This is a genomic window from Flavobacterium hibernum (assembly GCF_000832125.1).
In the GTDB taxonomy this organism is placed as follows: Bacteria; Bacteroidota; Bacteroidia; order Flavobacteriales; family Flavobacteriaceae; genus Flavobacterium; species Flavobacterium hibernum.
The window spans coordinates 288,358-346,028 of the sequence record NZ_JPRK01000008.1; the positions used below are offsets into that span (position 1 = coordinate 288,358).

Genomic DNA, 57,671 nt, shown 5'->3' on the forward strand with positions numbered 1-57,671 from the left:
CCTAACTGAATTTTGTTTGGTACGGAACTGTTTTGTAGTGCTTGTGAATCGGTATTACAAACGATGAAATCAACGCCTTTAATACCTTGTTTAAACATGTGGTTGATAGCATTACTACCACCTCCACCTACACCTATTACTTTGATAACATTTGATTGGTTTTTTGGTAAATCAAATGAAATACTTCCAAATTCTGAGTTGCTCATCATCTTTTTGGTTTTTGAAATTCTTATTTAATACATTTTATACTTCTTGACTTGGGGCCAAAAAAGTAATCCTTTTCTAATTTTGTTTTATTCTGCGTTGTCTAAAAAATCTTTGATTTTATCGACATATCGATCAAAAAATGATCTTCTAATTTTTGTTTCTGTAGATTCTTCTTTAGCGACGTTATTTCTAACTTCTCTTATATCTTCGATAGTTTCTACTCTTTCAACGTAATTTTCTTCTACTTCGTATCGCTGTTGTACGGGTTGTTGCGGTTGAGCTGGAACATTTCTGTAAACTACTTTTGGCTGTTCATTTACAATCTCCATTCTTACAGCACTTTGTGTACTATTTTCAATACTATTCATTACTAAACCAACTGCGGTTGCAAATAACGGACTAGAGATTTCTTCGCTAGAATTTCCTGCTAAGTGTTCGTTTGGATATCCAATTCTGGTATCCATCCCTGTAATGTACTCCACTAATTGCTTAATGTGTTTTAGTTGAGCGCCACCACCTGTAAGAACGATTCCCGCAATTAATTTTTTACGAGGATCTTCGTGTCCGTAAGCCTTAATTTCGGCAAAAACCTGTTCTACTATTTCTACTACACGAGCATGAATAATTTTAGATAAGTTTTTAAGCGAAATTTCTTTTGGCTCTCTTCCTCTTAAACCTGGAATAGAAACAATTTCGTTGTCTTTATTTTCTCCTGGCCAAGCTGATCCGAATTTTATTTTTAATAACTCTGCTTGTTTTTCGATAATCGAACAACCTTCTTTAATATCATCTGTAATTACATTTCCTCCAAAAGGGATTACTGCTGTATGACGAATGATTCCGTCTTTAAAAATGGCTAAATCTGTTGTCCCGCCTCCGATATCAATTAGAGCTACTCCTGCTTCTTTTTCTTCCTGACTTAAAACTGCATCTGCTGAGGCTAAAGGCTCTAATGTCAAGCCTGACAATTCGATTCCTGAACTCTGGATACATCTTCCAACATTTCTGATTGATGATGCCTGACCAACTACTACGTGAAAACTAGATTCTAATCTTCCACCATACATCCCGATTGGTTCTTTAATCTCAGATTGTCCGTCAATTTTAAATTCTTGTGGCAAAACGTGAATAATTTCTTCTCCCGGTAGCATCGCAAGTTTATTTACTTGGTCAATCAAAAGTTGAATATCTTTTTCGCCTATTACTTCTTCCGGATTATTACGGCTGATGTAATCTGTATGCTGTATACTTCTTATGTGTTGTCCTGCAATACCTACAACTACATCTTTAATTTTATAACCTGAATTATTCTCTGCTTCAAGTATTGCTTGTTGAATTGATTGAATTGTTTGAGTAATGTTGTTTACAACACCTCTAGCAACTCCAAGGCTTTTGGATTTACCAATACCTAAGATTTCCAACTTACCATACTCATTCTTCTTGCCGATCATGGCAACTATCTTTGTCGTTCCAATATCTAGACCTACTGCAATGTTATCTTTTTCCATTTTCTATTATTTTGTGCAAACTACTTGTTCCGTAAACCTAAGGTCAATTTTATTGTATTTATATAACGAACTATCTAAAACTGCTTTTTGAAAAAAAGCTTTATAATTTCTAAATTTCTTATCAACATTCATCGTTCTGCCAAAATCAATGAAGTAATTATAATTTCGATTATACATTTTTAGGCTACCATTCGGCATAATCTCTATTGCAATGATGTTTTTTTTCAAAAACTCATCGTCATAAATCGTGCGAAATAGCGCTGCTAAATCTTCGTTATTTTTTTTATTAATTGCCCCTGAAACAAGAGGAACTCGCGCTGTAAAATTATCAGACAAAGGCATTTTATCTCCCTCATAGTCAATATAAAAAGACTGTTCACCATCATAAACTCTTGCTATTGGTGTCTTCTGTTTTACTACCGCTTTTAGAACGCCATCGATACTTACAAAAACATTTGACTTCTCAATCATGTCTTGCGCATCAAGGGTTTTTTCAATCTTATTCAAATCTAACTCATCTTTTCTAATACTGGAAGCGTCTCTTTTATTTTCTATCAACAATTTATTAACCGTTTCCGGCTTCACAAAAAGCGTATTTTCTCCTACAAAAACAACCATAGATTTCTTCAATTTTCGATCTCCGTTTCGATGTTGCGCAAACGAATACAAAAATAGTACAAGCACAAAAATGAGAATTAATCGAATATTTGTCCAATTAAATATTTTCATTTAGCATTTTTTTGATTGATGGAACCATTTCTCCAAGATCTCCAGCTCCTATTGTTACAATTATTGGCGCATCACTGGCTTTGATTTCCGCTAATAAACTTTCTTTTGCAACAATTTTTTTATTCGAATTTGTCATTTTTCCCAAAAGCCATTCCGATGTAATTCCTTCCATCGGTAATTCACGTGCAGGATAAATATCCATTAATAACACTTCATCAAATTGCGATAAACTTTCAGCAAATCCATCAGCAAAATCTCTAGTTCTACTAAATAAATGCGGCTGAAAAATTGCTAAAACTTTACGTTCCGGATACAATTCCCTAACTGCTTGATGTACTGCATTTATCTCTGTTGGATGATGTGCATAATCATCTATATAAACAAGATTATCTGACTTAATTTGATACGAAAAACGCCTTCTAATTCCGTTGAATGAAGCAATGGCTTTTGCAATAGACTCGGTTGGGGTGCCGAAAGTTTTCGCCATCGCAATAGCCATCAATCCATTCATTAAATTATGTTTTCCCGGTAGTCCAAAATGAAGATCTTTCATTATTTCTGATGGCGTTTGCACATCAAAAACATAACTTCCATCTTCTATACGAACATTGAACGCTTTATATACAGCATCTTCATTTATAGCACATTGAACTCCCTCAAGCGGCAATTCTTTTGTTATAAAAAGATTATTTTTATCTTCTACTTTTGATGCAAACTCTACAAACGAAGCTTCTATTGCTTCACTTGTTCCGTAAATATCTAAATGATCTGCATCCATAGATGTGATACAAGCGATATTTGGATGTAGGTGCAAAAATGAACGATCAAATTCATCTGCCTCAACAACAGTTACAGTTTTTCCATTTCCAATTAAATTAGAATTGTAATTTTCTACAATTCCACCCACAAATGCCGTAACATCTGCGCCACTTTCATATAAAATATGCCCTAAAATACTAGAGGTCGTTGTTTTACCATGTGTTCCCGCAACAGCAAAACTAAAAGTACCTTTGGTTATAATTCCTAAAACCTCGGCACGTTTTTTAACTTCATATTGTCTTTCAACAAAGTAATTCCACTCTGAATGTGTTTTTGGTACAGCCGGTGTAAAAATCACTAATGTATTCTCAACGTAGTAATCATTAGGAATCAAACTAATATTATCTTCAAAATGAATATCAATACCACTTTCAATTAATTCACTTGTTAGCATTGACGGCGTTTTATCATAACCCGAAACTCGTTTCCCTATATTTTTAAAATAGCGAGCCAAAGCACTCATTCCGATGCCTCCGATACCAATAAAATAAACGTTTTGTATTTGATTTAAATTCATTTTCTTTTTTTATTTGCAAATTATTCTAAAATCATATAGACTAGTTCTGAAAAAATATAAGCAACTAAAATTGCCATTATTAATGAACCTAAATTTCTTATTGATTTACTAAAATATTTTTTGTCATTTTTATAATCAAAGTAATATGCAACTCCAATCAACATAATAACCAGAAAAAATATAATTAGAATAAAATTCATTAAATATTCTTATTTAATTAACTTCACGATCTCTGCAACAATTGCCTGAGTCGCTTTTGGCATCGCCAGCTTTTTAATATTGTCACTTAGTTGTTTTTGTTTTCCTTGATCTTTCAACAGCGCTTCAAAAACAATACTAAATTCACTTTCCAATTCTGATTCTTTCAATAGAATTGCTCCTTTTTCATCGACAATTGCTTGCGCATTTTTTGTTTGATGATCTTCGGCAACATTTGGCGACGGAATAAAAATTACCGGTTTCCCTACAATACATAATTCCGAAACCGATGATGCTCCTGCTCTTGAAATAATTACGTCTGCAGCTGCATAAACAAAATCCATTCTTTCTATAAAATCAACAACTCTTACGTTTTGCTGATTGTATTTTTTATAATCTTCAAAATATAATTTTCCGCATTGCCAGATTATCTGAACATCTTGAGAAAGTATATTTTGTAATTCTTTTTCAATTAACTGATTGATTCTTCTAGCTCCTAAACTTCCTCCTAAAACTAATAATGTTTTTTTATTCGGATCTAAACCATAAAAAGCAATTGCTTCGTCACGTTTACTATCAATATCAATTAAATCCTGACGAACTGGATTCCCTGTTAAAACGATCTTTTCTTTCGGAAAAAATCTTTCTAAATTTTCGTAAGCAACACAAATTGCATTTGCCTTTTTACTCAAGAGCTTATTTGTAATTCCAGGAAAAGAATTTTGCTCTTGAACTACCGTCGGAATTCCTGCCGAACCTGCCGCTTGCAATAATGGTCCGCTGGCAAAACCTCCTGTACCTATTACTACATTTGGCTTGAATTGTTTTATAATTCGTCTTGACTCTAGCAAACTTGTTGCCAATTTTAACGGAAACATTAAATTTTGCAAAGTCAATTTTCGTTGTAAGCCAGCTATCCAAAGACCTTTTATTTCGTAACCAGCCTGAGGCACTTTTTGCATTTCCATTTTATCTCTGGCGCCCACAAAAAGAAATTCTGCATCAGGAAATTGTAATTTTAATTCGTTTGCAATCGCAATTGCAGGATAAATATGCCCTCCTGTACCGCCACCACTTAGTATGAATTTATACTGTGTCATATTTTTTAAAAGTTACGACGTTTTAAAAACTATCCTATTTTTAAACTTTATTTATTTAATACTGCATTCATCGGATTTCTTGAATTATCTTCGATTGAATACATTCCTTGTTCTTCATATATTTCTTCAACCGACAAATCTTCTTCTGATAATTCTTTATCAATTAATCTTTGAAGTGCTTCTTTACGTCTTTCTTTTTCTTCTTGTTCTTCGGCAATTTCTTCCTCTTTCTTGGTTACACTAATGATAATTCCGAGAGAGAAACAAGTCATCCAGATCGAACTACCACCACTACTGATTAACGGAAGTGTTTGCCCAGTTACAGGTAATAATTCGACCGCAACTGCCATATTAATCATCGCCTGAAATATCATGGGAAACCCGAGACCAACGACGACTAATTTTCCAAATAACGTGGTAGCTTTATGTGAAGCTATTACAAATCTGAATAATAATAACAGATACAAAACCAATATAGCTACTCCGCCCACTAAACCATATTCTTCTACAATAATAGCATAAATAAAATCCGAAGATGATTGTGGTAAAAAATTTTTCTGAACACTTTTTCCTGGTCCTACTCCACCTAATCTACCAGATGCAATTGCAATTTTTGCTTTTTCAATTTGATAATCGTCTTCATCTGGTTTGTCTGTGGTAAAGTTCGTAATACGACTTTCCCAAGTTGACACCCTACTAAAGAATCTTGATTCCGGAAATGCTTTGGCAACCAAAAGAAAGAACAACAACATCCCGATTCCTGATCCTATAATAAAACCAATATACTTTAACGGATATCGACCAATAAACGTTAACATAATTACCATTGCAAATATCAACGCTGTGGTCGAAAAGTTGGCTGGTAATATAAGTGCCAATGTTATAAAAACCGGTAACCAAAGTTGTATTAATGATACTTGAAATGGCTCATTTTCTTCTTTGGTTTTAGACAAATAACGCGCAACAAATATGAATAAAATACTAGCTGCTAAAGTCGAAGTCTGAAACGTAATACCAATAAACGGCACCTGAATCCAACGACTTGCGTTTGCTCCCGCAATTACAGTTCCTTTAAGTAATGTATAAAGCAAAAGAAACCAAACTACCGGTAAAGCTATTTTTGAAATAGCTCTAAAATAATGATACGGTACTCTGTGTACCCAATAAATTATCAAGAAACCAATACAAACGTGAGCTAAATGTTTTACTAAATAACCTAAAGTATTCCCAGTTCCGTGACCAATATAAGCCAAGTTACTACTCGCACTAAAAACAGGCATAAACGAAAACAGTGCTAATAAAGCCACGAATGACCATATTACTCTATCTCCTTTTAATTTGTTTACTAACTCCTTCATTCCTCTTTAGTTTCAAGTTTTTCTTGTTTCAGGTTTCAAGTTCTCACAACATGAAACTTGAAACATATTTTTTCTACAAGTTGTGCACAGCTTGCTTAAACTGTTTTCCTCTGTCTTCATAGTTTTCGAATAAATCGAAACTCGCGCAGGCTGGAGATAACAAAACAGCATCACCTTTTTCAGTTAAACGTTGAGCAGTTTTTACAGCATCGTTCATATTATTTACTTCTACCATGATATCAACAACGTTTCCAAAAGCGTTGATGATTTTATGATTATCAACTCCTAGGCAAATAATTGCTTTTACTTTCTCACGAACTAATGACATTAATTCGTTGTAATCGTTTCCTTTATCAACTCCTCCAACAATCCAAACTGTTGGAACATTCATACTGTCTAAAGCAAAGAACGTAGCGTTTACATTTGTTGCTTTTGAATCATTGATATATTGAACATTCTGAATTTTAAGAACTTTCTCTAAACGGTGCTCAACACCTTGAAAATTAGATAAACTTTCGCGTATTGTTGCATTTCTAATTTGCATCAACTTCGCTACAGAGCTTGCTGCCATTGCGTTTTTCATGTTATGTTTTCCTTCTAACGCAATGTGTTCTGTTTCCATTGTAAACTCTTCTTGGTTAATCTTTATTTCCATTTTGTTGTTATTTATAGAAGCCCCTTCATCAAATTTTTCAGTCAATGAAAAAGGAATTAATTTTGCTTTTGTTTTGTTATTTTTTAACCATTCTGAAATTGCTTCATCATCTGCATCATAAATAAGATAATCGCTTTCGGTTTGATTCATTGTTATTCGAAACTTTGAATCGATATACTTGTGATATTTATACTCGTATCGATCTAAATGATCTGGACTAATATTCGTTATTATGGCAATATCTGGCCTGTAATCTATAATTCCGTCAAGCTGAAAACTACTAAGTTCCAATACGTAGGCATCGAATTTATTCTCAGCTACCTGCCATGCAAAACTTTTTCCAATGTTCCCTCCTAAACCAACATTTAAACCTGCTGATTTTAGCAAGTGATGCGTTAACATTGTCGTTGTAGTCTTTCCGTTACTACCTGTAATTCCAATTGTTAATGCTTCTGTGAAAGGCTTTGCAAACTCTATCTCCGAGATTACTTTAATTCCTGCCGCGAGTAGCTTCTGTACGATTGGAGATTTCTCTGGAATTCCCGGACTTTTCATGACGACATCGGCATTTAAAATCAGGTCTTCTGTATGACGCTCTTCTTCCCAGGCAATTTTATTAATGATAAGAACTTCTTTATAGCTTTCTTTAATCTTTCCAAAATCCGATACAAAAACATCATATCCTTTTTTCTTCCCGAGAATAGCGGTACCTACACCACTTTCCCCTCCACCTAATACTACTAGCCTCATCTATCTTAATTTTAGGGTAACAATTGATAATATGGCTAACATGATCGCAACAATCCAGAATCTGGTTACAATTTTACTTTCGTGATATCCTTTCTTTTGATAATGATGATGCAATGGCGACATCAGGAAAATTCTTCGACCTTCGCCAAAACGTTTTTTGGTGTATTTAAAATAAGCCACTTGAATAATTACTGAAGCACTTTCTGCTAAGAAAATACCACAGAATAAAACAATCAATATTTCTTTTCTAACAGCAATAGCCAAAACCGCAATGATTCCTCCAATTGTCAAACTTCCTGTATCTCCCATAAAAACGGAAGCGGGAAATGAATTGTACCAAAGAAATCCTATTAAAGCTCCTACAAATGCGGATATAAAAACGGTCATTTCTCCCGAATTAGGGATATACATGATATTTAAATAATTGGAGAATATAATATTCCCCGAAAGGAATGTAAATATTCCAAGCGCAAGAACCGATATTGCCGATGTTCCTGCAGCGAGCCCATCAATTCCATCCGTTAAGTTTGCTCCATTTGAAACTGCTGTGATGATAAAAATAACAACTGGTATAAATACTAACCATGCCCATTTTTCGTAACCATCTCCCATAAATGACAGAACTTCAGCGTAGTCAAATTCATTATTTTTCACAAAAGGAATTGTTGTTGCTGTAGATTTTTCTTCAACCGGAGCAGGTAAAACCACAGTTGTATTGGCAGATTTAAAAACATCTGTTCTTCCTGTATCGGTTCTCACTGTTACTGCCGGATTAAAATAAAGAACAGATCCAACGATAATTCCTAAACCAACTTGTCCAATAACTTTAAAAATCCCTTTAAGTCCTTGTTTGTCTTTTTTGAATATTTTAATATAATCATCAACAAAACCAATTGTTCCCATCCAAAGTGTGGTTACAATAAGCAAGACGATATAAATATTATGCAAACGAGCAAATAACAAAACAGGTACAAGCGTAGCAAAAATGATAATAAGCCCTCCCATTGTTGGTGTTCCTGCTTTTTCATTTTGACCTGCAAGACCTAACTCACGAACAGTTTCACCAACTTGCTGATTGCGCAAGAAGTTAATAATCCTTTTTCCGTAAATTGTAGATAAAAGCAACGACAGCATAAATGCCAGCGCCGATCTAAACGTGATGTACTGAAAAACTCCTGTTCCAGGTATATCAAGTGTTTTGTCAAAATATTCAAATAAATAGTATAGCATATATCTTGGTTTATTTGGTTAATCGTTAATTTGTTTATTCGTAAGTTTTTGATTTAGTAATTATTCTACTAAACGAATAATCAATTAACTGATTAAACTCCTTACTTTTTTAATTGTTCTAAAATCTCTTTTACGGTTTCCATATCATCAAAATGATGGCGAACACCATTTATTTCCTGATAGGTTTCATGACCTTTACCTGCGATTAGAATTATATCATTTGGCTGAGCCAATTGACAAGCGGTTTTTATAGCTTGCTTTCTATCTGTAATTCTCAATAACTTTTTATAATTATGAGCTCCAACGCCTTTTTCCATTTCATCTAGAATCACTTCGGGATCTTCATTTCTTGGATTGTCTGAAGTTAAAATCGCTTTATCACTAAGATCTGTAGCGATTTTAGCCATAATAGGTCTTTTGGTTTTATCTCTGTTTCCGCCACAACCTACAACCGAAATTAATTGCTCGTTTTTGGTACGGATATCATTTATTGTTTTTAAAACATTATCCAAGGCGTCCGGCGTATGCGCATAATCTACAATTGCAGTAATATTACCTGCCGAAACAATATATTGAAAACGACCCGAAACACTTTCTAAATCAGACAGTAAGCGTAACGCTTCGAGACTATCCATCCCTAATTCTACCGCTGTTCCGTAGATTGCCAAAACGTTGTATGCATTAAAAGTCCCAATTAGTTTTACCCAAACTTCATTATCGTTTACTTTCAACAGTAAACCAGACAATTGACTTTCTAATATTGTTGCTTTAAAATCAGCATAAGATTTTAGTGCATAAGTGAATTTTCTTGCTACGGTGTTTTGCAACATCACAGGTCCGTTTTTATCATCTACGTTTGATAAAGCAAAAGCTGTTTTTGGCAACGAATCAAAAAATGACTTTTTCACATCTCTGTATTCCGCAAATGTTGGATGATAATCTAAATGATCATGCGACAAATTGGTGAAAATTCCACCAACAAAATGCAAAGCTTCTGTTCTTTTTTGATGAATTCCGTGCGAACTCACTTCCATAAAACAATGTGTTACTCCTGCTTCAATCATTTCATTTAAATAATGATTGATTGTAATTGAATCCGGAGTTGTATGTGTTGCTTTATATTCTGTTTGATCGATCATAATTTTTACCGTTGACAATAAACCAACTTTAAAACCTGCTTTCTCAAACAATTGAAATAATAATGAAGCAATTGTTGTTTTTCCGTTTGTACCCGTTACACCAACTAATTTTAATTTTTCAGAAGGATTTCCAAAATAATTAGCAGCCATAAAAGCCAATGCTGTATTGGTATCTTTTACTTTGATGTAGGTAATTCCCTTTTCAACATTTTCTGGTAATGTATCGCAAATCACGGCGACTGCGCCTAATTGAATTGCTTTGTTGATATAATCGTGACCATCAGACAATGATCCGCGAATTGCTACAAAAACATCATTTTCTTCAATTTTTCTTGAATCAAAATCAATTTTATGTATATCAATTTCAGTCGAACCTGTTACAGATTCAATTGCTACTTTGTATAATATGTCTTTCAGTATTTTCACGATAATTCTAATACTATTGTTGTGTTTTTACTAATATTTTGTCCAGCTTGTAATGACTGTTTTTTTACTTTTCCAACTCCATTTACTTTTACTTTCAAACCTAAATTCTCTAGTAAAGCAATTGCATCCATTCCCGGCATTCCTTTTAAATCAGGAATCTGGCTTGATTTTTTATTTGCTTCTGCTGTATACTTATTATAACTATTGTCTTGTTTTGGAATTCTTGAATCTAGTTTTTTAATTTTATTTGTTGATGGGGCATCTGTAAAAATCTTTTGGGCAATTCTTTTAAAAACCGGCCCCGCAACATCTGCTCCGTAATAATTATTTTTTGATGTATTTGGTTTATGAACCACTACAATACAAGAATATTTAGGGTGATCTGCCGGAAAATAACCAACAAAAGAAGATGCGTAATACAATGCCGATTTCCCTTCTTTCCCTCCGTAATTTACCTGAGCGGTTCCTGTTTTTCCTGCCATCGAAAAATCTTTCGAATACAATTTTGATCCAGTTCCTTTTTTAACCACATTCTCTAATACAGCTTTCAGTTTTTTAATAGTTTCCGGCGAGCAAACTCTTGGGTTCATTACTTCAACATCAAATTTCTTGATGGTTTTGTTCCATTCTTTAATTTCAGAAACAAACTGAGGTTTTACCATTACGCCATTATTAGCAACCGAATTATAAAATGCAAGTGTTTGCATTGGTGTTACCGAAACTCCGTAACCAAAAGCCATCCACGGAAGTGAAACTCCTGACCAATGTTTATCTCCGGGTTGCGGAATATATGGTCTTCCTTCTCCTTGAAAATGCAATCCTAATCTCTTACTTAACCCATAGTTATTAATGTGATTCACAAATTTTGATGGATTACTTTTGTAATTATCATAAACCGCCTGAACCATTACCGTATTTGATGAAAGTTCGAATCCGCGCGCCAATGTCACCTTTCCATAACCACCTCTATGCGAATCAGTAACAGAACGTCCATAATATTTCACTTGTCCGTTGTGACTATCGTAAACTGTGCTTGTATCTGCTACTTTATCATCTAAAATTGCCATTAAATCGACTAACTTAAAAGTAGATCCAGGCTCATGAGATTCTGCTACAGCATAATTTGTGGTTTCATAATAAGTCCCATCTACTGCCCTTCCAAGATTTGAAATCGCTTTTACATGTCCTGTTTCTGTCTCCATAACCACTACACAACCGTGATCTGCTTCGTACTCTTCTAGCTGTTTCAACAAAGCATGATGTGCAATATCCTGAATAAAAACATCTATTGTAGAAATTACATCATAACCATCTATTGGGTCTACTTCATTTAAATCACGAATAGGTTTCCATTGTCCTTTGGCAATTTTTTGCTTTAAAATCTTACCGTCTTTTCCGTTCAAATATGTTTTAAAAGCCCACTCGATTCCTTTACCTACTTCTACTCCTGTTGCAGGATCGATACGATCGTAACCAATAGTTCTTTCGGCAATTTTTCCTATCGGATGTTTTCTAACGGTTTCTTGTTCGATAATTATTCCACCTTTAAAAGCACCTAAATTGAATAATGGAAATCCTTTTATTTTTACATATTCAGTATAACTCAAATTACGAGCGATCAAATAATAACGATTTTTATTCGCTCTTGCTTTTCTTAATTCCTTTTCAAAATAACTACCAGATTTTCCTAAAACTGTAACTAATGAATCTGACAATGCTTTTACATTCTTTTCAAAAGCTTCTGTTTTTGGTGCTTTTGCATCAAATCTAATTTCATAATTAGGAATTGATGTTGCCAACAAACTTCCGTCAGCCGAATAGATGTTCCCTTTGTTTGCCGGAATCACAAAATTTCTAACGGTACGTTGTTTTGCCAGTTTTCTATAATAATCACCTTCAACCCATTGAATATTAGTTAACTTAACAACAATAGCAATTGCCATCACAAAGATGAAAACTGCTACGAGGTAAATTCTGTAGGATATATGTTTATCTTCTACTGCCATATTCTTTTAAAGAAACTTTTCTCTTCTTCTTTTGTAACTTCTATTTTAACCGGAGGAACCGTTGATGGATGAATATCTTTTTTCTCCATCTCACTTGTCACAGTAGACTCCATTTTTAATTTTTGCAATTCAGAACGTCGGTCTACAAATTCAGATCGTAATTCTTTTACTTCATTACTCAACTTTGCAATTTCAAAAACCTTTTGTTCGTATCGTTGCGTATTTGCAATCATCAAAATCGCAAGCAGAATTATAAAAACAATGAATCGCCAGTTTTTAATTGCATCATCGTTAATAAGAAATCTTGCTTTTAATATTCCAAATACTCCACCTTTCATTTTTTCTACCTATATATATTATATCTTCTCCGCAATTCTCAATTTTGCACTTCTTGCTCTATTGTTGATTTTAATCTCAGCATCATCAGGAACAATCAATTTTCCGATTGTTTTGAATGGAACAGAGAAGTTTCCAAAAAAATCACGTTCTGGTTCTCCTTCAAACATTCCGTTTTTAATAAATCTTTTTACCAATCTATCTTCAAGAGAGTGATAAGAGATCACCGAGAATCTTCCGCCTGGATTTAAAATCTCTAATGATTGCTCTATAAATTCTTTTAAAACATCCATTTCCTGATTTACCTCGATTCGTATCGCCTGATAAATTTGAGCCAATATTTTATTACGAACTCTCTCTGGTAAATATTTCGCCAGAACGTCTTTTAACTCATCTGTCGTTTTAATTGGATAATCCTGTCTCGCTTCTACAATTGTTCTTGCTAAAACGGGAGCATTCTTCAACTCTCCATAATCAAAAAAAACACGACGTAAATCCTGTTCTTCATATTCGTTAACCACTCGATAAGCATTTAAATCATTTTTCTGACTCATCCGCATATCTAGTTCGGCATCAAATCTTGTCGAGAAACCTCGTTCAGGAACATCAAATTGATGTGATGAAACTCCTAAATCTGCCAAAATTCCATCTACACTTTTAACACCATGAAATCTCAAAAACCTTTTTATAAACCTAAAGTTCTCATTAATTAAGGTAAAGCGTTCATCTGGTAATGCATTTGCTAATGCATCTTCATCCTGATCAAAAGCAAATAATTTTCCGCTTGGCCCTAATCTTTTTAAAATTTCTTTTGAATGACCACCGCCACCAAACGTTACATCTACATAAACGCCATCTGGTTTAATATTTAAACCATCAACTGTAGGATGAAGCAAAACCGGATTATGATATTCCATTGTCGTCGTCATTAATATTTCCCATTACTTCTTCGGCTAGATCTGCAAAATCCATATCTTCGCCGCTTATTGATTTTTCATATAAATCCTTATCCCAAATCTCCACAATATTAACCGCAGATGAAAAAACAACATCTTTAGCAATACTTGAAAATGCTACCAAATCCTTTGGAACCAACAATCTCCCTAATGCATCAATTTCTACCACTTTAACACCAGCAGTAAATCTTCGGATGAAATCATTGTTCTTTTTTACAAAGCGATTTAGCTTGTTGATTTTTTGCATCATCAAGTCCCACTCTTCCATTGGATACAATTCTAAACACGGTTGAAAAACAGAGCGCTTCAAAACGAATCCGTTTTGAAGAGACGAAGCCAATTGCTTTTTTAAAGGCGCAGGCATCATTAGCCTCCCTTTAGCATCGACTTTACACTCATATGTCCCGACAATTGTGTTCAAGAAAAATTCATTAATATGTTATAGGACAAAAATATAAAAAATATTACCACATTTTACCACTATATACCACTTTGTTAATAAGTTTAACCACTTTTCTACCACCTCTCTTAATCAATACTCAATCAATAGTTTAACTAATTATTAGTCATTTCCCAACAACGCTGATCAATCAAAAAAATAACACACTATTTTTCTTAAAAAAATAACTATTCTGCTGATTTCTTAACATTTAGAAAACACAGCAAAAAAGACCATAAAAACTGATTTTTAAGCACTTACAAATTATCCGGAAATTATGTCGTTAAAAAACGGTAGCAAAAATTCATTTTTATTTATTAAACCCTATATTTGTCCAAATTGAAATTGGCATTAAATTAAATGGACAAACACTACAAAAAAGAAGGCAAATACAGCTATTATGAAGCTGGAGAAGGAACTCCTATCGTTATTTTACATGGCTTAATGGGAGGCCTTAGTAACTTTGATGCTGTAGCGGAATATTTTCCAACGAAAGGATACAAAGTTGTTATCCCGGATTTGCCAATATATACCCAAAGTATTTTAAAAACGAACGTAAAAAGCTTTGCAAAATATGTCAAAGATTTTATCACTTTTAAAGGTTTTGACAAAGTCATTTTGTTAGGAAACTCTTTAGGAGGACATATTGCGCTTTATCACACTAAATTATATCCTGAAAAAGTTGCAGGACTTGTAATTACAGGAAGTTCTGGTCTTTACGAAAGCGCAATGGGCGATAGTTACCCAAAAAGAGGTGACTACGAATACATCCGAAAGAAAGCCGAAGATGTATTTTACGACCCAAAAATAGCAACTCCGGAATTAATTGATGAAGTATACGCAACGGTTAACGATCGTATTAAATTGATTAAAACTTTGACTATTGCAAAAAGTGCAATTCGTCATAATATGGCCAAAGATTTACCAAAAATGACAGTTGAAACCTGTATTATTTGGGGTAAAAATGACGCTGTAACTCCCCCAAATGTTGCCGAAGAATTTGATAAATTATTGCCTAATTCAACTTTATATTGGATAGACAAATGCGGACACGCTGCTATGATGGAACATCCTCAGGAATTCAACACTATTCTTGAAGAATGGCTTACTAAGAAGAATTTATAGCACTTAACTTTCGATTTCAGGAGGTTTAAAAAACAAAACACATGAAAATTACAACCGCCGAATTTATTATTAGTAATTCTGAAGTTGCAAAATGTCCTCAAGATTTTTTGCCGGAATATGCTTTTATCGGGAGATCAAACGTAGGAAAATCTTCGTTGATCAATATGCTTACCAATCACAAAAATTTAGCTAAAACTTCTGGTAGACCCGGAAAAACTCAATTGATTAATCACTTTAAGATTAACAACAATTGGTTCTTGGTCGATTTACCAGGTTATGGTTATGCTAAAGTATCAAAAAAGACAAAATCAGTTTTTCAGCAATTCATTACAGATTATTTTGAAACGAGAGAACAATTAGTTTGTGCTTTTGTTTTAATCGATATTCGTCATGAAGCACAAAATATAGACATTGAATTCATGTCGTATATGGGAGAAAGCGAGATTCCGTTTTGTATTATCTTCACTAAAGCGGATAAAATAAGCAAGACAAAAATCGATTCGCATATTGCGGCTTACAAAAAACAAATGTTTGCCAACAACTGGGAAGAAATGCCACATTATTTCGTAACCTCAGCAACAGAACAAACTGGAAAAGATGAAGTTCTAAGTTATATAGACGAAGTTAATCAGGAGGTTTTTAAAAACAACTCGCAGTTTTAAATTCCAACACTAAATTAAATTCCAATAAAAAAAATCCCAAATTCCAATTTTACGTTCGGAATTTGGGATTTTTATTTTGTAGTCAAAATCTTCAAAAAACACATTTACAACTTACTAAACCAAAAAAATTAAACTACATTTGAAACAAATCAAATTTAGTTTATGAAGAATTTTAAAATAATTTCATTCCTATTTCTATTAATTTTATCATCGTGTCATACGCCACGTTACATGTTTATGACTGGCCAAAGAACTGGCGTTGATTTTACATCTGGAAAATGGCTTTTAAACGAATTAGATTGTCCAAAAAATTCTAAAGACAAAATGACTTCAGAATCTTTAAAATTTTTCAGAGAACAACTAGGAGACAGATTATCTTATATTAATGACGTGAATGGATTATTAACCACAAGGAAGATTCACTTAAATCCGAATAGCGTAAAACTAAAAGAACTCAAAGACGGAACAGGTTTTGATTTTTTTATCAATATTTCTACCAAAAAAAACAAAAGTGACTTTTCTAGTATAGAACTCTACCAGAACGATTACGAAACAGGAAAAAATGAAGCATCAGTAATTTTAGAAATATATGATCTAAATTTAAAGCAAATTATTTATTCTCAGAATGTAGTAGGTATTACTGAAAAAGGAAACACAAAATCGATGTGGGAAACTGAAAAGTCAGACAAACTCATAGACAATATAACATTCTATAAAAACACTAATAATTTGATGTTGGGAGCTTTAAAAAAAGCTTTTAAAGACTTAAAGAAAAGATCCATAAAATAACAAAACATCGGACGCATTAAAAAATCCCAAATTTCAAACTTACACTTGGAATTTGGGATTTTTTTATTGGAATTTAAATCCGCTATATTTTTTTAAGATAATCAAAAACTGCGGTAAGTTCTGTGCCATTTTTTACTGATTTATACCTTAAAATCTTCCACTCTTTAAAGATTAGAAATTGATATAAAATGTAAAACAAAGAATTAAAAAACCAAAAGTCAAGCAAAAATGGTTCTTCAAAAATTACAGAATCGGTATTACCACTTAAAAAAATACTCAAACTACTCGCCAGATAAATTATCAAACCATTACAGAAATACAAATAATCAGGCTTTCTACTTTTAAAATTTTGTATTAAAAAAATCAACGCATAAAATATCAGTAATCCAGAAGTGATTCCAATTTCCAGCAAATTAAACTTCCAGTAAAGATCTGGTGCATTGTAATATTGTACTGATAACGCCATTAAAACTAACACTAAAAAAACAAGAATCATCTTTTTTAAAAGAGCATTAGAAAGTAAACTGTAAAAGAACAGACTTAAAGATATGAATTGAAAAATAAAATAATAATGTGAGAGAAAAAAGTTTGATCCCGGATAAATGAATCCTATAATATTACAGCACAATTCCTCTACAAACAGAAGAATTAAATAAACCATAATAATAAGATACCTGACATCTTTATTTTTTCGGGTGCGATAAAAACAAATACTATTTATCAGCAAAAAAAACAACCCTACTAAACTTACTAAAAACGGAAATAACATAGTACTACTTTTTCTTATATATCAATTCTATTCAACAAAAGTTACCCTTAAAAACAAATATTTTATAAAACTAAGTTTAAGTTTTATCTTATAAATAACCTAACAACAAAGAGAAACAAAAAATCTCAAATTCCAATTTCACAATTGGATTTTGAGATTTCTATTTATCAAAATTTATCTATTTCGTCAGTTCTAGTTTTTCTGCAAAATAATCACAGAAATCTTTCATTGTATCTGACATTTTTTCGTCGTCTGTTGCGCGCTTAAAAGTATCTGCCATTGCTACTAAAGTTTGGTGAAAGAAAATTTTCATTTCGTCAACAGGCATATCTTTTGTCCACAAATCAATACGCATACTTTCTTTTGCTTTACTATCCCAAATAGACAACATAATAGCTTTTGCCTCTTCTGCTTCTACACCTCCATCTTTTGCTGTCCAAGACAACTTTTCCGGAACGCGGTTTTCATCTAATTCTATATTGAATCTAATTTCTGATTTTATTCTATCTGACATTATTTCTTAGGTTTATATTTTGATTTTTCAAAGATTTCCTTTGCATCTGTTTTTAATAATTCGGGCAAAGTTACATTATTATTTTTCATGTACGCGCGTACCATTTGCCATCCTATCCAAGCTCCAACTCTTCCGGGTGAGTCATTATCTATTTCCAGATAAAATTTAGAAAAAGGTGCCGGCGCTATAAAACGAGTCGTTAATTTTGGATCAACACTAAATAACATTTCACTTTCTATAAAGAAACGCCACATATAAGACTCATTTTCTCCGCACCACTTTACCTGTTCCGGTGTGTATCCAATTTTTTCAGCATCTGTATAATTGGGTAACAAAAGATCTTTTGCATACAATTGTTTTCCTTCAAAAATCATTTGAGAAACTAAAGTTTTATCACCAGAAACTGGAATATTTCTATAACTAAAACTAGACACCACATCTGGCATTATTTGTTTTTCCTCGAAATTCTGTTTCAAATAATTTGGAAATTCGTAGAATTTATGGTCTTTTCCCAAATACACTTCTAACGCCACAATTACTAAACTATCGGCATAAATGGCTTTCGTATTATAATCCATTTCTCCAATTACAGTAATCACCTTAGGTGTTTTTGTTTTAGGAAAATAATATTTTACATGCTGGAACAGTGTATTGAATTCCTGACGAACGGGTTCAAAATTGCTGTACTTTTTTTGTACTTCGGTATATACTTCTCTCCAAATTGGATCTTCCATTTTCTTTAACCAAACATTATCATCTGTACCAGCCGGAAAAAAGAACGGGTATTGCTTTTTTATTTTAGCAAGATCTTCTGGTTTTGTCTCAAAAAAAGCTTTATCAAAACGTTCTACCTTAATATCAACGGGAATTTCTTCTACTGCTTTTTCTACTTTAGTTTTCTTGTCACAAGACAAAAAAAACACAAACAGAACCACTGCAAAGCGATATATTTTCATTTTATTTTAATTAGATTTGTGTTGCTTATATTTTAAATAATTGTTACTTAAAAATATTTGTGCAAATATACATCCCTGCATTTTAAAACTTGAATTATTATGGCTAAAAAAAGTACTATTCAGACAGAAAAAGTAAACTCACACATTGTAGAATGGCTAAAAACTTACGCGAACAATGCTAAGGTAAATGGTTTTGTAATTGGAATTTCGGGCGGAGTTGACTCTGCAGTAACTTCTACATTATGTGCCCAAACCGGTTTAAAAGTTTTATGTGTTGAAATGCCAATTCACCAAGCAGCAAATCAAATTTCAAGAGGAAGAGAGCATATTGAGCAATTGAAGAAACGTTTTCCAAATGTTTCTAACGTAGAAACTGATTTAACTGCCACTTTTGAGGCTTTTAAAGCAGCTGTACCAAAAACAGACGACGAAGCTAAAGTAAACTTATCATTAGCCAACACACGTGCTCGTATACGAATGACTTCTTTATACTATTTAGCAGGAATTCATGGTTTATTAGTTGCAGGAACAGGAAACAAAGTTGAGGACTTTGGTGTAGGATTTTATACCAAATATGGAGATGGTGGAGTCGATTTAAGTCCAATTGCGGACTTAATGAAATCCGATGTATATGCTCTTGGAGAATTTTTAACAATTCCTGAGTCAATTTTAACAGCAGCTCCAACGGATGGATTATTTGGTGATAATCGTACAGATGAAGACCAATTAGGCGCTAGTTATGACGAACTTGAATGGGCAATGCTAGCCGCGGAGTCAGGAAATACGGCTGCTGACTTTAGTGGGAGAGAAAAATCTGTCTTTGAAATCTATAAACGTTTAAACACCAGCAACAAGCACAAAATGGACGCAATACCTGTCTGTTTAATACCAAAAACGTTAAAATAAAACTTTTTAACATTTGTCTGCAATTAATTACAGAATTTATTTATTAATTTTACAGTTCCAAAAACATGAACAATTCTAAAAAAGGTAAAAATTATGATTAAAGTATGTCTTGCAGACAATCATCCTGTGACTCACTTTGGCGTTAAGTCTTATTTTAAAGACCACGATCAAATTTCAATTGTTGCCAACGTGGGCAATTTTTCAATGGTTAGAGATATTCTTCAGACGAAGGAGATTGACATCCTAATTCTAGATTTAGAGTTAGAAGGTCTTTCAAGCATCTTCGAAGTGAAATCTATCCTAAAGAATTTCCCAAAAACAAAAATTGTAATTTTTAGTGACCTCGCTGAACAAATGTACGCTCCAAATGCGATTAAAGCAGGAGTTTCTGGGTATGTACACAAAACAGAAAAACTTGAAACTTTAGGTCTTTCTATTATTAAAGTACACGAAGGAAAAATTATCATCAACGAAACTGTACGTAAAAACATGGCTCTTATTGCTAAACAAAGCAAAAGCGAACGTCTGTATAGAAAGCTTTCTAATCGCGAGATTGAAGTTTTACGTTATTTAAGTGATGGTAAGAAAAATAATGAAATCTCTAAAATCTTAAATCTGAACGAAAAAACGATCAGTACTTACAAATTAAGATTATTGACTAAATTAAATGTTACCAATTTAGTAGACTTAGTAAACAAAGCTAAGACTTTAGAAATTATTTAATTTAATGGTATCTGGACATTACTCTTCCTAGCTTTTTTGCAAACGCATTAACTAATTTTGAGTAATCAACAACCATAGACAAAAGCTCTGTATTATCTGAATTATCAGGTTTTATAGAGCTTTTTAATTCTTCGATGATTTTACCCACCAAAAACCAACGCATTGACATAATAGTTTCTGTAACGTATTGTGCAATCGTTTCGTGTTTCATTTTAGAAAAAATGTTTTGTCCTTCCCAATCGTGAAGTGTCAATTTTTCATCTTCCATCAAAATATCAGTAACCTCCTGAGCAAAATCAGGCTGTAAACGCATTAAATATTGCTCTAGGCTGAATTTTTCATGTTGATTATAAAATCCAATTAAGTCTGTAAAAATATCGCGGAACAAATTATTAGAAAGTTCTACCTCATCTTCCTGCAAACTCAAATAAATACGTTGATAAACTTTGTAATTTTTCATTTCAGAAACCATTACAACTTCACCTTCGTCGTTATTTTTTAAAAGCACGTCTTCAAATTCTTCGGTCTTATCTCCATAAAGCAATAAAATCTCAATTACTTTTCGCTCTAAACGATATAGTATATCAACTTTTTCTGAAGGCTCGCTTGGCGGATAACCAGGTTCTCCCGGATAATCTTCTGGCGGTCCAAATCTAGGATCTTCTGGATCTCCTCCAGAATATCCCGCATTTGCAGGAGGTTGATTTCTAAAAACTTCAAAAGGTTTTTGCTCTTGCTTTTGTTTTTTTGCAACCTCGGCAATATCTTTTTGAATTAACTGAGCCAATGTACTTACCAAAACCTGCTCAGAAATATCCATTATTCGGGCACATTCCTGCGTATAAATTTCACGCTGAATACGATCTGGAATTTTCGAAATACTTACAACCATATCTCTAATTAAATCGGCCTTTTTTATAGGATCGTTTTTGGCATCTTTCATTAAGAGCGACGCTTTAAACTGTATAAAATCTTTGCTATTTTCTTCTAAATAAGCAACTAGATCATCGTGCGACGTTTTTCGAGCAAAACTGTCTGGATCTTCTCCATCCGGAAAAGCACAAACTCGTACGTTCATTCCTTCTTCAAGAATTAAATCGATTCCTCGAACAGAAGCACGCAAACCCGCAGCATCACCATCAAAAAGTACGGTAATGTTTCTGGTAAGACGATTTATTAAACGAATTTGATCTGGCGTTAATGCGGTTCCTGAAGAAGCTACAACATTCTCAATTCCGGCTTGATGAAACTGAATTACATCGGTATAACCTTCTACCAAATAACAATTATTTTGCTTGGCTATCGCTTGCTTTGCCTGAAAAATTCCATAAAGAACTTTACTTTTATGGTATATATCACTTTCTGGCGAATTTAAGTATTTTGCCGCTTTTTTGTCATTTGTTAAAATACGTCCTCCAAAACCTAAAACACGTCCGGACATACTTTCAATAGGAAACATGACACGACCTTTAAAACGATCAAAAGGGCGATCTTCTCTGGCAATTGTTAAACCGGTACTTTCTAAAAATTCTAGTTTATAACCTTTACCCAAAGCTTCTTTAGTCAAGGCATCCCAGGTTTCCGGCGAATATCCTAAGCTAAACTTTTTTATGGTTTCGTTGGTAAAACCTCTTTCCTTAAAATAAGAAAGTCCAATTGCTTTTCCTTCTTCTGAATTTAAAAGTGTTTTATTAAAATAATCTTTTGCAAATTCCGAAACCAAGTACATACTTTCTCGAACATCAGTCATTGCTTTTTCAGCATCTGTTTGTTCTGTTTCTTCAATTTCGATATTATATTTTCTTGCCAAATATCGAATGGCTTCCGGATAGGTAAATTGTGAGTGCTCCATTAAAAACTTAACAGAGTTTCCACCTTTTCCTGTACTAAAATCTTTCCAAATTCCCTTTGCAGGCGACACCATGAACGATGGAGAGCGCTCGTCTGAGAATGGACTTAATCCTTTAAAGTTACTTCCGGCACGTTTTAAACTAACAAAATCGCCAATAACCTCCTCTACTCGAGCGGTTTCAAAAACAGTATCAATCGTGGCTTGTGAAATCAAAACGTAAAATATTTTAAAAATTTGAAGTCTGTAAAAGTACATAAATCCATCTTGAATTTTGATGATTTCAAATAAAAAAAGCACCTCTTTCGAAGTGCTTTCTCTACTAATTAACTCAACTACATTCTTAATTTAAATCAAGCCTTAATCCTAGCGAAATGTTATTCTCTTTCACCAAGTTATCTTTAAACAATGGATTCAAATCGTATTTAAAATACAAGCTCAACTCTTTATATCCGATATAAGAGCTCAATCCGTAAATAAAATTATTTACATTATAATCACCTTTTATAGTTGTTTTATAATCTAAATCGTCCTGATCGTATTTAATAATTTGTTTCGATTTTACATTTATTCCTGCATAACCTCCAATTCCAAAACGAAAACTTTGATGTGTTTTAAAATAGGTTTTTCCGTTACTAACTTTTGGTTTCGAAAAATCAAATTCTAAATGTACAGGCGCTACGATATAAACGTTTCTAAAACGAGATTCATCTAAATTAATCGCATTGGTTTGTAACTGGGTTTGATTACCATTTACCACAAAGGTTCTATTATCTGTTGGGCGAATGTTATTATACATTAACGAAAGTCCGTATTTAGCATGCAATAGATTATCAGTTTTCATTAATCTGGTATTATAGGTAAAACCCCATTCGTAAAAATGCGAACCAATAAAACTATAATTAGAATCTTGCAATTTACCATCGACCATCATATTGTTTAATCCCATTGCAAACACAAATTGCGATGTGGTTCTTTTTTCACCGCGAAGCGAATCTTTATCGCGGTCTTTGTCTCTTACACGAAATACGATACTGTATTTTTTAGTTAGCGAATCTTCTTTGATTTTTCCATCTACTTTTTGTTGCACTAAATCGTTAAGTTCATTTTGTGCCAATGTTACTTTTTCTTCGATAATTGTAGCTCTGGCTTCTGCCAATTCTTTTTTACGTTTGTCCGCTTGTTCTTTTGTAATTTTCCCTTCAGATAATTGAATGTTTACTGCTTCAACTTCTTCCTTCAGGGCTGCTTTTTCTTCCTTTGTTACCTTTTCTATTTTATTGGCAATTTGCTTGGCTTTTGCCTCAAATGTTTCCTGCGCAAACACCTTGCTCACAAATAAAAAAACTAGCGCGACGAAATAAATGGTAAAATTTTTCATGATTGATTTTTTAAAATTGATTGTTGATTATTGATTGATGATGATTATTTAATTGTGAATTATAAATTATGAGTTGTAAATTCCATCTCCATCGGGTTAAAACCCGACACTACAATATGGATCGTTCCTCCGGAACTAAAAATCTATATTCTTATTTCTTTCTTCTATGACCTTAATCCCTTACTCCTGCTGATTTCTGTTTGCCAAAGCCACTTTTACCGTTTGATAGTTTTTATTGACTTTGGTTATTACTTTTTCCCTAAACGACTGTTCTAACTCGCCATCGACTTGATTAAGCAAATCATCGGCATTGATTTTTACCTTTTTTTGCTTGGTCGAATTTTCGGCTACAATGCTTTTCTCTGCCGCTTCCAGTAATTGATCAACGTTTTCTTTTTTAGAATTTTCGGCTACCGAAGTTGGTTTATTGATTGATTGTTTTTCTTGATTGTTTTTGGTGATGACTGAAGACTCCGCTATTTGTTTTTGCTCATTTTTAATTGGTTTATTTTGTTTTCGAACATTATCTGATTGTTTTTCTTTTTCTGATTTTTCGACAATCTCTTTTTCTGAAATTGCTACCGCTGTTTTTGCCGAATCTATTGCGCTTAAAGTTGGTTTTTCAATTGTATCCTTTTTTGCATCTTCTTTGATTACAACATCAATTTTAGAAGGTTCATTTATCTCTTTCTTTTGATTAAAAAAGAAAGTTCCAACTAATAAAAACCCAACAACACTGGCCGCGATATATAACCATCTGTTTTGCTTCTTTTTCTCCGGTTTTTTATTTTCGGCCAAACTCAACATCGCGTCTAATCTGTCCCAGGCTTTATCGCTTGGTTCAATTTTACGTTCGTTTAGCTTTTCACGGAAATCCTTTTCAAAATTATTCGGTTCCATTATCTTGTTTTTTTAAAATAGTAATTTGTGTTTGCAACATCTTTCTTGCGTGCGACAATTGCGATTTTGATGTTCCTTCATTTATTCCTAACATCTTGGCAATTTCATTATGTTTATAACCTTCAATGGCATATAAATTGAAAATCATTTTATAACCGTCTGGCAAAGCATCTATTAAAAACTGAATCTGATCTGTCGAAAATTTACTATCTATTGCATTAAAACTTTCTTCGACATATATTTCATCTTCGGTAAACTTAACTTTCTTCTGAACCCTTATGTACGAGATACACTCGTTTACCATTATCCTACGAACCCAACCTTCAAAGCTTCCTTTGTGTTCAAAGTTTTTTAGATTGGTAAATACTTTCATAAAAGCGGTTATCATTACATCTTCTGCCAATTGAATATCTTTTATATATTGTCGGCAAACGCTTAGCATTTTTGATGAAAACCGACTATAAATCTGTTGTTGTGCTTGTCGATTATTTTCGACAGCCAACTTTATGATTTCGGTTTCTTCTTGATGTAATTGAATAATTTTCATTAATAAGCGTTCGGTTTTGGTTTTAGTAACAGTCTTCTATTAGCATAGACGAGTGAAGTTGAAAAATGGTTGCATCGAAGTGAAAAAAAAATCAAAAAAATCCCGAAACTTCGGGACCAAATTCCAAAAAGACACAACAAAACAATTGATTTACAAAGAAGTAAACCAATTATCTAATTGAAAAATTTTATAATTATCTAATTAAAAAGAATTATTTTTTTCTTTCAATTACGTAGTTTACCATTAAAATAAGGGCAGCTTTAAATTCAGAATCAGCGTAGTTTCCTAAAAGCGAAAGTGCTTCTTGCTGAAATTCGACCATTTTGTTTTCGGCGTAAGTCAAACCATTATTGTTTTTTACAAAAGCAATAACTTCTTTTACGCGTTTTTTGTCTTTATTGTGGTTTTTGATGGAGTTTATTAACCACTTCTTTTCTTGTGAAGTACAAGTATTTAAAACATGAATTAAAGGCAAAGTCATTTTTTGCTCTTTAATATCAATTCCTGTTGGTTTACCAATGGCTTCTTCGCTATAATCAAATAAGTCATCTTTAATTTGAAATGCCATTCCAATAAGCTCACCAAACTTTCTCATGTTTTCGACCTGAGCATCATCTTCAATTACAGATTTTGCACCAAGCGCACAACAAGCCGCAATAAGTGTTGCGGTTTTCTTTCGGATGATTTCGTAATATACATCTTCCGTAATATCAAGTCTTCGGGCTTTTTCGATTTGAAGCAATTCACCTTCACTCATTTCACGAACTGCAACCGAAATGATTCGAAGTAAATCAAAATCGCCATTGTCTATAGAAAGGAGTAATCCTTTTGAGAGTAAATAATCTCCAACTAAAACAGCAATTTTATTTTTCCAAAGTGCATTGATAGAGAAAAATCCACGGCGGCGATTACTATCATCCACAACGTCGTCATGAACCAGAGTTGCCGTGTGAATCAATTCGATTACTGATGCACCACGATATGTTCTTTCGTTTACAATTCCTCCCGAAACCATTTTTGCAGTTAGAAAAACAAACATCGGACGCATTTGTTTTCCTTTTCTATTTACAATGTAATACGTGATTCGGTTCAGTAAAGCCACCTTTGAAGTCATCGATTCATGGAACTTTTTTTCAAAAAGTTCCATCTCGTTAAAGATGGGTTGCTTTATTTGGGAAGTAATATTCATTTCGATTCCAAATATACTATTTTAAATAAAAAAACGTTGTGTATTTTATATTAGTATAACAATATTTTAGTACTAATTGAAAAATTCTACCAAGATCATTTTTTTTCTAAAGCCTAATTTGAATTCCTTTTTTTAAAGTAAAAACCATGAAAACAAATTATTATGAAAACAAAAGAATTATTTATTGGAACTTTAATCGCTTTCTCTTTTTTTATTAGTTGTAATTCTGATGAAAAAACAAATGACGGAACTACTTCGGCAATTTCAAACGCCGAAATTATTACAGCTTCTAAAATTGACGCCTCAATCGAAGATGTTACTAATATTGCCGAAGATCAATTTAACGCACAACTCAATATTACCGCAAAACCTGGCGGTCCTATAAAAAACTTTTTACCAAGTTGCACTACTATTACAACAGTTTTAACGAATAATACTTGGACAAAAACAGTCAATTTTGGTACTGAAGGATGTACGCTTGATAATGGAAATGTTGTAAAGGGAAAAATGGTTATCTCCTTTTCTAATGACTTCTCTTCTTCTACCCAAACGATTAGTTATACTTTTGATGGATTTTATCACAATGGCAAAAAATTACAAGGAAGTAAAAGCATTGTTCGAACGATAAAAACTACTGACTTATTTGCAACTGCTCACCCAGTTTCGACTGCAACTATTGATATGACGATTACTTTTGACGACGGTGGCGTTTATACCCGAAAAGGTTCTTTGGTTAAAGAAATGGTAGCTGGTTATGACACTTGGTTCAATTGGGATGATAATGCTTTTTTGGTTACTGGAAGCGGAACTACCACTTTTCCTAATGGCGATACGTTTTCGGCTGAGATTACAACTCCTCTGGAATTTGAGGCAAGTTGTAAAAAACCTTTTGCTGTAAAAGGTGTAGTTTCTATCACCAAAAACAGCGCCGTTGCAGTTATTGACTACGGAGACGGAAATTGCGACACACTTGTTAAAATAACAAAAGATGGGGTAACTCAAGAAATTGATTTGAAAAAATAGAATCCTTTTTGCCCAAAAAAAGCATTAAAAACAAGAACTGCTCTCGTTTTTAATGCTTTTAAAATTTTATTATAATCATCCCTAGCGGAATATTTTCTACATTTCTGCCTCTTTATTGGCCAATTGTCCGCAAGCGGCATCAATATCTTTTCCGCGGCTTCGGCGTACTTTCACCACTACTCCAATATTCTCTAAGGCTTTTATATAGGCCAAAATGGATTCTTCTGAAGCTTGTTGAAACTCTCCGTCATCGATTGGATTATATTCGATTAAATTTACTTTGCATGGAACATATTTACAAAACTTTACTAAGGCATCAATAGAAGCTTTGTCGTCGTTAATTCCTTTCCAAACCACATATTCGTACGAAATTTTATTTTTTGTTTTTCTGTACCAATATTCTAATGACTCACGTAAATCTGCTAAAGGGAAATTTTTACTAAAAGGCATGATTCTCGCACGAATTTCATCAATTGCGGAGTGTAATGAAACTGCCAATTTGAATTTTACATCGTCATCGGCCATTTTTTTAATCATTTTTGGAATTCCTGAAGTCGAAACCATAATACGTTTTGGCGACATTCCTAAACCTTCTGGAGATGTTACCATATCGATCGCTTTAATGACATTGTTATAATTCATTAATGGCTCACCCATTCCCATAAAAACAATATTTGAAAGCGGATGATTATGATACAAACGACTTTCTTTATCTATTGCTAAAATCTGATCGTAGATTTCTCCCGGTTCCAAATTTCGCATTCTTTTTAAACGCGAAGTGGCGCAAAAATTACAATCTAAACTACAACCTACCTGACTAGAAACGCAAGCTGTTGTTCTTGTATCGGTAGGAATTAAAACAGATTCTACTACTAAACCATCATGTAAACGAACGGCATTTTTAACAGTTCCGTCGCTACTGCGTTGCATCGTATCAACCTTTATATGATTGATTACAAAATTATTCTCCAGCATAGAACGAGTTGTTTTGGCAACATTCGTCATATCGTCAAAACTGTGTGCTCCTTTGCTCCATAACCATTCATAGACTTGATTTCCGCGAAAAGCTTTGTCGTTATTTGCGACAAAAAAATTGCGCAATTCCTCTTTTGATAAGGCTCTTATGTCTTTTTTCTCAATTTGCATGGTGCAAAGTTAATCACTTTTGTCATTTTTTATTGTTTTTTAGAAAATTTCACTTGTTTATTATAAGTCTTTAATAAAATTTCAACCATGATTTTTATCAGTTCTTTTCCTATTCGTTCGTAATAAATTTGACTCAAGAAAAAGATCTGGATTTATAACCAAAACCATAAACAGATCCAAGATTTAACTAAATACCACATACAGATGAAAACGATCAAATCAATTTTATTAGCAGTAGTAATAACTTTATCATTACAAGTAAACGCTCAAAAAAGATATAGCCTGTCTAAATCGACTTTTGAAGTTGCAGGAACTTCTAACATACACGATTGGACGATGAGATCTACCGAAGGAAATGGTGGAGCAAACTTAGTTGTTACAGATTCAAGACTTATTGATATAAAAAACTTAACTATTACATTATTAGCCGAAAGCATAAAAAGTAGCAAAACCAGCATGGATAATGTTGCTTATGAAGCTTTGGACACCAAGAACTATAAAAATATCAGATATGTTTTAAAATCTGCCGATAAGGTAAATGAATCAACTTGGGTTCTAATTGGAACTTATACTATTGCTGGTGTTAGCAAAGATTATAAAACTCAGGTAAGAGTAACTTCAAATGATAGTGATACTTTTATTTTGCAAGGTTCTAATCGAATGACTTTTGCCGATTTTGAAATGACAACTCCGTCAGCTGCTCTTGGAGTTGTTAAGGCTGGCAAAGAGTTAACCGTACTTTTCAACATTACTTTAACCGATTTTTCTAAAAACGAAAATACTTTAGTGGTCAAATAGTAACTCAAACTATAATCTTAGTTTGTTTTTTTTTTAATGAATTTTATAAAAATTTAAGTTCTCACGATTAAAAAGAAAAATTTGGCACGAGTATTGTTTTGCTCTCAAAAGAAAAATAATCTTACAAGAGCTCAGTTATTTTAAAATGTGTATCTTTATTTTTCAGCTTTATAACCTTTAAATTTTTATCAACCTAAAAAAAATTAATTCACTATGAAAAAACAAATTTTAAGCTTAGCTGTTGTTGCTTTATTAGCATTTACTGTACAATCTTGCGAGAAGAAAGAACCAAAACCTGCAGATGAGGAATTGACTCTTGGAAACAAAGTAGATTCATTAACTACAGACATTAAAGAAGTAAAAGACAGCGCCGTTACTAAAACAGAAGATGCTGCAAAAGATGTAAAAGACGCTACCAAAAAAGCTGCTGAAGACGTAAAAGATGCAACTGAAAAAGGTGCAAAAAAAGTAGAAAATGCAGCAAAAGCTGTTAAAGACGGAACAGTAAAAACTGCTAAAGAAGTTGATGCTGCTTTGAAAAAATAACTTTTGTTGAAATTCAAAACTAAAACCATCCGCGGCGGCGGATGGTTTTTTTTATGTAAAAAACTAAGCCGATATTTTTTGTATTTTTGCTCTCAAATTTAGAAGAAACTACACGATGCATTTTATTTCACAAGACCTCGAAGATTATATTGAACAACACTCTGAAAACGAACCAGAATTATTGGCCAAACTAAACAAAGAAACGTATCAAAAAATACTTTTGCCTCGTATGTTGAGCGGGCATTTTCAAGGTCGCGTTTTAAGTATGTTGTCTAAACTAATTCGTCCAGTAAATATCCTGGAAATTGGTACTTATACCGGTTATGCGGCTTTATGCTTGTGCGAGGGAATGCAGGAAAACGGCCAATTGCACACGATTGATATAAAAGAAGAATTAGTTGATTTTCAGCGAAAATATTTTGATGCATCACCTTGGGGAGCACAAATTTTTCAGCATTTAGGCGAAGCTATAGATATTATTCCAAATTTGGATGTAAAATTTGATTTAGTTTTTATTGATGCTGATAAAGAAAACTATCTTAATTATTGGGAAATGATTGTTCCGAAAATGAACAAGGGCGGAATTATTCTTTCTGATAATGTTTTGTGGAGCGGAAAAATTCTGGAACCAGTTCATCCAAATGATGTGAGCACAAAGGTTCTTTTAGAATATAATTTACTTTTAAAAAATGACCCAAGAGTTGAAACGGTTCTATTACCAATTCGCGATGGTTTAACGGTGAGCAGGGTTCTATAAAAGCAACTATTGAATAGACTCCTGCTTTAGCTGAGGAATAAAATTATATATTAGGAATGGCTTTAGCCGAATTAAACACGCATAATAATTTGGCTAAAGCCATTTATATTTAAAATTCTTTACCTCCAGATAAAGCAGGAGGCAATTCAACAACGATTTTAATGATGAACCACAGCGCGGAAATAAACAATGAAGGTTTTACCATTATTGATAATGTATATTCTGAAAATGAGATTGAAAAACTGATTTCATTAATTGAAAATGTAACCGAAAATAATTCCGAAAATACTACTTTTAGAAAATCTCAGGATTTATTTGCAATCCGACAATTTCATAAGGAAATCCCAGAAACCTTATCCTTTATTTTTAATGAGAATTTGAATAATATTATAGAATCAACTTTTGGAAAAGGATATTTTATAACGAAATCAATCTATTTTGATAAACCAGAAAAATCAAATTGGTTCGTAGCTTATCATCAGGATTTAACCATTTCGGTTGATAAAAAAATGGAGGTTGAAAACTTTGAGAACTGGACTATAAAACAAAATCAATTTGCCGTTCAGCCGCCAAAAGAAATTTTAGAAGACAATTTTACGATCAGAATTCATATTGACACGACTACAAAGGACAACGGTGCTCTAAAAGTCATCAACAATTCTCATTCAAAAGGAATCGTACGAATTGAAAACCTAAATTTTGAAAGCGAAACGGAAACGATTTGTGAAGTAAAAAAAGGTGGTATTATGATTATGAAACCTTTATTATTTCATGCTTCAAACAAAACCACAAATAATGAAAGACGAAGAGTTATTCATATTGAATTCAGCAAACAACAACTCCCTTCTGGATTAGAATGGAGCGAAAAAACAACTCTTCTGTGAGCAGGGTTTTATAAAATTAAAAAATTGAATAGACTCCAGCTTTAGCTGGAGAAATATATTTAAGCAATTTAAAAGGCTTTAGCCGAATTAATCATATAAAATAATTTGGCTAAAGCCCTTTTTTTTTAAAACTCTTTACCTCCAGCTAAAGCGGGAGGCAATTCAAAAAAAAAAGTTCTAAGTTTTTCTTTAAAAAAACTTAGAACCTTATTATCTTAATAATTTAAAACCTTCCCAAAAATCTATCCCGGAAAATATTGCGGTTTTAGTTTTTTGTAAACTAAATAAAGTAGCGAACCAAAAAGTGCTCCAAAGAAATAACCTGTCAAAATATCTCCTGGATAATGCAATCCTAAATAAATACGGCTGTAAGCAAAAATTAAAGGCCATAAGAACAGGAATCCTAAATATTTAAAATAGCGTCTTAAAACGAAGAATAAAAACGTTGCAACCGCCATTGTATTAGCAGCATGACCAGAGAAAAAACTATATGATGTTCTAGTCTGCACTACACGAATGATAGTATTGATTTCTGGATTATTACACGGACGTGGTCGCTGAAATGTATACTTAAACAAATTAGTAACCTGATCTGTAAAAGTTATTAAAACAGCTATAAAAAGCAGTAAATACAAGGTTTGTTTACCGCCTAACTTTTTATAAATTAAATAAAATAGTAATAAAAAAAATGGTGTCCAATAGAATTGATTAGTAATAACTAACCATAATTTATCATATGTTTCAGATCCTAAACCATTAAGATATATTAATAATTCAGTATCTAATTCTTTTATTCTTTCAAGCATATTACATTTGGCGTTTTACAGGTCCTGAGATCGAATCGATGTCTTCTTTTACTTTGTCAATTTCTGTCGCAGTGTCGCCCAACATATTTGTGGTATCTCCTAACAAATTAGACTTTGCATCATTAATTTGGGCATTAATATTACCTGTAATATCAGTAAGAGATCTTGAATCAAGACCATTAGCCTCTGCTCCTTTCTGAATTTCACTTTTAATATCATTGGTTGCATTTTTTAGTTGCGCCATAGCTTTACCCATTGTACGTGCAATTTCCGGCACTTTGTCTGAACCAAAAAGCATTAATACTATAAACAGTATAAAAACTAATTCTCCTCCTCCTATACCAAACATATCTTTTATTTTTGTGTGCCACAAAGATATTAAATTTTGTAGCTGTCCGTTTTAAAATTTACTTAAAAAAAAAAGACTCTTCTCAGAGTTCTTTTAGTTTTATTATTAATCAAATTTTGATTTCGCTTCTACTTTTGGCCAAGAATTATTGGTTACATCAATATCTGCAGTCATTAATTTTGGATCAATTTGTATGCTTTTAATCGCTTTTGAAGTCGCATAAACTTTCTTTGCGGTATCATTATTTTTTCTCCAAATCTGAGCCGGATATTGATAATTGTCTTTTGTACCATCTTCGTATGTAATCTCAACCAAAATTGGCATGATCATACCGCCTGGCTTATTAAACTCAACTTCATAAAAATATTTAGGTGATTTTAATCCTGCTTTTTCATCAGCCGTAAAAGTTTTATCTACGTAGTCCGCTAATAATTTTACATCTTCGACTTTTAGTGCTTTTTTGCTAGAAGCATTAACCTCAGCATTATCTCCGGCAACTAAATAAACGAATGGTCCTTTATCAAATCCAAAACGTCCTTTTCTAACTTTTACGTCTTTAATATCTGCCGTTGGAGTTTCTGAAACATAATATTGTTTTACATCTTTAATTCCGATATCTACAAAATCAGTTGAGTAAAACCATCCTCTAAAAAACCAGTCTAAATCTACTGCAGATGCATCTTCCATAGTTCTAAAGAAATCCTCTGGAGTTGGGTGTTTAAATTTCCATCTGTTTGCGTATGTTCTAAAAGCATAATCAAACAATTCTCTTCCCATTACTACTTCTCTCAAAATATTAAGACCTGTAGCCGGTTTTCCGTAAGCGTTATTTCCAAATTGGTGAATTGTTTCAGAGTTTGACATAATTGGCTCTAAAAACTTTTGATCTCCACTCATGTAAGGAACAATATTTTTTGCCGGTCCGCGTCGAGATGGAAAATTTGAATCTAATTCCTGCTCTGCTAAATATTCTAAAAATGAATTTAAACCTTCATCCATCCAAGTCCATTGACGCTCATCTGAGTTTACAATCATTGGGAAGAAAGTATGTCCTACTTCATGAATAATAACACCAATCATTCCGTTTTTAACCTCTCTGCTTGTCACTCCATTTTCGTCAGGACGACCGTAATTCCAACAAATCATTGGATATTCCATTCCTTGATCTTCTGCCGAAACTGAAACTGCTTTTGGATAAGGATAATCGAATGTATGCGATGAATAACTTTTTAATGTGTGAGCAACTGTCATTGTCGAAGTTTCTCCCCAAAGTGGGTTTGCTTCTGGCGGATAAACAGATTCTGCCATTACAGTTCTGTTTCCAATTTTTACAGCCATTGCATCATAAATGAATTTTCTTGATGAAGCGATACCAAAGTCACGCACGTTTTTAGCGCTAAATCTCCATGTTTTCTTCTTTTCAGAAAAACCTTTTTGCGCTGCTTCTGCTTCTGCCTGAGTTACAATTACAACTGGCTTGTCAAACGATTTTTGAGCTTGCTCGTAACGTTTTACTTGTTCTGCAGTAAAAACTTCGCTTCTGTTGGTTAATTCTCCTGTTGCATCAATTACGTGATCTGCAGGAACTGTAATGTTCACATCAAAATTCCCAAATGGAAGAGCAAATTCTCCGCTTCCCCAAAACTGCATATTTTGCCAGCCTTCTACATCATTATAAACTGCCATTCTAGGATAGAATTGCGCAATTACATATAATTTATTTCCGTCTTTTTCGAATAATTCGTAACCAGAACGTCCGCCTTCTTTTCTATAATTATTGATGTTGTACCACCATTTTATAGCTAAAGAAATTTTTTCGCCCGGTTTTAGAGGAGTAGCCAAGTTAATACGCATCATTGTTTCGTTGATCGTATACGACATTGGATTTCCTTTTGCATCTTTTACCTGCTCAATATTAAAACCACGCTCTAAATCTTTCTTTAAATATTTGCTCGAAAAACCATCAAGTGGCAAAACCTGATTAATTTTATCGCTTTCTGCCAAAGTTGACTGTGTATTTGCCTTTGCTTGATTTTGATCTAACTGAATCCACAAATACTCTAAACTATCTGGCGAATTGTTTGAATAGGTAATAACTTCAGAACCATTTAATTTTGAGTTTTTATCATCTAACTCAATATCAATTTTATAATCTGCTTGTTGCTGGTAATAAGCTGGTCCCGGCGCTCCAGAGGCTGTACGAAACATATTTGGCGTTGCCAGTAAATCATACATCTGGCTAAACTTATTGGTATCGTATTTACCTTGCTGTTTAGGTGCGCTGGCTTTTTCCTGCGCAATTAACATTGCAGGAAAAATTAATAATAATGAAAGCTTTTTCATAAAAATCTAATGGTAATTTTGTCAGGCTGTGAAAATAACAATTAAAATATTAATTTGACTTATTAATTAATACTTTAACAATTCTTTCCTTGATGATTCTGTAAAGAGAACACTCTTTTTAACACCAAATGCAGTAATATGTGTAATGTTTTGCTGTTCAGCATTCCAATCGACTAAAATCGTATTTGAGATTTCGATTGTTTTAAATTTGTCGATATCTTTTATTCTGGAATAGCAAACTAAAACATCGTCAGCTTCGACTTCTTTAGATAAAAAGGTAATAGGTTTTGACTGACCATTTATTTTAATGGTAAAATTCTCAGAAAGATATTTTTTTAAAAGTTCAACATCTTCCTGAGTTTCTTTACTAGTTCCAACGAATGTTTTTTTATGATATTTTTTCTCCATTCCGTTGTTCAAATCGTCGATAAAAATACGCGACGTAATTTGAATCATTTTTTTTTCAGCGGCGTAATTGACCTGAAAAACTCCCATATAAAATTTATGGAATGTAAAAGCTGTAAGCGATAAAAACAATATCCCAAGTAAAGGATAAATTATTTTATTTTTCATTTCTCAGTAACATTCGCTTTTTTAAATTCTTTACTTTTAGTAATAAGAAAATCCATTAATTCAAATTTCTCTTCTTGCTTTACATGCAATTTAGATTCAGGATCAACAGAACAATACAGCAAGAACATATCTACCTCATCAGCTTTTAGTTTTAAAGTATCTGTATAAAAATCTGGTGTAAAATTAGCTTTTGCATAAATAGTAAAGGCAACATCGCTAATTTCTTTCTCTGGTACAACATCTTCTCCTTTTTTCTTCTTCAATGCTTTTTTTGCATCCTTAAAGATTCTAACAAAATCAACTCCGTTTTCAATAGTTCCGTTATAAACGAATCTATTTTTTGGAGACGATTTTTCGTCATCAAAATATTGAGTATCTACGATAGCCTGACTATTAGTTTTATCAAATGCTTTTACCTTTAAATTCTTTTGAACAACTACCTCTTTCAATTGATTATTCACTAAATCCATTTGCACTAAAAAGAGTCTGTCTGCACAATTTTTTTCGGTCAAAACAATTTTTTTTGATTGAAAAGCTGCACTTGTAATCAACAGCGTATCTTTAGGCTTTGCCATAATATCAAATAATCCGCTTGGACTAATAAATGTTCTGATGTTAGCATTCAAGTTCATTACATAACCACTTTCTAAAGTAATAGAATCGTTCACAACTTGTCCATGTAATGGTTTTCTTGAATAATTTTGTCCAATTACAATTTGACAAATTAAACACGCAAAAAGAATTCCTAGTTTATTTTTCATTTTCGAGAATTATTAAATATTTTCTTGCTAAATCAGTTATTAAAAACATACTCATAGTTTTGTTTTTCGTATTCAAAGATACAGCAAATTCAGCATCATCGACACAATATAATTGAAATCCTTTAATATCTGTTTCAGGAATCCTCAATCTATCTGTGTAGTAATTTTCCTCAAAAAGATATTCCATTTTTCTAAAAAGTGCTTCTTTTTTCTCTACATTAACTTCTTTTTTAAGCATTGCAGTACGCCCCGAAATTTTGTTAAGTAACTTATCTACAGACGTTGAAGTTGCCGTATACACTTTTCGTTCTGCAGGTGTATATTTTTTTTGTCCGTATGGAATTATCCCTAAATTTTCGGCTGTAATATTGGCATTTTCATTTACAATTACTTCTTTTAACTCGACCTCTTTTGCTGTCATTTTTATTTGAAGTAAACTCGAATTCATATCCTCGGCAGTAATTCGACGCTTGAATCCTTCCAGGTTCACTGCCGAAAAAACCAAAACATCGCCTTCTTTTACAACAATAGAAAACATACCATTTGCATCTGATACAGCCGTTACCTGAGTTGTATTATTAATAATATTTACAGCTTCAACAGAAGTTGATTTTTCCAAAATTTGGCCTAAAATTTCTTTTGAAACTGTTTTTTGTCCAAAACCAATTTGAACAAACAACATCATTAGTATTATATATGTGGAACTATTTATTTTCACTTGCAATTATTTCTTTGTACTTAACAGCCAATTCTCCCAATAAAAATTCTGTCGAAGTTTTATTTTTAGAATTTAAAATCGCTGTAAATTTATCATTATCCACGACATAATACTCAAACCCTTTTACATATTCGAGAGGAATTTGCAATCTATTTACAAAATGATCTATACTAAACATTCGTTCTAAAAGTTTCATAAACGCTTCTTTTTTCTCAACCACAAGTTCTTTCTTTAACATTGCTGTTCGTCCTGAAAACATATTCAAAATAGGATCAAGTGCAACAGAACCTCCCAGACCTACATGCCCGTCTAAATCTGATGCGGTGTGTAATTTTCTCTCAGCTTCTGTATATGATTTTTGCCCTTTCGGAATAATGCCTAAAGAAACCGCATTTATACCACTATTATAACCTTTTACAACAACCTCTTGCAATTGATGCATTACCATATTTAGTTTAACCGAAAAATTGATGTCCGAAAAATTCTCAGCAGTCAACAAAATTCTACTTTCTTTAAATTGTATCGACGAAAAAACAAGCTCATCTCCCACTTGAGCAGCAATTGAAAAAGCTCCCAAATTATTTGTTGTTGTCATTGCTTCTGTTTGCGCATTAATAACATAAACACCTTCTAAATCAAAAGTATTAGAGGTTATTCGTCCGCTTAAAACAGACCTATCCTGAGCCTGAGACCAACTTGTTTGCCCCAAAACAACAATCAAAACATATATAACCTTGTTTATCAAAATGACAAAATTTTAGAGATTTTCTTAAAGCAGTAAAAATATCTTAATGTATTCCAAATTTAGTATTAAGAACTTGGTAAAAATATGTTAATTAAACTTTGCTTGTCACCAACAAAATGAGACTTTTTAATATCTTTAACCTAAACAATTTGAGTTTATTTTTTATGAAAAGCATTATTATCGCCAGCACTTCTACGCTTCACGAAGGCAGTTATTTAGAATATTTATTACCTACTTTACAGTCTCATTTTAAAAACTGCAAAAGCATTTTATTTATACCATACGCACGCCCAAGCGGCATTTCGCATGACGAATACACCTCTAAAGTCGCACAAGCTTTTGCCTCGATAAACATTTCTGTAAAAGGAATTCACGAATTTGACAATCCAGAAAACGCAATAAAAAACGCCGAAGGAATCTTTACCGGCGGTGGAAACACTTTTTTATTGGTTACTCAATTATACAAAAACAACATCATGCAGCTTCTTGCCGAAACTGTAAAAAATGGAACTCCATATTTAGGAACAAGTGCCGGAAGTAATATTTGCGGTTTATCGATGCAAACTACAAATGATATGCCTATTATCTATCCGCCAAGTTTTCAAACTTTAGGTCTTATTCCTTTTAACCTAAATCCGCATTATCTAGATCCCGATATGCAATCAAAGCATATGGGAGAAACACGCGAAACAAGAATCAAAGAATTTCACGCTTTTAATGCTATTCCGGTTTTAGGACTAAGAGAAGGAAGCTGGCTAGAAGTAAAAGGCGATAAAATTACTCTAAAAGGAAGTCTGACCGCTCGCCTGTTTTTACAAAACCAAACTCCAAAAGAATTAGAATCCGAAAGCGATTTGAGCAGTTTAAAATAAAGTTTTTTCACCATTAAGACATTAAGTTTATCAAGGATTGAACTTAATTTTTCTTAATATCTTAATGGTAAAAAAATATCTCAATGATAAACACCAAAAAAAAATCCCCAAACAAGTTGTTTGAGGATTTTGAAGAGCGAAAGACGAGGCTCGAACTCGCGACAACCAGCTTGGAAGGCTGGAGCTCTACCAACTGAGCTACTTTCGCATTAACAGGGTGCAAATGTAAATAATTAATTCGTTTAAAAAAAATAAATTTCAATAATTATTTAATTTTGGTAAAGAAACCGAAACGATTAAATTTCGGTTTCTTAGAGCGAAAGACGAGGCTCGAACTCGCGACAACCAGCTTGGAAGGCTGGAGCTCTACCAACTGAGCTACTTTCGCATTACTGTGGTGCAAATATAGAAAATAAGTTAAGTTCAAAACAAGCTTTTCTTGAAAAAAAATCAATAAAAAATGATAATAATCTATAACTTATTTAAAATTAAAAAGTTATAAAATCATTTTTTTTTCAAAAATTACCAGTAATATCAAGGAAATGCTGCCAAAAGCAACTTTGTCGCTCAACGAGCTCTTCTAAGAAAAGAAAAAAACTGAAGAAAGTCGTATCTTTGGTAAAGACGTTCTAAACCCAATATAGTATTCAATTAATTTCATTACAAAAATTTAACAGGAATAATTTCATTATTCGATAAAATCAATCCTATATTTGCCGAGCAAAATCAAGCATAGATTCATGATGACATTTTTTAAGGACTCATCTAAGAAAAGAATCTGAAAAGGCTTTAATTAAAAAATTGCAATACCTACTGCAATCTAAATAATGTTAATTTGATTTCGTTTACCACCAAAACCACTATAGTGGGTTTTTACAAAAAATGAACGACCAACCCCAAAGAAAATCATTTGAAAATAAAATATTGGTGAACATTATTTAATGTTTTAAAAATTATAGAATGAATAAACTTTACTTTTTTTTAGTAATATGTATTTTTGTTGGATGCAAAAAGGACGCTCCCAAAATTGTTCCTGTGGTAAAAAAAACCGCACCAGCCATTATACTTACTGATGAACGAAAAGTAGATATCGACACTGCCTTTATTGGCACTTTTAAAAGCGAGACTCTTAAACAATTTTACAATTCATCCGAAAACAAAACTGTTTGGGGAGATCTTAAAAAAAGAACCTATGTTTTATCACAACTGGAAAACTCAGAGAAACTAGGACTAAATCCCGAAGATTACAAAGCTTCCAGGCTAAAAAAATTCGAAAGCAAAGTAACTAAACTGAGCGATACTGAATTGGCAACATATGACATTTTACTAACCTATAATTTCGAAAAATACCTAAATCATTTATACAAAGGAAAGCTTGACCCAAAGAAATTATATAGAGATTGGGATTTGGAAGAAAAAACATTTGATGTTAATAATGTCTTGATAAAAGCTTTCAACAAAAACAAACTAGATAGCATTGTAGATAACATTCAGTCAAAATCGCATACTTATAAGCAATTATTAAAAGCATTAGAAATCATCAATTCCTTTCCGGACGATGATGTTAAAAACATCGACGCTTTGAGCAAAATCACTTTGCGTGATACAAACTCTGCTTTAATAAATATAAAAAAAAGACTTTTGTTCTGGAAAGATATGAATGGAAGAGATAGCTTGACTAAAATTTACGACCAAAAGACTTTTGAATCTGTTAAGGAATTTCAAGCAAGACACGGACTAGCTTCTGATGGCGTTATTGGCCCCGGAACTATTAGCGCATTAAATTATTCTAAAGAAAAAAGAAAACAACAAATTATTGCCAACATAGAACGTTGGAGATGGTTTACTACAGATTTAGCCGAAAACTATTTCATTATAAACATTCCTGACTACAGCTTAAATGTTGTCGAAAATCAAGACACAGTGTTAACCAGAAATATTGTAGTAGGAACAAGCAAAAGAAAAACTCCTATAATTACATCTACACTAAAAACTGTTGTTTTTAACCCAACTTGGACAGTTCCGCCAACTATCTTAAAAGAAGATGTTGTTCCGGCAATGAAACGAAATCGTAATTATTTAGCCAATAAAAACATTACAATTTACGACTCCGCAGGAAAAGTTGTTGATCCAAGTGCTTGGAACGAAAATAAACCTGGCAATTACCGCTATATTCAAAGTCCAGGATTTAATAATTCTTTAGGATTAATGAAAATTTTATTCCCAAACAACCATAGTGTTTATTTACACGATACCAATCACCGTAATTATTTTGGAAGAAATAATCGCTCATTAAGCTCTGGCTGCGTTCGTGTTGAAAATCCACTGGAATTAGCAGAACATATATTAGATAATTCTGAACGATACTCAAAAGAAAAAATAGATACTATTATAGCTTCCAAGAAAACAACTAGTGCAAAAATCACCAAAAAATATTCTTTATATCAATGGTATTGGACCGCTTGGAGCGAAAAAAACCAGCTCATTTTTAGAGCTGATATTTATAACTTAGATTCAGATTTGTATGCTAAATTAAGAAATTAGCTTTTCTTCCATCGCAAAACTTCTTGACGGATGGTAGATATACAAACACGATTTATTTTTTATAGTTTCGATTATTTCATCAGTTAACTCAAGCGGAATCGCAGGACATCCTAAACTTCTTCCTAACCTTTTATTGCTTCGAATAAAGGACTCTGAAACGTAATCTGCACCATGCATTACAACTGCTCTTTCGCGAGCATTGTCATTAACACCTCTTTCTAATCCATCTAAACGTAATGAAGCTCCGTGTTTACCGCGGTAAATTTCGCCAGTAGAATAAAATCCTAAACTACTTTTAAATGATGAATTTGAATTTGAAAAAGTAGACGCAAATTCGTCTCCGGTATTTCTTCCGTGAGCTACTAAAGAATTATACAAAATTGTATTAGTTGTCAAATCAATAACCCACAAACGTTTTGTATTTGATGACAAACTAAAATCAATTAGGGTAAGAATATCTTTTTGAATAACTCCTTTTTCTTTCAATAAGTAGAAACCTTTTAAAGCTTCGGTGAAAGTTTTAAGTTCTGGTAACGAAAAATTATTTGAATGCAGGGTATTATAAATACTTTCAATTTTCAAGTCAACAGTTAATTTCTCAGCTTTAGCAAAAGTTTTTACTGTCGCTTTTTTAATTTCGGGTGTACTTTTCGAATCTTTAGCAAAAGACAACATAAAAAATACAAGCAGTGGATAAATTTTGTAAATCATTGAATTCGTTTAGGTTGGAAATTTATAACTTGGGTGAGGCAAAAATATAAAAAAATCATCCCCGTCAAACTACAACTCTGTAAATCAGGCACTTTTTGTTTAAAATTTAACAGAATCACAGTAAAAAATTAGCAATTTCGAACAAAAACAAATATTTTTGTAGGATATTTATATCTACTAAAAATTTAAATATTTTTAATGGTTTTCTTAAGAAAAACTTAATTAAAGTGTAACAATTCGAAAAAATTAATGTCTATTAGCCTAATATTGTCATCTGAAATCGCATTTTTAAAATCGCATGAAAAAAATAGTTCTTCTTAGTTTTCTTTTTATCACTTTCTGGAGTTACGGTCAAAAAAAAGTTTTGTCGGCACAATTAACCTCACAAAGTATTTCTATTGATGGAAAACTAGACGAAGCAGCTTGGGAAAATGCACCAATTGCCTCAAACTTTATCATGTTTGAGCCTGATAATGGAAAACCAATTCCAGAGAACAAACGAACAGAAATTAAAGTTCTATACAACAACGACGCTATTTATGTTGGGGCAATGATGTATGATGACGAACCCACTAAAATTTTAAAGGAAATTTCACAGCGTGACAATTTTGGAACGGCTGATCTTTTTGGAGTTTTCATAAATGGTTTTAATGATGGCCAGCAAAACTTCGAATTTTTTGTTACAGCATCGGATGTTCAAGGCGATTGTATTATGACCGATGCTAATGGAGAAGATTATTCATGGGATGCTGTCTGGAGCAGTAAAGCTGTTTTAACAGACAAGGGCTGGACTGTAGAAATTAAAATTCCATATGCTGCATTGCGCTTTCCAGGAGCGAACAAACAAACTTGGGGAATCAATTTTTTTAGAGAAATAAAACGAGAACGTCGAAAATATACCTGGAATTTAATCGATACCAAAATTGGTACATTCACGCAACAAAATGGAGATTTAATAGGAATCGAGAACATTAAACCTCCTACCCGATTATTTTTTATGCCATATGCTTCTTATTATTTGAATGCGGCAGATGGTCAAAAAACCTTTGCTACTTTAAAAGGCGGTATGGATATTAAATATGGAATTAATGATGCTTTTACGCTCGATGCAATTTTAATTCCAGATTTTGGACAGACTAAATACGACGATCAAATTTTGAATTTAGGTCCGTTTGAGCAACAATTTAATGAAAACAGAGCTTTTTTTACTGAAGGAACTGACTTGTTCAACAAAGGAAATATGTTTTATTCAAGAAGAATTGGCGGAAGACCATCTGTAGAACCGGACTTAAATGATAATGAGGAAATAATTGAAGAAGTTCAAAACGTTAATCTTATTAATGCCTTGAAAGTTTCCGGAAGAACTAAAAACGGTTTGGGAATTGGGATTTTAAATGCTGTTACCGAAAAAACTTTTGCAACGATTAAAGACACAATCGCTGACCAAACAAGACGTGTAGTTGTCGAACCTTTAACCAACTATAATGTATTGGTTCTGGATCAACGTTTTCGAAAAAACTCTTCGGTAACATTGATTAATACCAGTGTAATTCGAAATGGTCATTTTAGAGATGCCAATGTAACGGGTTTAGCCTGGGATTTAAACACAAAAGCAAATACTTATAACTTATCCGGGAATGTAAAATACAGTATGATTAATGCCGAAGAAAACAAGAATGGCGTTTATACAACTTTAAGTTTTGCCGAAACCAGCGGAAATTATCGTTACAGCGTTGGCTCTGATTTTGTTTCTAAAGATTTTGACCCAAATGACTTAGGAATTAACTTTTTTACCAATTATTACAACTTTTATGGTAATGCCAATTATAGAATTCTAAACCCAACAAAACTTTTTAACCGTTTTAGAATCAATTATGATACTTACGCCGAATTCAACAAAGAATCCGGCAAAGTACAAGCATTAGATATAGAGGTAAACGTAAATCTGACTACTGTGAAAAATAATTATTTTGGAATGGGATTCATTTTTCATCCTTCAATAACTTATGATTACTACGAGCCAAGAGCTGAAAATCGATACGTGAATATACCCCGAAAATTAGAATCGTGGGCAAGTTTATCTACCAATTACAATAAAAAGTTTGCAATAGATTTAAACCCTTCTATAACATTTACTGACGAAGAAGGAAGACTGGCATATGCATTTGACATTGGCCCGAGATACCGTTTTAACGACAAACTTTTATTGAACTATTCTTTTAGTTTTTCCAGAAAAAACAACAATAAAGGCTATATTGATAAATTCGACGATGATAACGATGCTAATACTCCAAAACAGATTGTGTTTGCCAATAGAAATGTTATTACCTACTCGAACACCTTAGCCGGAAAATATGCAATAAATAGTGCCATGACAATCAATTTGGCAGTTCGTCAATATTGGTCTTACGCCGAAAATAAACAAATGCTAGAATTACAGCAAAATGGTACCCTAACACCATATGACTTGTATACTAAAAACAAAAACTCAAGTTTTTACTCTTGGAATACTGACTTGTCATATTCCTGGTGGTTTGCACCCGGCAGTCAGCTATCTGTTTTGTATCGAAATAATGCTTCTAATTTTGAACGCATTATTGACAAGGATTTCAAAAATAATATCACTGGCTTACTAAACAATGATGCATTAAAACACATTTTTTCAATAAGTGTGAAATATTTTATTGACTATAATGCTGTCAAAAATAAAATCAGAAACAGAGCATAGCGTGAATTAATTTTAAAAATTTTAGTGTTCTTCAACTAAATTATTATTTTTTAATACGCTTCTTTTTATTAACCATAAATTATAACATTGCTTTCGTTCACATTTTAGAAATGGTTTATCTTTGTAAAAAACTAAAAATGATGAATAAAAAAGTAATACTAATGATCTTGGACGGTTGGGGAAAATCTCCTGATCCAAAAGTATCAGCGATAGACAATGCAAATGTTCCTTTTATAAACAGTCTTTACAAAAATTACCCAAGCGCTCAACTTCGCACTGACGGATTAAACGTTGGTTTACCTGAAGGTCAAATGGGAAATAGCGAGGTTGGTCACATGAACCTTGGCGCAGGAAGAATTGTATATCAAGATTTAGCCAAAATAAACTTAGCCGTAGCACACAAAACACTAGCCAAAGAACAAGTACTAGTTGATGCTTTTACTTATGCTAAAGAAAACAATAAAAAAGTACACTTTTTAGGATTAGTTTCAGATGGAGGTGTTCACTCTCATACTTCGCATTTACGCGGATTAATTGATGCATCGCAAGAATATGGTTTAGACCAAGTTTACGTTCATGCTTTTACAGATGGTCGCGATGTTGACCCAAAATCCGGAGCAAAATACATTCAGGATTTAGAAGAGCATATTAAAAATACTCCTGTAAAAATTGCTTCAATCATTGGTCGTTATTACGCAATGGATCGTGACAAACGTTGGGAGCGTGTAAAACTAGCTTACGATTTGATTGTAAACGGTACCGGAACTCCATCAAAAAATGCAGTTGCAAGTATTCTTGACAGTTACTCAAAAGATGTTACTGATGAGTTTATTGCTCCAATTGTTATGGTCGACGAGCAAGAAAAACCATTAGCAACAATTGTTGAAGGTGATGTTGTAATCTTCTTTAACTTTAGAACTGATAGAGGTCGTGAACTTACTGAAGCACTTTCGCAACAAGACTTTCACGAGCAAAACATGCACAAGTTAAACTTGTACTATGTAACACTTACAAACTACGACGAAACGTACAAAAATGTAAAAGTAGTTTACAATAAAGATAATATTACCGAAACTCTTGGTGAGGTTTTAGAAAAAGCAGGCAAAAAACAAATTCGTATTGCCGAAACTGAAAAATATCCTCACGTAACATTTTTCTTTTCTGGTGGTAGAGAAACTCCTTTTGACGGTGAATCTCGTATTTTAAGAAATTCTCCAAAAGTAGCTACTTACGATTTACAACCAGAAATGAGTGCTTTTGAATTAAAAGATGCTTTGATTCCTGAATTAAACAAAGGCGAAGTAGATTTTGTTTGCTTGAATTTTGCCAATGGAGATATGGTTGGACATACCGGAATCATGAGTGCTGCAATTAAAGCATGTGAAGCTGTTGATGCTTGCGTAAAAGAAGTTATCGAAGCTGCTCTTGCAAACGATTATACTACAATTGTAATTGCAGATCACGGAAACTGCGAAACGATGATTAATCCTGACGGAAGCCCAAATACAGCACACACAACAAACCCAGTGCCGATTATTTTAGTTGACAAAGAACTAAAAAACATTCAAAATGGTGTTTTAGGAGATATTGCTCCTACTATTTTAGAACTAATGGGCGTGCCACAACCAAATGCAATGACTTGTCATTCGCTATTGTAGAAGTTTTCAGTCTCAGTAGACAGTCTCAGTAGACGGTGAAAACTACAAAATAAACCCGACAGATTTCAAAAATCTGTCGGGTTTGCTGTTTTATAATCCCAAGTAAAAAATCATAACTGAAGCTCAAACTGAAAACCAAGACTCAAAACCAAGACTCAAAACTGATGCTAAAAACAAGAGCCGCTTTTTTTTTTGGCATAAATAAAAGTTAAACGTTCGTTGTTAATAGTAATACTATTATATTTGCACTCAAAATAATTTTTATGGAAATTATACTATCAAATATAAAAATGCAAGTAAACGAAAAGATCTACGTAAAAGATCCCGAAACATCTGCCTTAGGAAAAAAAATAGTTGAACAAAGTATCCTTCTTATTGATGCTATTGGTTTTGACAACTTTACCTTTAAAAAACTAGGAGAAAAAATTGGGTCAAACGAAAGTTCTATTTACCGTTATTTCGAAAATAAACATAAATTATTAGTATATTTATCTTCATGGTATTGGAGCTGGATCGAATACAAATTGGTATTTAATACCGCTAATATCATTGATAAAAAAGAGAAATTAAAAAAGGCAATAACAATCGTTACAGAAAAAGCGACTGATGATCTTTCTACAGATCATATCAACGAAGCTATTTTAAATAAAATTATAATTGCTGAGTTCACCAAAACATTTCATACTAAAGAAGTAGATCAGGAAAACAAAGAAGGCTTTTTTTTAATATACAAAAGACTCATTAATAGAATTGTTGCTATTGTAAACGAAGTAAATCCAGATTATCCGTTTGCCAAATCATTAGTTTCAACTATTGTAGAAGGTAGTTTACATCAGCACTTTTTAACAGATCATTTAAAAACAATTACAGATTGTAACGAAACTGTTTCCAGTACTCAGTTTTACATAAATCTTGCAGAAAACGTTTTACGCTAATTACAAAAACCATTATGACACCATTAAAACGATTTTACAATTTACTTGAGTTAGATAAGAAAGACATTTATCAACTCTTTTTCTACGCCATTTTTGCCGGTTTAATTAGTTTATCGCTTCCGCTGGGAATTCAGGCAATTATAGCCTTTATACAATCAGGAAGAGTAAGTGCATCTTGGATTGTACTTATTATTCTAGTTGTTGCCGGAGTTGGACTTGTTGGAATTTTAGCTTTTATGCAATTGCGAATTACCGAAAACCTTCAGCAAAAAATATTTGTTCGTGCTTCGTTTGAATTTGCAGCGCGGTTACCAAAAATAAAATCAGAGGAATTGTACGGAACTTATCCGCCGGAATTAACAAATCGCTTTTTTGATACTTTAACCATTCAAAAAGGAACTTCAAAATTATTAACCGATTTCTCAGCCGCTTTACTCCAAATCGTTTTTGGACTTATATTACTGTCCTTATATCATCCTTATTTTATTGTATTCGGACTTTTACTGTTCATGCTGCTTTACTTCATCTTTAAATTCTCTTATACATCTGGTTTAGAAACTAGTTTAAAAGAATCAAAATTCAAATACAAAGTTGCCGGTTGGTTACAAGAAATGGCTCGTAACAACTTCAGTTTCAAAAACGAATTAAACTATGATTTTGCACTCCAAAAAAACAACTCAATTGTAACGAATTATATTAATTACCGCGAGAAACACTTTAGCGTGATCAAAAAGCAATTTACTCAGCTAATTTTTTTCAAAATCATTATTACTGCCAGTTTATTGTCTATTGGAGGATATTTAGTATTAAGTCAGGAAATGAATATTGGGCAATTTGTCGCTGCAGAAATTATCATTTTATTAGTAATCAATTCTGTCGAAAAGATTATTCTTGGACTTGAAAGTTTCTACGACGTTTTAACAGCTGTCGAAAAAATAGGACAAGTAACTGATTTAGAATTAGAAGAAAACACAGATCCTGAAAGCGATAATTGCTACACCAATATCACTTTAGAAACTGAGAATTTAAAATTCAAATTTCCAGATGCTCCAATCCATGCGCTTGATTCTATTACGCTAAAAATTGAACAAGGAGAAAAAATTGTTGTCGACGGAACAAACGGATCAGGAAAAACAACATTAATTCGAGTATTATCTGGTATTCTAAAACAAAGTTCTGGCGCATTTTACATCAACGATGATACTTTTAGAAAAATAAACATCAAACAATATCGCTCTCAAATTGGTAATATCATTCATAACGAAACACCATTTGAAGGAACTATTTTAGAAAACATCACTTTTAATGATCCTAACATTAGTTCTGAGGATTTAAAATGGGCATTAGATGGAGTTCAGCTTAGCTCCTTTATAAAACAATTACCAAAAGGATTAGATACGCATATTTATCCTGAAGGAAGACAATTATCGTCGTCTAATGCACAAAAAATACTATTAGCAAGAAGTATAATTCACAAACCAAAAATACTTTTTTACGAAGACCCAACAGATACTATGGACGAAAATGTTGCCAATGAAATTATCGATTTTATTGCTTCTGAGAAAAACAAATGGACGATTATTGTTTCATCCAAAAATCCGCATTGGAAAACAAAATCTACACGCAGAATAACAATGCAAAACGGCCTTATTTTACTTGATCAAAAAAACGATACGCCATGTTAAACATATCTGATAATAAAACCAAATTACAGCCACTTGATCGATATACATCTATAAAAAATTTAAACGATAGAGCTCAATATAAAGTTTTAAACAAAATTATAATTGTTACTTCGATTTTAGGATTAATTGCTCTTTTTCTGCCATGGACACAAAACGTTTCCGGATCAGGAGCTGTTACAACTTTAAAACCCAATCAAAGACCACAATCTATCCAGAGTGTTATTTCTGGTCGAATTGAAAAATGGTACGTACAAGAAGGTGATTTTGTAAAAAAAGGCGATACTATTTTATTTATTTCGGAGATTAAAGAAGATTACATGGATCCGAATTTAGTGCAAAACACCAAAAATCAGGTCGATGCAAAGAAAAACTCTTTAGAATCTTATGATGAAAAAGTACAAACCCTTTCAACTCAGATTCAAGCGATAGAGAATGAAAAAAGACTAAAATTAGAACAAGCCAAAAACAAAGTCAGACAGTCTCTTTTAAAAATAAAAAGTGACAGTATTGATCTTGTTGCCGCCAAAACACAATTACGAATTGCAAATACGCAATACAATCGTTCGGTTCAATTAAATAAAGAAGGCTTAAAACCACTTACAGATGTCGAGGAAAAGCGCTTAAAACAACAAGATGTTGATGCGAAAATAATAACACAAGAGAACAAATACCTGACTAGTAAAAATGAATATATAAATGCTAAAGTTGAGATTAATCGAATTTCTGCAGAATACTCTGAAAAAATAGCTAAAGCAAAAAGCGACCAATTTACAACCTTGAGCAACAAATTTGACACTGAAGCTCAGGTAAGTAAATTAGAAAACCAATACACAAACTACAGCTTAAGAAACGGTATGTATTATATTAAAGCGGTTCAAAGCGGTTATATCAACAGAGCTTTGCAAGCAGGTTTGGGCGAAACCATTAAAGAAGGAACCCCAATTGTAACCATAATGCCGGCGCAATATGATCTTGCCGTTGAAACGTATGTAAATCCAATCGATTTACCTCTAATTAAAAAAGGAGAAAAAGTACGCGTTTGGTTTGATGGTTGGCCAACAATTGTATTTGCAGGCTGGCCAGATATGTCGTACGGAACTTTTGGTGGTAAAGTAGTTGCTATTGAAAATTTTATAAGCACCAACGGGAAATACAGAGTTCTAATTGCTCCAGATGCCGAGGAAGCGCATTGGCCAAAACAATTAAGTATTGGCTCTGGCGCGCAAACAATTGCTTTATTAGATACCGTACCAATTTGGTTTGAAATCTGGAGAACCTTAAACGGCTTCCCTCCTAATTATTACAAAAGCGGAGAAAAAGAAACTAAAGAGAAAAAATAATGAAACGAATACTTATAGCTTTTCTTTTTTTGAGTTGTACCGCATTTGGTCAACAAACAATTTCTAAAGAACTTACTTATAATGAGTTTCTTGGATATGTAAAAAAATATCATCCTTTGGTTAAAAGTGCTAATTTAGAACTAAGTGAAGCACAAGCTAATTTGATGATGGCCCGAGGTGGTTTTGACCCGAAAATTGAGGTCGATTTTAGTAAAAAACAATTCAAGGACAAGGAATATTACTCTATTTTGAATAGTAGTTTTAAAATTCCAACTTGGTACGGAATTGAGCTTAAAGCAGGATTTGACAATAATGAAGGTGTTTACCTTAACCCGGAAAATACAACGCCAAATGCAGGATTAACTTCGTTTGGAATCAGTGTTCCGCTTGGGCAAGGATTATTTATCAATCAACGAATGGCCGATGTTCGTAAAGCTAAAATCCAGATAAAACTAAGCCAGTCCGAAAGAAAACTTCAAGCTGTTAGCGTTTTGTATGATGCTTCATTAGCTTATTTTAACTGGAAGAAGAACTTTGAGGAAATGAAGCTTTATGAAACTTACAACAACAATGCTGAAATACGTTTGGAAGGAATAAAATCTTTGATCACTCAAGGTGATAAACCAGCCATAGATAGTATTGAAGCAGGAATTATTGTAAAAAACAGAGCTTTAAGTCTTGAAGATTCTAAGTTAAAATTAGCCAAAGCAAAACTCGAATTGTCCAATTTTATGTGGATTGACAACAACATTCCGCTAGAAATTTCAGATGATCTTGTGCCGGAAACTGCTCTGGAATCGACATTGCAGGAAACTTTAAAAACAAACGATTTGTTGCAAAAGGATTTTAGCTTGGATACTCATCCAAAAATAAATGCTTTGCAAAACAAAATAGATATGCTAACTGTAGACAAACAGTTGAAGCAAAATATGCTATTGCCGAAAATAAATGTGGGTTACTCCTATTTATCTGAGCCTAGTTATATTGACAATTATCGTTTTGAAGATTACAAAATTGGTTTAGATTTTGCCTTTCCCTTATTTCTGCGTAAAGAACGCGGAAGCTTAAAATTAGCCAAGTATAAGCTTTTGGAAAGCGAATTTACTTTGGCATTAGAGAAAACACAATTAAGCAATAAAATAAGTGCTCAAAAAATTGAAATCAATTCGCTTGTAAAACAAAAAAAGCTCGCTAAAGATTTAGTGCAAAACAATTTAACAATGCTCAATTCTGAAGAACGTTTATTCACTTTTGGAGAAAGTTCATTGTTTTTGATTAATACTCGTGAGAATAATTTAGTAAGTGCAAAATTAGCCTCAATTGCTCTCGAAAACAGATTTTACATCTCTAATTCAGAGCTTTTCAAAATTATGGCAAATCCTGATTAATTAAAGTTTTTCACCATATAAGTCATATAAGCTATTATAAGTTTCTGCCTTTTAGCGCTCTTATTTAAATGAACTTATATGACTTATATGGTGACAAAAAATTAAACTACAAAATAATGATACGTCCATTCTACGGCGTAAATTATAAGTCCGATGAGTCCGCCAACTAAAGTTCCGTTGATTCTAATATACTGCAGATCTTTACCTATTTCTAATTCTAACTTCTCCGAAACTTCTTTTCCGTCCCAACTTTTTACAGTTGAAGAAATTAAATCTCCAATTACTTTTTTATTGTTTAGAAGGATCGAAAGTAAATCGTTCTTGATAAAATTGTTGATCTTGTCAATCATAACAGCATCTTCTTTGATTCCGTTTCCAAAACTCTGAATCAAACCAGAAATATTTTTCTTTATCGATGATTCATCACCTTTTTCTAAATCATTACTAATAGACAATTTTATTTCGTCCCAAATTCCGTTTATATAATCCTGAACCTCTTTTTTTCCAGCAAAACTTAGAATCATATTATTGATTTTGATTCTCATTTCTTCTGAGTTTTTTACTTTATCCAGAAAATTATAAACATATTCATCGATTTTAATCCTAATGTCACTTCCAGGCTTTTTAGCCTCATTTAAAAAATCTGCCAAACCATTAAAAACTCCTTCTGTAATACTTTTATCGGCTAAGCCAAAACTCAAAAAAGGCGTCGATTCTTTTACTTTTTTCCGAATCAAATCTTTGTTGTTACTCAATTCCGTGCTCATAACATTTAGAACATTGGTTAGCAATTCGTCCTTTACATTGCCTTTTTGCAAAGGTTCTAAAGCCAACGCCACCCATTCTCCAAAATTAATTCCCTCTAATTTTGCTGCAAATTGAACTTGAATGAAATGCTTTATATCTTCATCTTTTATTGTTCTTAAAACTCCTGGAATAACATTTACAACAACCAAATTGGCAATTTTATTTGCATTTTCGTCATGCGAAAGCCATTCTGAAGCTTTTGTAGCAAAGTTGAACTCGTCTATTTTAATTTCGAGTTTTTCACGATTTAGAAATTCTTCCGAAACAAAATTTCCCAGATTTTCGCCAATCTCATTTTTCTTTGTCGGAATAATTGCCGTATGCCAAATTGGAATTCCTAGCGGATGACGAAATAAAGCCACAACAGCGAACCAATCTGCAATTCCTCCAACCATTGCCGCTTCGCTAAAAGCCTGCAACATTGGTATCTTAAAATAAATCGCAATTATAAATAATAGTACTGCAAAGCCTAAGAGCGCAAGAGCATTACTTTTCATTTTATTTAAAGCTTTCTTTTTTAATATATTTTCCTGATCTATTGACGTTTCCATAATTTCATTACTTTTAAATCTTACTAATTTACGTTTTTTCTGTCAAATAGTAATTGAAAAGGTTTGCCACGAATTCCACGAATTAACACGAATTTATTTTTTTATAAATTTTAAGACAATCAAATTCGTGAAATTCAATTTTTACATTACTATTCATTCGTGCCAATTCGTGAAATTCGTGGCAAAAAATTTAAAACTTCTCAACATAAAAAAAATAATATTAAAATTGTACTTTTGCGAACTGAATATCTGAAAAATATGATTATCCAAAAAAGTAGAGAAGAAATTGAATTAATGCGCGAAAGTGCTTTGATCGTATCTAAAACATTAGGAATGATTGCTTCTGAAATTAAAGAAGGAGTTACTACATTATATCTTGACAAATTAGCCGAAGAATTTATTCGTGATCATGGTGCAGTTCCAAGTTTTCTTGGGTTGTATGATTTCCCGAATTCACTTTGTATGAGTCCAAATTCGCAAGTTGTACACGGAATTCCAAATAACAAACCTCTTGAAAGTGGTGATGTTATTTCGGTAGATTGCGGTGCTTTTAAAAACGGATATCATGGAGATCATGCTTATAGTTTTGAAATTGGAGAAGTTGCTCCAGAAGTAAAGAAACTTTTGCAAGTAACAAAAGAATCTCTTTATGTTGGAATTAGAGAATTTAGAGCTGGAAATCGTGTTGAAGATGTTGGAAATGCGATTCAAAAATATACAGAATCTCACGGTTACGGAGTTGTTCGCGAATTGGTTGGTCATGGTTTAGGGCAAAAAATGCACGAAGAACCAGAAATGCCAAACTACGGAAAACGCGGTCGTGGTAAACTTTTTGTTGAAGGAATGGTTGTTGCAATTGAGCCAATGATTAATCTTGGAACTAAAAACATCAAACAACACAAAGACGGCTGGACTATTACAACTGCCGACGGAAAAGCTAGTGCGCATTTTGAACATGATGTTGCTTTAATCGATGGAAAACCAGAATTATTATCAACTTTTCAATACATCTATAAAGCTCTAGGAATCGAAAGCAATGAAGAAGATGAATTCAGAAAAGTGCCGTTAGTTCTATAATTAAAATCAACCCCGAATAAAACCCTGTGAAAAAATTATTCAAATTAGTCCTTAATACAATTCCTCGTCCATTATTAATTCGTTTGAGCTATGTGGCTCGTCCGGTTTTGGCATTTTCATTAAAAGGAACCAAATATACTGATCCGATTGATGGAAGGAGCTTCAAATCATTTTTGCCTTATGGATACGGAAAACAACGTAATAATGTGCTTTCACCAAGTACACTTTCGTTAGAAAGACACCGTTTACTTTGGTTGTACTTAAACGATCAGACTGATTTTTTTACAGCACCAAAAAAGGTATTGCATTTTGCTCCGGAACAAGCTTTTTACAAAAGATTCCGTAAGCAAAAGAATCTTGATTATACGACCACCGATTTGTTTTCGCCTTTGGCAGATGTAAAAGCTGATATTTGCAATTTGCCTTTTAAAGACAACGAATATGATGTTATTTTGTGCAATCACGTTTTAGAACATATTCCAGACGACACAAAAGCAATGCAGGAATTATTTCGTGTTCTAAAACCTGGAGGAATGGCGATTTTACAAATTCCGCAAGATCTATCAAGAGATGTTACTTTTGCTGATGATACTATTACAGATCAAAAAGAACGCGCTAAAATTTTTGGACAATACGATCACGTTCGTATTTATGGCCGTGACTATTTTGACAAATTAAGAAGCATCGGCTTTATCGTAATCGAAGAAGATTACACTAATAAAATTACACCAGAATTAGTTGAAAAATATTGCTTAGCAAAAGGAGAAATTATTCCGCTTTGCTTTAAGCCGGAAAACTAATTTTTTTTCACCATATAAGTGATGTAAGTTCACTTAAAAAGAGTTTTCAAATTATTGATATTTTGAAAACTCTTTATTTTTTTTAGCCCAATTCCTAAATTATAAGCCAACCAAATTTCTAAACCTTGGAAACTACAAAATCATTTCAATTTTGTTTTGACATCAGTTTTGAAAAAAATCTGAACACCTATATCCCAACTTCTTATATTATTGAGAATAACGATGAAATCAAGTATTTGAACAAAAAAGCAACTCCGGACATTCTTGAAAGTTTTGGAATTGTTTTCGAAAACTTAGATTCGAATACAAAAAAAATACTGACCGTTTGCGAATCTTTAAAGCCCGATTTTATTTTTAAGAAGTTCAGCACCAAAATCAAATCGGCGAAAACAATTACGGATTTACAAAAAGATTCCAAAATCGAATTTGCAATTCGTCAGCATTTGCAACTAAATCTAACTTCATTCTATTCTTTAATTTCAAAAGAGCAATTTCCGCTATCTCATAATATGAGTGCCGAAAAGGATTTTTTTAGATCGATAGTCGATATCACGCCTCTTTATTTAGAACCTCAAATTCAGTTTGACAAACACGCGGAAGGAGTTACATATACATTGTCTTTACAGGAAAACGAAACTACATTTTTACCCATGAATTGTAGTATTGAGATTCTTCTGGATAACCCAAGTTGGCTAATTATTGATAAAAAATTAGGGCAACTAAAAGATCTGAATTCTAAAAAACTCCTTCCTTTTTTAAAGAAAAAATCAATCGAAATACCTTCAAGATTAGTCGATGATTATTTTAAGAATTTTATCCCCGAAATAGCCAAAAAAATTGATATTGAAGCAACTGGTTTTGAAATCGAACTTCGTGATAAAATTGTTTCAAGTACCATTCAACCTCTTTTCGATTTCTTCAAGAACTGCTATTACCTCAACGTTTATTTTGATTATAACGGATATGTATTTGATATTAGTAAAACTAAAAAAACACATTCGTTTGTTGATTTTAGTATTCCTAATGAACCTAAAATCATTCAGTTTAAACGAAGCACAGATGAATCTTTATATAATGATAAATTACTCGAAATTGGTTTAATAAAAACCAAAAACGAATTGTTTGGTTTAAACTCCGAAACAGAAATTACTGATCCTTACATCAATATTCAATTTGTTATTGATCACAAAGAAGAGCTGGAAAGTTTAGGATTTACTATCCAAAATTTAAAACTCGAAAGCAAAGAAATTATTACCGAAAACCATACTATTACGGCTTCAAAAGAAGAAACAAAAGAAGATTGGTTTGATATCAGAATAATTATTTCGATTGGAGATTTCAATATTAATTTCAGCGAAATTATCCCTAATATAAAAAGCAAAGAAAGACTCTTTTTACTGCCCGATGGAAATTACTTTTTGATTCCTTTAGAATGGCTTAGTAAATATGGTTCGTTGGCTAAATTGGCTAAAACAGATAATGGAAATCTTCTTTTGCGTAAAAGTAATTTTACGGCTTTGGATGCTATTCCGGAAATTAAAAACGACATTATTCAGAAAGCTGAATATACGGCTTCGGAATTATTAAAAGCAACATTAAGACCTTATCAAATTGAGGGCGCAAAGTGGCTTTTGGGTCATTTCAACTCCAATTTAGGTGCTTGCCTTGCCGATGATATGGGACTTGGAAAAACACTACAAACTTTGGCCGTTCTGGTTGCCGTGCAGGAGCAATTGGGTTTTACTACCAGAACCACGAATTTTGATTTGTTTGCCAACGAAACAACTATTGAGCGAGAACCTTTAAAAGCGCTGATTGTTCTGCCTTCTTCATTGGTTTTTAACTGGTACAACGAAGCAGGAAAATTTACGCCTCACTTTTCAAAAATGCAATATGTGGGTAATGATCGAAAATTATTAGCACCCCACTTAAAATCTACGGATTTGATTTTTACCAGCTATAGTATTATTCATCGTGATATTTCAATCTTAGAAAAATATGATTTCCGCTATTTAATTTTGGATGAAAGTCAATATATCAAAAATAAAAATTCTAAGATTTTTAAAGCTATCAATAAAATTAATACTGCTCATAAAATAGCGTTGAGTGGTACACCAATCGAAAATTCGCTGGACGATTTATGGTCGCAAATGCAATTCATAAACCCAGATATTTTGGGCAGTTACGATTTTTTTGCTCAGAATTTTAAAATTCCGATTGAGAAAAAACAGGATGAGAATAGTTTATCTGAACTAAAAAATCTTATTCAGCCTTATATTTTAAGAAGAACCAAAGAACAGGTTTTAAAAGATTTGCCCGAGTTAACGGAACAGATTTACTATTGCGATATGGATCCTGAACAGGAAAAACTATACGAGAAAGAAAAATCTAAAGCCCGTAATTTTTTACTAAAAACAGATGGATCTAGTCCTGATAAAATCAG

Annotated in this window: 51 protein-coding genes and 2 tRNA genes (2 of these 53 only partly in view); 21 read left to right on the forward strand and 32 right to left on the reverse strand. The window is 32.8% G+C overall.

Going from position 1 to position 57,671, the window contains the following annotated elements:
• From ftsZ to IW18_RS10450, 13 genes are all read right to left on the reverse strand, one after another.
• Positions 1-209, reverse strand: the 5' portion of a protein-coding gene (gene ftsZ, locus IW18_RS10390) for a cell division protein FtsZ (RefSeq protein ID WP_041517510.1). Its footprint begins 1,849 nt before the window's first position; only the first 209 of its 2,058 coding nucleotides appear in the window; the start codon lies at positions 207-209; its stop codon lies beyond the left edge, outside the window.
• Between the two features lie 84 nt (positions 210-293).
• Positions 294-1,715, reverse strand: a complete 1,422-nt coding sequence (gene ftsA / locus IW18_RS10395) for a cell division protein FtsA (RefSeq protein WP_041517511.1) — start codon at positions 1,713-1,715, stop codon at positions 294-296.
• Positions 1,716-1,721: 6 nt separating this feature from the next.
• Complete coding sequence (locus IW18_RS10400; protein WP_041517512.1) at positions 1,722-2,444, reverse strand: cell division protein FtsQ/DivIB; 723 nt, start codon at positions 2,442-2,444, stop codon at positions 1,722-1,724.
• A complete protein-coding gene (murC, locus tag IW18_RS10405; protein WP_041517513.1) occupies positions 2,431-3,780 on the reverse strand; it encodes a UDP-N-acetylmuramate--L-alanine ligase in 1,350 nt (449 codons plus the stop codon). Before murC ends, IW18_RS10400 begins: the two co-directional genes overlap by 14 nt.
• A 209-nt stretch (positions 3,781-3,989) precedes the next feature.
• A complete protein-coding gene (murG, locus tag IW18_RS10410) occupies positions 3,990-5,078 on the reverse strand; it encodes an undecaprenyldiphospho-muramoylpentapeptide beta-N-acetylglucosaminyltransferase (RefSeq protein WP_041517514.1) in 1,089 nt (362 codons plus the stop codon).
• Positions 5,079-5,125: 47 nt separating this feature from the next.
• Complete coding sequence (locus IW18_RS10415; RefSeq protein ID WP_041517515.1) at positions 5,126-6,436, reverse strand: FtsW/RodA/SpoVE family cell cycle protein; 1,311 nt, start codon at positions 6,434-6,436, stop codon at positions 5,126-5,128.
• Positions 6,437-6,509: 73 nt separating this feature from the next.
• Entirely contained in the window at positions 6,510-7,841 is a 1,332-nt protein-coding gene (murD, locus tag IW18_RS10420; RefSeq protein WP_041517516.1) for a UDP-N-acetylmuramoyl-L-alanine--D-glutamate ligase, read from the reverse strand.
• A complete protein-coding gene (gene mraY / locus IW18_RS10425; RefSeq protein ID WP_041517517.1) occupies positions 7,842-9,071 on the reverse strand; it encodes a phospho-N-acetylmuramoyl-pentapeptide-transferase in 1,230 nt (409 codons plus the stop codon). It lies immediately after the preceding gene.
• 101 nt (positions 9,072-9,172) lie between these two features.
• Positions 9,173-10,636, reverse strand: a complete 1,464-nt coding sequence (locus IW18_RS10430) for a UDP-N-acetylmuramoyl-L-alanyl-D-glutamate--2,6-diaminopimelate ligase (RefSeq protein WP_041517518.1) — start codon at positions 10,634-10,636, stop codon at positions 9,173-9,175.
• Positions 10,633-12,642, reverse strand: coding sequence for a penicillin-binding protein (locus IW18_RS10435; protein ID WP_041517519.1), 2,010 nt, complete (start codon positions 12,640-12,642; stop codon positions 10,633-10,635). Before IW18_RS10435 ends, IW18_RS10430 begins: the two co-directional genes overlap by 4 nt.
• Complete coding sequence (locus IW18_RS10440; protein ID WP_041517520.1) at positions 12,633-12,980, reverse strand: FtsL-like putative cell division protein; 348 nt, start codon at positions 12,978-12,980, stop codon at positions 12,633-12,635. Before IW18_RS10440 ends, IW18_RS10435 begins: the two co-directional genes overlap by 10 nt.
• A gap of 18 nt (positions 12,981-12,998) precedes the next feature.
• Positions 12,999-13,907 (reverse strand): 16S rRNA (cytosine(1402)-N(4))-methyltransferase RsmH, encoded by a 909-nt coding sequence (gene rsmH / locus IW18_RS10445; RefSeq protein ID WP_174232055.1) that lies wholly within the window; start codon positions 13,905-13,907, stop codon positions 12,999-13,001.
• Positions 13,882-14,355, reverse strand: coding sequence for a division/cell wall cluster transcriptional repressor MraZ (locus IW18_RS10450; RefSeq protein ID WP_041517521.1), 474 nt, complete (start codon positions 14,353-14,355; stop codon positions 13,882-13,884). Before IW18_RS10450 ends, rsmH begins: the two co-directional genes overlap by 26 nt.
• Positions 14,356-14,733: 378 nt before the next feature.
• Between IW18_RS10450 and IW18_RS10455 the strand changes: the two genes are divergently transcribed.
• The 3 genes from IW18_RS10455 (at position 14,734) to IW18_RS10465 (ending at position 16,949) form a co-directional block, all read left to right on the forward strand.
• Positions 14,734-15,498 carry an alpha/beta fold hydrolase gene (locus tag IW18_RS10455; protein ID WP_041517522.1) on the forward strand — a complete coding sequence of 255 codons (765 nt, stop codon included), beginning with the start codon at positions 14,734-14,736 and terminating at the stop codon, positions 15,496-15,498.
• 41 nt (positions 15,499-15,539) lie between these two features.
• The gene (yihA, locus tag IW18_RS10460; RefSeq protein ID WP_041517523.1) at positions 15,540-16,160 is read left to right on the forward strand and encodes a ribosome biogenesis GTP-binding protein YihA/YsxC; all 621 of its coding nucleotides are present in this window, start codon (positions 15,540-15,542) and stop codon (positions 16,158-16,160) included.
• A 162-nt stretch (positions 16,161-16,322) separates the two neighbouring features.
• Positions 16,323-16,949, forward strand: a complete 627-nt coding sequence (locus IW18_RS10465; protein WP_123902522.1) for a hypothetical protein — start codon at positions 16,323-16,325, stop codon at positions 16,947-16,949.
• A 947-nt stretch (positions 16,950-17,896) separates the two neighbouring features.
• On the opposite strand, the gene gldC is transcribed toward IW18_RS10465, so the two are convergent.
• Positions 17,897-18,232 carry a gliding motility protein GldC gene (gene gldC, locus IW18_RS10475; RefSeq protein WP_041517526.1) on the reverse strand — a complete coding sequence of 112 codons (336 nt, stop codon included), beginning with the start codon at positions 18,230-18,232 and terminating at the stop codon, positions 17,897-17,899.
• Entirely contained in the window at positions 18,232-19,188 is a 957-nt protein-coding gene (gene gldB / locus IW18_RS10480; protein ID WP_041517527.1) for a gliding motility lipoprotein GldB, read from the reverse strand. The genes gldC and gldB overlap by 1 nt, the downstream gene beginning before the upstream one ends.
• Before the next feature lie 99 nt (positions 19,189-19,287).
• Between gldB and nadE the strand changes: the two genes are divergently transcribed.
• On the forward strand, positions 19,288-20,094 hold the full coding sequence (nadE, locus tag IW18_RS10485; protein WP_041517528.1) for an NAD(+) synthase: 807 nt from the start codon (positions 19,288-19,290) through the stop codon (positions 20,092-20,094).
• A 93-nt stretch (positions 20,095-20,187) separates the two neighbouring features.
• The gene (locus tag IW18_RS10490) at positions 20,188-20,817 is read left to right on the forward strand and encodes a response regulator transcription factor (protein ID WP_026730588.1); all 630 of its coding nucleotides are present in this window, start codon (positions 20,188-20,190) and stop codon (positions 20,815-20,817) included.
• 1 nt (position 20,818) lies between these two features.
• Here the strand turns inward: IW18_RS10490 and dnaG are convergent, their stop codons facing one another.
• From dnaG to IW18_RS10515, 5 genes are all read right to left on the reverse strand, one after another.
• Positions 20,819-22,882 carry a DNA primase gene (dnaG, locus tag IW18_RS10495; protein ID WP_041517743.1) on the reverse strand — a complete coding sequence of 688 codons (2,064 nt, stop codon included), beginning with the start codon at positions 22,880-22,882 and terminating at the stop codon, positions 20,819-20,821.
• A gap of 127 nt (positions 22,883-23,009) precedes the next feature.
• Positions 23,010-24,047 (reverse strand): coiled-coil domain-containing protein, encoded by a 1,038-nt coding sequence (locus tag IW18_RS10500; RefSeq protein ID WP_041517529.1) that lies wholly within the window; start codon positions 24,045-24,047, stop codon positions 23,010-23,012.
• Positions 24,048-24,227: 180 nt separating this feature from the next.
• Positions 24,228-24,947: a hypothetical protein gene (locus IW18_RS10505; RefSeq protein ID WP_041517530.1), complete on the reverse strand. Its 720-nt coding sequence runs from the start codon at positions 24,945-24,947 to the stop codon at positions 24,228-24,230.
• Positions 24,934-25,494, reverse strand: coding sequence for an RNA polymerase sigma factor (locus IW18_RS10510; RefSeq protein WP_041517531.1), 561 nt, complete (start codon positions 25,492-25,494; stop codon positions 24,934-24,936). The genes IW18_RS10505 and IW18_RS10510 overlap by 14 nt, the downstream gene beginning before the upstream one ends.
• A gap of 211 nt (positions 25,495-25,705) precedes the next feature.
• On the reverse strand, positions 25,706-26,683 hold the full coding sequence (locus IW18_RS10515; protein ID WP_041517532.1) for a polyprenyl synthetase family protein: 978 nt from the start codon (positions 26,681-26,683) through the stop codon (positions 25,706-25,708).
• Between the two features lie 162 nt (positions 26,684-26,845).
• On the opposite strand from IW18_RS10515, the gene IW18_RS10520 reads away from it, so the two are divergent.
• Complete coding sequence (locus tag IW18_RS10520) at positions 26,846-27,706, forward strand: hypothetical protein (protein WP_041517533.1); 861 nt, start codon at positions 26,846-26,848, stop codon at positions 27,704-27,706.
• Positions 27,707-27,802: 96 nt separating this feature from the next.
• Here IW18_RS10520 and rlmN read toward each other — a convergent pair whose 3' ends face one another.
• The gene (gene rlmN / locus IW18_RS10525; RefSeq protein WP_041517534.1) at positions 27,803-28,852 is read right to left on the reverse strand and encodes a 23S rRNA (adenine(2503)-C(2))-methyltransferase RlmN; all 1,050 of its coding nucleotides are present in this window, start codon (positions 28,850-28,852) and stop codon (positions 27,803-27,805) included.
• 204 nt (positions 28,853-29,056) lie between these two features.
• Here rlmN and IW18_RS10530 point away from each other — a divergent pair, with 204 nt between their 5' ends.
• From IW18_RS10530 to IW18_RS10545, 4 genes are all read left to right on the forward strand, one after another.
• The gene (locus IW18_RS10530) at positions 29,057-29,650 is read left to right on the forward strand and encodes a YceI family protein (RefSeq protein ID WP_041517535.1); all 594 of its coding nucleotides are present in this window, start codon (positions 29,057-29,059) and stop codon (positions 29,648-29,650) included.
• Positions 29,651-29,863: 213 nt separating this feature from the next.
• Positions 29,864-30,196: a hypothetical protein gene (locus IW18_RS10535; RefSeq protein WP_041517536.1), complete on the forward strand. Its 333-nt coding sequence runs from the start codon at positions 29,864-29,866 to the stop codon at positions 30,194-30,196.
• 115 nt (positions 30,197-30,311) lie between these two features.
• Complete coding sequence (locus IW18_RS10540; protein WP_041517537.1) at positions 30,312-30,953, forward strand: O-methyltransferase; 642 nt, start codon at positions 30,312-30,314, stop codon at positions 30,951-30,953.
• A 164-nt stretch (positions 30,954-31,117) separates the two neighbouring features.
• Entirely contained in the window at positions 31,118-31,837 is a 720-nt protein-coding gene (locus tag IW18_RS10545) for a phytanoyl-CoA dioxygenase family protein (protein ID WP_041517538.1), read from the forward strand.
• Between the two features lie 242 nt (positions 31,838-32,079).
• Here the strand turns inward: IW18_RS10545 and IW18_RS10550 are convergent, their stop codons facing one another.
• The 7 genes from IW18_RS10550 to IW18_RS10580 all read right to left on the reverse strand — a co-directional run bounded on the left by IW18_RS10550 (position 32,080) and on the right by IW18_RS10580 (position 38,132).
• The gene (locus IW18_RS10550; RefSeq protein ID WP_041517539.1) at positions 32,080-32,643 is read right to left on the reverse strand and encodes a phosphatase PAP2 family protein; all 564 of its coding nucleotides are present in this window, start codon (positions 32,641-32,643) and stop codon (positions 32,080-32,082) included.
• Position 32,644: 1 nt separating this feature from the next.
• Positions 32,645-32,992 carry a Sec-independent protein translocase subunit TatA/TatB gene (locus IW18_RS10555; protein ID WP_041517540.1) on the reverse strand — a complete coding sequence of 116 codons (348 nt, stop codon included), beginning with the start codon at positions 32,990-32,992 and terminating at the stop codon, positions 32,645-32,647.
• A gap of 105 nt (positions 32,993-33,097) precedes the next feature.
• Positions 33,098-35,335, reverse strand: coding sequence for a M1 family metallopeptidase (locus IW18_RS10560; protein WP_041517541.1), 2,238 nt, complete (start codon positions 35,333-35,335; stop codon positions 33,098-33,100).
• Positions 35,336-35,401: 66 nt separating this feature from the next.
• A complete protein-coding gene (locus IW18_RS10565) occupies positions 35,402-35,908 on the reverse strand; it encodes a DUF6702 family protein (RefSeq protein ID WP_041517542.1) in 507 nt (168 codons plus the stop codon).
• A complete protein-coding gene (locus IW18_RS10570) occupies positions 35,905-36,669 on the reverse strand; it encodes a hypothetical protein (RefSeq protein WP_041517543.1) in 765 nt (254 codons plus the stop codon). The genes IW18_RS10565 and IW18_RS10570 overlap by 4 nt, the downstream gene beginning before the upstream one ends.
• Positions 36,659-37,354 carry a carboxypeptidase-like regulatory domain-containing protein gene (locus tag IW18_RS10575; RefSeq protein ID WP_052480137.1) on the reverse strand — a complete coding sequence of 232 codons (696 nt, stop codon included), beginning with the start codon at positions 37,352-37,354 and terminating at the stop codon, positions 36,659-36,661. The genes IW18_RS10570 and IW18_RS10575 overlap by 11 nt, the downstream gene beginning before the upstream one ends.
• Before the next feature lie 19 nt (positions 37,355-37,373).
• On the reverse strand, positions 37,374-38,132 hold the full coding sequence (locus tag IW18_RS10580) for a hypothetical protein (RefSeq protein WP_089081924.1): 759 nt from the start codon (positions 38,130-38,132) through the stop codon (positions 37,374-37,376).
• 164 nt (positions 38,133-38,296) lie between these two features.
• Between IW18_RS10580 and pepE the strand changes: the two genes are divergently transcribed.
• Positions 38,297-39,004 carry a dipeptidase PepE gene (gene pepE / locus IW18_RS10585; RefSeq protein ID WP_089081927.1) on the forward strand — a complete coding sequence of 236 codons (708 nt, stop codon included), beginning with the start codon at positions 38,297-38,299 and terminating at the stop codon, positions 39,002-39,004.
• Between the two features lie 135 nt (positions 39,005-39,139).
• Here the strand turns inward: pepE and IW18_RS10590 are convergent.
• Positions 39,140-39,212, reverse strand: a tRNA-Gly gene (locus IW18_RS10590).
• A 107-nt stretch (positions 39,213-39,319) separates the two neighbouring features.
• Positions 39,320-39,392: transfer RNA gene (locus IW18_RS10595), tRNA-Gly, on the reverse strand.
• Between the two features lie 572 nt (positions 39,393-39,964).
• Between IW18_RS10595 and IW18_RS10600 the strand changes: the two genes are divergently transcribed.
• Positions 39,965-41,548 (forward strand): L,D-transpeptidase family protein, encoded by a 1,584-nt coding sequence (locus tag IW18_RS10600; protein WP_041517544.1) that lies wholly within the window; start codon positions 39,965-39,967, stop codon positions 41,546-41,548.
• Here the strand turns inward: IW18_RS10600 and IW18_RS10605 are convergent.
• Positions 41,537-42,259: a murein L,D-transpeptidase catalytic domain family protein gene (locus IW18_RS10605; RefSeq protein WP_041517545.1), complete on the reverse strand. Its 723-nt coding sequence runs from the start codon at positions 42,257-42,259 to the stop codon at positions 41,537-41,539. The two genes, IW18_RS10600 and IW18_RS10605, sit on opposite strands and share 12 nt — an antisense overlap.
• Before the next feature lie 298 nt (positions 42,260-42,557).
• Between IW18_RS10605 and IW18_RS10610 the strand changes: the two genes are divergently transcribed.
• From IW18_RS10610 to IW18_RS10635, 6 genes are all read left to right on the forward strand, one after another.
• The gene (locus IW18_RS10610; protein ID WP_041517546.1) at positions 42,558-44,987 is read left to right on the forward strand and encodes a DUF5916 domain-containing protein; all 2,430 of its coding nucleotides are present in this window, start codon (positions 42,558-42,560) and stop codon (positions 44,985-44,987) included.
• Positions 44,988-45,127: 140 nt separating this feature from the next.
• Positions 45,128-46,645 carry a 2,3-bisphosphoglycerate-independent phosphoglycerate mutase gene (gene gpmI / locus IW18_RS10615; RefSeq protein ID WP_041517547.1) on the forward strand — a complete coding sequence of 506 codons (1,518 nt, stop codon included), beginning with the start codon at positions 45,128-45,130 and terminating at the stop codon, positions 46,643-46,645.
• 263 nt (positions 46,646-46,908) lie between these two features.
• On the forward strand, positions 46,909-47,580 hold the full coding sequence (locus IW18_RS10620; RefSeq protein ID WP_041517548.1) for a TetR/AcrR family transcriptional regulator: 672 nt from the start codon (positions 46,909-46,911) through the stop codon (positions 47,578-47,580).
• Between the two features lie 14 nt (positions 47,581-47,594).
• Positions 47,595-49,265, forward strand: a complete 1,671-nt coding sequence (locus IW18_RS10625; RefSeq protein ID WP_041517549.1) for a peptidase domain-containing ABC transporter — start codon at positions 47,595-47,597, stop codon at positions 49,263-49,265.
• Positions 49,259-50,605 (forward strand): HlyD family secretion protein, encoded by a 1,347-nt coding sequence (locus IW18_RS10630; protein WP_041517550.1) that lies wholly within the window; start codon positions 49,259-49,261, stop codon positions 50,603-50,605. The genes IW18_RS10625 and IW18_RS10630 overlap by 7 nt, the downstream gene beginning before the upstream one ends.
• A complete protein-coding gene (locus IW18_RS10635; protein WP_041517551.1) occupies positions 50,605-51,993 on the forward strand; it encodes a TolC family protein in 1,389 nt (462 codons plus the stop codon). Before IW18_RS10630 ends, IW18_RS10635 begins: the two co-directional genes overlap by 1 nt.
• Before the next feature lie 101 nt (positions 51,994-52,094).
• Here the strand turns inward: IW18_RS10635 and IW18_RS10640 are convergent, their stop codons facing one another.
• On the reverse strand, positions 52,095-53,351 hold the full coding sequence (locus IW18_RS10640; protein ID WP_041517552.1) for a DUF445 domain-containing protein: 1,257 nt from the start codon (positions 53,349-53,351) through the stop codon (positions 52,095-52,097).
• 258 nt (positions 53,352-53,609) lie between these two features.
• Here IW18_RS10640 and map point away from each other — a divergent pair, with 258 nt between their 5' ends.
• The 3 genes from map to IW18_RS10655 all read left to right on the forward strand — a co-directional run.
• Positions 53,610-54,428 (forward strand): type I methionyl aminopeptidase, encoded by an 819-nt coding sequence (gene map / locus IW18_RS10645; RefSeq protein ID WP_041517750.1) that lies wholly within the window; start codon positions 53,610-53,612, stop codon positions 54,426-54,428.
• A 26-nt stretch (positions 54,429-54,454) separates the two neighbouring features.
• Complete coding sequence (locus IW18_RS10650; protein WP_041517553.1) at positions 54,455-55,228, forward strand: class I SAM-dependent methyltransferase; 774 nt, start codon at positions 54,455-54,457, stop codon at positions 55,226-55,228.
• Between the two features lie 125 nt (positions 55,229-55,353).
• Positions 55,354-57,671, forward strand: the 5' portion of a protein-coding gene (locus IW18_RS10655) for a DEAD/DEAH box helicase (protein WP_041517554.1). 586 nt of this gene lie beyond the right edge of the window; 2,318 of the gene's 2,904 nt are visible here — the first part of the coding sequence; the start codon lies at positions 55,354-55,356; the stop codon falls past the right edge of the window.

Excerpts from the sequence above, each read along its gene's own strand:
- ftsA (WP_041517511.1), bottom strand. The coding sequence starts at position 1,715 with ATGGAAAAAGATAACATTGCAGTAGGTCTAGATATTGGAACGACAAAG.
- IW18_RS10400 (WP_041517512.1), bottom strand. The coding sequence starts at position 2,444 with ATGAAAATATTTAATTGGACAAATATTCGATTAATTCTCATTTTTGTG.
- murC (WP_041517513.1), bottom strand. The coding sequence starts at position 3,780 with ATGAATTTAAATCAAATACAAAACGTTTATTTTATTGGTATCGGAGGC.
- murG (WP_041517514.1), bottom strand. The coding sequence starts at position 5,078 with ATGACACAGTATAAATTCATACTAAGTGGTGGCGGTACAGGAGGGCAT.
- IW18_RS10415 (WP_041517515.1), bottom strand. The coding sequence starts at position 6,436 with ATGAAGGAGTTAGTAAACAAATTAAAAGGAGATAGAGTAATATGGTCA.
- murD (WP_041517516.1), bottom strand. The coding sequence starts at position 7,841 with ATGAGGCTAGTAGTATTAGGTGGAGGGGAAAGTGGTGTAGGTACCGCT.
- mraY (WP_041517517.1), bottom strand. The coding sequence starts at position 9,071 with ATGCTATACTATTTATTTGAATATTTTGACAAAACACTTGATATACCT.
- IW18_RS10435 (WP_041517519.1), bottom strand. The coding sequence starts at position 12,642 with ATGGCAGTAGAAGATAAACATATATCCTACAGAATTTACCTCGTAGCA.
- IW18_RS10440 (WP_041517520.1), bottom strand. The coding sequence starts at position 12,980 with ATGAAAGGTGGAGTATTTGGAATATTAAAAGCAAGATTTCTTATTAAC.
- rsmH (WP_174232055.1), bottom strand. The coding sequence starts at position 13,907 with ATGACGACGACAATGGAATATCATAATCCGGTTTTGCTTCATCCTACA.
- IW18_RS10455 (WP_041517522.1), top strand. The coding sequence starts at position 14,734 with ATGGACAAACACTACAAAAAAGAAGGCAAATACAGCTATTATGAAGCT.
- yihA (WP_041517523.1), top strand. The coding sequence starts at position 15,540 with ATGAAAATTACAACCGCCGAATTTATTATTAGTAATTCTGAAGTTGCA.
- IW18_RS10465 (WP_123902522.1), top strand. The coding sequence starts at position 16,323 with ATGAAGAATTTTAAAATAATTTCATTCCTATTTCTATTAATTTTATCA.
- gldC (WP_041517526.1), bottom strand. The coding sequence starts at position 18,232 with ATGTCAGATAGAATAAAATCAGAAATTAGATTCAATATAGAATTAGAT.
- gldB (WP_041517527.1), bottom strand. The coding sequence starts at position 19,188 with ATGAAAATATATCGCTTTGCAGTGGTTCTGTTTGTGTTTTTTTTGTCT.
- nadE (WP_041517528.1), top strand. The coding sequence starts at position 19,288 with ATGGCTAAAAAAAGTACTATTCAGACAGAAAAAGTAAACTCACACATT.
- IW18_RS10490 (WP_026730588.1), top strand. The coding sequence starts at position 20,188 with ATGATTAAAGTATGTCTTGCAGACAATCATCCTGTGACTCACTTTGGC.
- IW18_RS10500 (WP_041517529.1), bottom strand. The coding sequence starts at position 24,047 with ATGAAAAATTTTACCATTTATTTCGTCGCGCTAGTTTTTTTATTTGTG.
- IW18_RS10505 (WP_041517530.1), bottom strand. The coding sequence starts at position 24,947 with ATGGAACCGAATAATTTTGAAAAGGATTTCCGTGAAAAGCTAAACGAA.
- IW18_RS10510 (WP_041517531.1), bottom strand. The coding sequence starts at position 25,494 with ATGAAAATTATTCAATTACATCAAGAAGAAACCGAAATCATAAAGTTG.
- IW18_RS10515 (WP_041517532.1), bottom strand. The coding sequence starts at position 26,683 with ATGAATATTACTTCCCAAATAAAGCAACCCATCTTTAACGAGATGGAA.
- IW18_RS10520 (WP_041517533.1), top strand. The coding sequence starts at position 26,846 with ATGAAAACAAAAGAATTATTTATTGGAACTTTAATCGCTTTCTCTTTT.
- rlmN (WP_041517534.1), bottom strand. The coding sequence starts at position 28,852 with ATGCAAATTGAGAAAAAAGACATAAGAGCCTTATCAAAAGAGGAATTG.
- IW18_RS10530 (WP_041517535.1), top strand. The coding sequence starts at position 29,057 with ATGAAAACGATCAAATCAATTTTATTAGCAGTAGTAATAACTTTATCA.
- IW18_RS10535 (WP_041517536.1), top strand. The coding sequence starts at position 29,864 with ATGAAAAAACAAATTTTAAGCTTAGCTGTTGTTGCTTTATTAGCATTT.
- IW18_RS10540 (WP_041517537.1), top strand. The coding sequence starts at position 30,312 with ATGCATTTTATTTCACAAGACCTCGAAGATTATATTGAACAACACTCT.
- IW18_RS10545 (WP_041517538.1), top strand. The coding sequence starts at position 31,118 with ATGAACCACAGCGCGGAAATAAACAATGAAGGTTTTACCATTATTGAT.
- IW18_RS10550 (WP_041517539.1), bottom strand. The coding sequence starts at position 32,643 with ATGCTTGAAAGAATAAAAGAATTAGATACTGAATTATTAATATATCTT.
- IW18_RS10555 (WP_041517540.1), bottom strand. The coding sequence starts at position 32,992 with ATGTTTGGTATAGGAGGAGGAGAATTAGTTTTTATACTGTTTATAGTA.
- IW18_RS10560 (WP_041517541.1), bottom strand. The coding sequence starts at position 35,335 with ATGAAAAAGCTTTCATTATTATTAATTTTTCCTGCAATGTTAATTGCG.
- IW18_RS10565 (WP_041517542.1), bottom strand. The coding sequence starts at position 35,908 with ATGAAAAATAAAATAATTTATCCTTTACTTGGGATATTGTTTTTATCG.
- IW18_RS10570 (WP_041517543.1), bottom strand. The coding sequence starts at position 36,669 with ATGAAAAATAAACTAGGAATTCTTTTTGCGTGTTTAATTTGTCAAATT.
- IW18_RS10575 (WP_052480137.1), bottom strand. The coding sequence starts at position 37,354 with ATGATGTTGTTTGTTCAAATTGGTTTTGGACAAAAAACAGTTTCAAAA.
- pepE (WP_089081927.1), top strand. The coding sequence starts at position 38,297 with ATGAAAAGCATTATTATCGCCAGCACTTCTACGCTTCACGAAGGCAGT.
- IW18_RS10600 (WP_041517544.1), top strand. The coding sequence starts at position 39,965 with ATGAATAAACTTTACTTTTTTTTAGTAATATGTATTTTTGTTGGATGC.
- IW18_RS10605 (WP_041517545.1), bottom strand. The coding sequence starts at position 42,259 with ATGATTTACAAAATTTATCCACTGCTTGTATTTTTTATGTTGTCTTTT.
- IW18_RS10610 (WP_041517546.1), top strand. The coding sequence starts at position 42,558 with ATGAAAAAAATAGTTCTTCTTAGTTTTCTTTTTATCACTTTCTGGAGT.
- gpmI (WP_041517547.1), top strand. The coding sequence starts at position 45,128 with ATGAATAAAAAAGTAATACTAATGATCTTGGACGGTTGGGGAAAATCT.
- IW18_RS10620 (WP_041517548.1), top strand. The coding sequence starts at position 46,909 with ATGGAAATTATACTATCAAATATAAAAATGCAAGTAAACGAAAAGATC.
- IW18_RS10625 (WP_041517549.1), top strand. The coding sequence starts at position 47,595 with ATGACACCATTAAAACGATTTTACAATTTACTTGAGTTAGATAAGAAA.
- IW18_RS10630 (WP_041517550.1), top strand. The coding sequence starts at position 49,259 with ATGTTAAACATATCTGATAATAAAACCAAATTACAGCCACTTGATCGA.
- IW18_RS10635 (WP_041517551.1), top strand. The coding sequence starts at position 50,605 with ATGAAACGAATACTTATAGCTTTTCTTTTTTTGAGTTGTACCGCATTT.
- IW18_RS10640 (WP_041517552.1), bottom strand. The coding sequence starts at position 53,351 with ATGGAAACGTCAATAGATCAGGAAAATATATTAAAAAAGAAAGCTTTA.
- map (WP_041517750.1), top strand. The coding sequence starts at position 53,610 with ATGATTATCCAAAAAAGTAGAGAAGAAATTGAATTAATGCGCGAAAGT.